Annotated in this window: 54 protein-coding genes, 1 tRNA gene, 1 pseudogene and 1 other annotated feature (2 of these 57 only partly in view); of the genes and pseudogenes, 49 read left to right on the plus strand and 7 right to left on the minus strand. The window is 52.2% G+C overall.

The genetic code is table 11. The features are described from left to right. The 3 genes from ACK2JC_RS25315 to ACK2JC_RS25325 all read left to right on the plus strand — a co-directional run. Window positions 1-14: the final stretch of an SLC13 family permease gene (locus ACK2JC_RS25315; protein ID WP_320936444.1), read on the plus strand. The gene continues 1,270 nt to the left of window position 1, outside the view; 14 of the gene's 1,284 nt are visible here — the last part of the coding sequence; the start codon falls outside the window, past its left edge; it ends in the stop codon at window positions 12-14. A gap of 121 nt (window positions 15-135) precedes the next feature. After that, complete coding sequence (locus ACK2JC_RS25320; protein ID WP_118754185.1) at window positions 136-1,095, plus strand: calcium/sodium antiporter; 960 nt, start codon at window positions 136-138, stop codon at window positions 1,093-1,095. Window positions 1,096-1,114: 19 nt separating this feature from the next. After that, a complete protein-coding gene (locus tag ACK2JC_RS25325; protein ID WP_320936445.1) occupies window positions 1,115-1,567 on the plus strand; it encodes a YhcH/YjgK/YiaL family protein in 453 nt (150 codons plus the stop codon). A gap of 122 nt (window positions 1,568-1,689) precedes the next feature. Here ACK2JC_RS25325 and ACK2JC_RS25330 read toward each other — a convergent pair whose 3' ends face one another. Beyond that, window positions 1,690-2,598 (minus strand): Abi family protein, encoded by a 909-nt coding sequence (locus ACK2JC_RS25330; RefSeq protein WP_320936446.1) that lies wholly within the window; start codon window positions 2,596-2,598, stop codon window positions 1,690-1,692. A 304-nt stretch (window positions 2,599-2,902) separates the two neighbouring features. On the opposite strand from ACK2JC_RS25330, the gene ACK2JC_RS25335 reads away from it, so the two are divergent. The 7 genes from ACK2JC_RS25335 (at window position 2,903) to ACK2JC_RS25365 (ending at window position 9,814) form a co-directional block, all read left to right on the plus strand. Further along, window positions 2,903-5,680: a sigma 54-interacting transcriptional regulator gene (locus tag ACK2JC_RS25335; protein ID WP_320937634.1), complete on the plus strand. Its 2,778-nt coding sequence runs from the start codon at window positions 2,903-2,905 to the stop codon at window positions 5,678-5,680. Window positions 5,681-5,819: 139 nt separating this feature from the next. Continuing rightward, entirely contained in the window at window positions 5,820-6,245 is a 426-nt protein-coding gene (locus ACK2JC_RS25340) for a PTS sugar transporter subunit IIA (protein WP_320937635.1), read from the plus strand. A 21-nt stretch (window positions 6,246-6,266) separates the two neighbouring features. Continuing rightward, complete coding sequence (locus ACK2JC_RS25345; protein WP_320937636.1) at window positions 6,267-7,040, plus strand: PTS sugar transporter subunit IIC; 774 nt, start codon at window positions 6,267-6,269, stop codon at window positions 7,038-7,040. Beyond that, window positions 7,027-7,836, plus strand: coding sequence for a PTS system mannose/fructose/sorbose family transporter subunit IID (locus ACK2JC_RS25350; RefSeq protein WP_320937637.1), 810 nt, complete (start codon window positions 7,027-7,029; stop codon window positions 7,834-7,836). Before ACK2JC_RS25345 ends, ACK2JC_RS25350 begins: the two co-directional genes overlap by 14 nt. A 12-nt stretch (window positions 7,837-7,848) precedes the next feature. Next, entirely contained in the window at window positions 7,849-8,388 is a 540-nt protein-coding gene (locus ACK2JC_RS25355) for a PTS sugar transporter subunit IIB (protein WP_320937638.1), read from the plus strand. Further along, entirely contained in the window at window positions 8,385-9,092 is a 708-nt protein-coding gene (locus tag ACK2JC_RS25360) for an SIS domain-containing protein (protein WP_320937639.1), read from the plus strand. The genes ACK2JC_RS25355 and ACK2JC_RS25360 overlap by 4 nt, the downstream gene beginning before the upstream one ends. A 14-nt stretch (window positions 9,093-9,106) precedes the next feature. Then, complete coding sequence (locus ACK2JC_RS25365) at window positions 9,107-9,814, plus strand: SIS domain-containing protein (protein ID WP_320937640.1); 708 nt, start codon at window positions 9,107-9,109, stop codon at window positions 9,812-9,814. A gap of 100 nt (window positions 9,815-9,914) precedes the next feature. Here ACK2JC_RS25365 and ACK2JC_RS25370 read toward each other — a convergent pair whose 3' ends face one another. After that, on the minus strand, window positions 9,915-11,483 hold the full coding sequence (locus ACK2JC_RS25370) for a sodium:solute symporter family transporter (protein WP_320937641.1): 1,569 nt from the start codon (window positions 11,481-11,483) through the stop codon (window positions 9,915-9,917). A gap of 689 nt (window positions 11,484-12,172) precedes the next feature. On the opposite strand from ACK2JC_RS25370, the gene ACK2JC_RS25375 reads away from it, so the two are divergent. From ACK2JC_RS25375 to ACK2JC_RS25385, 3 genes are all read left to right on the plus strand, one after another. Beyond that, window positions 12,173-13,057, plus strand: a complete 885-nt coding sequence (locus ACK2JC_RS25375) for a cell wall hydrolase (RefSeq protein ID WP_007713223.1) — start codon at window positions 12,173-12,175, stop codon at window positions 13,055-13,057. Between the two features lie 136 nt (window positions 13,058-13,193). Further along, entirely contained in the window at window positions 13,194-13,658 is a 465-nt protein-coding gene (locus ACK2JC_RS25380; RefSeq protein ID WP_320938455.1) for a YhcH/YjgK/YiaL family protein, read from the plus strand. Between the two features lie 153 nt (window positions 13,659-13,811). After that, entirely contained in the window at window positions 13,812-14,978 is a 1,167-nt protein-coding gene (locus ACK2JC_RS25385; protein WP_320938456.1) for a cyclopropane-fatty-acyl-phospholipid synthase family protein, read from the plus strand. A 51-nt stretch (window positions 14,979-15,029) separates the two neighbouring features. Here the strand turns inward: ACK2JC_RS25385 and ACK2JC_RS25390 are convergent. The 3 genes from ACK2JC_RS25390 to ACK2JC_RS25400 all read right to left on the minus strand — a co-directional run bounded on the left by ACK2JC_RS25390 (window position 15,030) and on the right by ACK2JC_RS25400 (window position 16,849). Beyond that, window positions 15,030-15,102, minus strand: a tRNA-Ala gene (locus ACK2JC_RS25390). A gap of 271 nt (window positions 15,103-15,373) precedes the next feature. Next, on the minus strand, window positions 15,374-15,592 hold the full coding sequence (locus tag ACK2JC_RS25395) for a helix-turn-helix domain-containing protein (RefSeq protein WP_024735029.1): 219 nt from the start codon (window positions 15,590-15,592) through the stop codon (window positions 15,374-15,376). Between the two features lie 285 nt (window positions 15,593-15,877). Next, a complete protein-coding gene (locus ACK2JC_RS25400) occupies window positions 15,878-16,849 on the minus strand; it encodes a bile acid:sodium symporter family protein (protein ID WP_320936367.1) in 972 nt (323 codons plus the stop codon). 122 nt (window positions 16,850-16,971) lie between these two features. Then, window positions 16,972-17,207 (minus strand) — a binding site (T-box leader). Window positions 17,208-17,359: 152 nt separating this feature from the next. Here ACK2JC_RS25400 and ACK2JC_RS25405 point away from each other — a divergent pair. From ACK2JC_RS25405 to ACK2JC_RS25415, 3 genes are all read left to right on the plus strand, one after another. Beyond that, window positions 17,360-17,839, plus strand: a complete 480-nt coding sequence (locus tag ACK2JC_RS25405) for a GNAT family N-acetyltransferase (protein WP_206197025.1) — start codon at window positions 17,360-17,362, stop codon at window positions 17,837-17,839. Between the two features lie 15 nt (window positions 17,840-17,854). Next, entirely contained in the window at window positions 17,855-18,364 is a 510-nt protein-coding gene (locus tag ACK2JC_RS25410; protein WP_227170826.1) for a hypothetical protein, read from the plus strand. Window positions 18,365-18,516: 152 nt separating this feature from the next. Further along, on the plus strand, window positions 18,517-18,666 hold the full coding sequence (locus tag ACK2JC_RS25415) for a hypothetical protein (RefSeq protein WP_164468337.1): 150 nt from the start codon (window positions 18,517-18,519) through the stop codon (window positions 18,664-18,666). Window positions 18,667-18,890: 224 nt separating this feature from the next. Here the strand turns inward: ACK2JC_RS25415 and ACK2JC_RS25420 are convergent, their stop codons facing one another. Together ACK2JC_RS25420 and ACK2JC_RS25425 are read right to left on the minus strand one after the other, a co-directional pair. After that, window positions 18,891-19,643 carry a transposase gene (locus tag ACK2JC_RS25420; RefSeq protein WP_368275016.1) on the minus strand — a complete coding sequence of 251 codons (753 nt, stop codon included), beginning with the start codon at window positions 19,641-19,643 and terminating at the stop codon, window positions 18,891-18,893. 144 nt (window positions 19,644-19,787) lie between these two features. After that, a pseudogene (locus ACK2JC_RS25425) lies at window positions 19,788-20,021 on the minus strand (transposase zinc-binding domain-containing protein); the annotation flags it as partial. 260 nt (window positions 20,022-20,281) lie between these two features. Here ACK2JC_RS25425 and ACK2JC_RS25430 point away from each other — a divergent pair. The 33 genes from ACK2JC_RS25430 to ACK2JC_RS25590 form a co-directional block, all read left to right on the plus strand. Next, a complete protein-coding gene (locus ACK2JC_RS25430; protein WP_320936240.1) occupies window positions 20,282-21,901 on the plus strand; it encodes a mannitol dehydrogenase family protein in 1,620 nt (539 codons plus the stop codon). Window positions 21,902-22,278: 377 nt separating this feature from the next. Continuing rightward, window positions 22,279-23,616: a putative glycoside hydrolase gene (locus tag ACK2JC_RS25435; RefSeq protein ID WP_092361067.1), complete on the plus strand. Its 1,338-nt coding sequence runs from the start codon at window positions 22,279-22,281 to the stop codon at window positions 23,614-23,616. Window positions 23,617-23,710: 94 nt separating this feature from the next. Further along, complete coding sequence (locus ACK2JC_RS25440; protein WP_320936239.1) at window positions 23,711-24,328, plus strand: DUF1653 domain-containing protein; 618 nt, start codon at window positions 23,711-23,713, stop codon at window positions 24,326-24,328. A 27-nt stretch (window positions 24,329-24,355) separates the two neighbouring features. After that, on the plus strand, window positions 24,356-26,254 hold the full coding sequence (uvrC, locus tag ACK2JC_RS25445) for an excinuclease ABC subunit UvrC (protein WP_107435684.1): 1,899 nt from the start codon (window positions 24,356-24,358) through the stop codon (window positions 26,252-26,254). A gap of 213 nt (window positions 26,255-26,467) precedes the next feature. Next, a complete protein-coding gene (gene hprK / locus ACK2JC_RS25450) occupies window positions 26,468-27,394 on the plus strand; it encodes an HPr(Ser) kinase/phosphatase (protein WP_092361070.1) in 927 nt (308 codons plus the stop codon). 17 nt (window positions 27,395-27,411) lie between these two features. After that, window positions 27,412-28,329: a UDP-N-acetylmuramate dehydrogenase gene (gene murB, locus ACK2JC_RS25455; protein WP_276953642.1), complete on the plus strand. Its 918-nt coding sequence runs from the start codon at window positions 27,412-27,414 to the stop codon at window positions 28,327-28,329. 31 nt (window positions 28,330-28,360) lie between these two features. Beyond that, complete coding sequence (gene whiA / locus ACK2JC_RS25460; protein ID WP_092361072.1) at window positions 28,361-29,320, plus strand: DNA-binding protein WhiA; 960 nt, start codon at window positions 28,361-28,363, stop codon at window positions 29,318-29,320. A gap of 80 nt (window positions 29,321-29,400) precedes the next feature. Continuing rightward, window positions 29,401-29,655 carry an HPr family phosphocarrier protein gene (locus ACK2JC_RS25465; protein WP_092361073.1) on the plus strand — a complete coding sequence of 85 codons (255 nt, stop codon included), beginning with the start codon at window positions 29,401-29,403 and terminating at the stop codon, window positions 29,653-29,655. Between the two features lie 101 nt (window positions 29,656-29,756). After that, window positions 29,757-33,242, plus strand: a complete 3,486-nt coding sequence (locus ACK2JC_RS25470) for a DNA polymerase III subunit alpha (protein WP_302326388.1) — start codon at window positions 29,757-29,759, stop codon at window positions 33,240-33,242. 92 nt (window positions 33,243-33,334) lie between these two features. Next, entirely contained in the window at window positions 33,335-34,309 is a 975-nt protein-coding gene (gene pfkA, locus ACK2JC_RS25475; protein WP_368272072.1) for a 6-phosphofructokinase, read from the plus strand. Window positions 34,310-34,391: 82 nt separating this feature from the next. Next, window positions 34,392-34,745 carry a DUF6145 family protein gene (locus ACK2JC_RS25480; RefSeq protein ID WP_092361076.1) on the plus strand — a complete coding sequence of 118 codons (354 nt, stop codon included), beginning with the start codon at window positions 34,392-34,394 and terminating at the stop codon, window positions 34,743-34,745. After that, window positions 34,742-35,701 carry a tRNA dihydrouridine synthase DusB gene (gene dusB / locus ACK2JC_RS25485; protein ID WP_368272071.1) on the plus strand — a complete coding sequence of 320 codons (960 nt, stop codon included), beginning with the start codon at window positions 34,742-34,744 and terminating at the stop codon, window positions 35,699-35,701. Before ACK2JC_RS25480 ends, dusB begins: the two co-directional genes overlap by 4 nt. A gap of 170 nt (window positions 35,702-35,871) precedes the next feature. Then, complete coding sequence (gene greA, locus ACK2JC_RS25490; RefSeq protein ID WP_092361078.1) at window positions 35,872-36,354, plus strand: transcription elongation factor GreA; 483 nt, start codon at window positions 35,872-35,874, stop codon at window positions 36,352-36,354. A gap of 67 nt (window positions 36,355-36,421) precedes the next feature. Beyond that, a complete protein-coding gene (gene lysS / locus ACK2JC_RS25495) occupies window positions 36,422-37,906 on the plus strand; it encodes a lysine--tRNA ligase (protein ID WP_107435685.1) in 1,485 nt (494 codons plus the stop codon). A gap of 267 nt (window positions 37,907-38,173) precedes the next feature. Then, the gene (locus tag ACK2JC_RS25500; RefSeq protein WP_411338532.1) at window positions 38,174-38,635 is read left to right on the plus strand and encodes a DUF6075 family protein; all 462 of its coding nucleotides are present in this window, start codon (window positions 38,174-38,176) and stop codon (window positions 38,633-38,635) included. A 199-nt stretch (window positions 38,636-38,834) separates the two neighbouring features. Further along, a complete protein-coding gene (locus ACK2JC_RS25505; protein ID WP_411338027.1) occupies window positions 38,835-39,620 on the plus strand; it encodes a ParA family protein in 786 nt (261 codons plus the stop codon). Next, entirely contained in the window at window positions 39,610-40,506 is an 897-nt protein-coding gene (locus ACK2JC_RS25510) for a ParB/RepB/Spo0J family partition protein (protein WP_411338028.1), read from the plus strand. Before ACK2JC_RS25505 ends, ACK2JC_RS25510 begins: the two co-directional genes overlap by 11 nt. A 2-nt stretch (window positions 40,507-40,508) precedes the next feature. Continuing rightward, complete coding sequence (locus ACK2JC_RS25515) at window positions 40,509-41,693, plus strand: DUF6017 domain-containing protein (protein ID WP_411338029.1); 1,185 nt, start codon at window positions 40,509-40,511, stop codon at window positions 41,691-41,693. Then, a complete protein-coding gene (locus ACK2JC_RS25520) occupies window positions 41,694-42,347 on the plus strand; it encodes a hypothetical protein (RefSeq protein ID WP_411338030.1) in 654 nt (217 codons plus the stop codon). A gap of 47 nt (window positions 42,348-42,394) precedes the next feature. After that, window positions 42,395-42,763: a hypothetical protein gene (locus tag ACK2JC_RS25525; protein ID WP_304973142.1), complete on the plus strand. Its 369-nt coding sequence runs from the start codon at window positions 42,395-42,397 to the stop codon at window positions 42,761-42,763. A gap of 86 nt (window positions 42,764-42,849) precedes the next feature. After that, window positions 42,850-43,617: a class I SAM-dependent methyltransferase gene (locus tag ACK2JC_RS25530; protein ID WP_304973143.1), complete on the plus strand. Its 768-nt coding sequence runs from the start codon at window positions 42,850-42,852 to the stop codon at window positions 43,615-43,617. A gap of 117 nt (window positions 43,618-43,734) precedes the next feature. After that, window positions 43,735-44,265 carry a hypothetical protein gene (locus tag ACK2JC_RS25535; RefSeq protein ID WP_411338032.1) on the plus strand — a complete coding sequence of 177 codons (531 nt, stop codon included), beginning with the start codon at window positions 43,735-43,737 and terminating at the stop codon, window positions 44,263-44,265. 160 nt (window positions 44,266-44,425) lie between these two features. Then, the gene (locus tag ACK2JC_RS25540; RefSeq protein WP_411337769.1) at window positions 44,426-45,790 is read left to right on the plus strand and encodes an IS1182 family transposase; all 1,365 of its coding nucleotides are present in this window, start codon (window positions 44,426-44,428) and stop codon (window positions 45,788-45,790) included. Window positions 45,791-46,083: 293 nt separating this feature from the next. Continuing rightward, window positions 46,084-46,299 (plus strand): Maff2 family mobile element protein, encoded by a 216-nt coding sequence (locus ACK2JC_RS25545; protein WP_004070260.1) that lies wholly within the window; start codon window positions 46,084-46,086, stop codon window positions 46,297-46,299. 5 nt (window positions 46,300-46,304) lie between these two features. Next, the gene (locus ACK2JC_RS25550) at window positions 46,305-47,177 is read left to right on the plus strand and encodes a VirB6/TrbL-like conjugal transfer protein, CD1112 family (RefSeq protein WP_411338034.1); all 873 of its coding nucleotides are present in this window, start codon (window positions 46,305-46,307) and stop codon (window positions 47,175-47,177) included. A gap of 50 nt (window positions 47,178-47,227) precedes the next feature. Then, window positions 47,228-47,653, plus strand: coding sequence for a PrgI family protein (locus ACK2JC_RS25555; RefSeq protein WP_138262884.1), 426 nt, complete (start codon window positions 47,228-47,230; stop codon window positions 47,651-47,653). After that, window positions 47,583-50,099: a VirB4-like conjugal transfer ATPase, CD1110 family gene (locus ACK2JC_RS25560; protein ID WP_411338036.1), complete on the plus strand. Its 2,517-nt coding sequence runs from the start codon at window positions 47,583-47,585 to the stop codon at window positions 50,097-50,099. Before ACK2JC_RS25555 ends, ACK2JC_RS25560 begins: the two co-directional genes overlap by 71 nt. Then, window positions 50,099-52,639, plus strand: a complete 2,541-nt coding sequence (locus ACK2JC_RS25565) for a CD1108 family mobile element protein (RefSeq protein WP_411338038.1) — start codon at window positions 50,099-50,101, stop codon at window positions 52,637-52,639. Before ACK2JC_RS25560 ends, ACK2JC_RS25565 begins: the two co-directional genes overlap by 1 nt. 10 nt (window positions 52,640-52,649) lie before the next feature. Beyond that, a complete protein-coding gene (locus ACK2JC_RS25570) occupies window positions 52,650-52,910 on the plus strand; it encodes a cell envelope biogenesis protein TolA (protein ID WP_107435699.1) in 261 nt (86 codons plus the stop codon). Beyond that, the gene (locus tag ACK2JC_RS25575; RefSeq protein WP_411338041.1) at window positions 52,888-54,513 is read left to right on the plus strand and encodes a CD1107 family mobile element protein; all 1,626 of its coding nucleotides are present in this window, start codon (window positions 52,888-52,890) and stop codon (window positions 54,511-54,513) included. Before ACK2JC_RS25570 ends, ACK2JC_RS25575 begins: the two co-directional genes overlap by 23 nt. 8 nt (window positions 54,514-54,521) lie before the next feature. Next, window positions 54,522-55,094 (plus strand): MT-A70 family methyltransferase, encoded by a 573-nt coding sequence (locus ACK2JC_RS25580; protein WP_411338043.1) that lies wholly within the window; start codon window positions 54,522-54,524, stop codon window positions 55,092-55,094. Beyond that, window positions 55,085-57,190 carry a DNA topoisomerase 3 gene (locus ACK2JC_RS25585; RefSeq protein WP_411338045.1) on the plus strand — a complete coding sequence of 702 codons (2,106 nt, stop codon included), beginning with the start codon at window positions 55,085-55,087 and terminating at the stop codon, window positions 57,188-57,190. Before ACK2JC_RS25580 ends, ACK2JC_RS25585 begins: the two co-directional genes overlap by 10 nt. 13 nt (window positions 57,191-57,203) lie before the next feature. Then, window positions 57,204-57,671, plus strand: partial view of a DNA-methyltransferase gene (locus ACK2JC_RS25590; protein WP_411338047.1) — the 5' portion only. 297 nt of this gene lie beyond the right edge of the window; 468 of the gene's 765 nt are visible here — the first part of the coding sequence; it begins with the start codon at window positions 57,204-57,206; the stop codon falls past the right edge of the window.

The following is a 57,671-nucleotide window of genomic DNA, read 5'->3' on the forward strand; positions in this document are numbered from 1 at the left end:
TTTTCCCGATGTAGCGGGTTGTTTCGCCGCAGCAGGTTTCCCCTCGCCGCGGCAGGTTTTCCCAGCATAACAATTCAGGCGGCTGGCCGGAAGCAATTTCCGGCCAGCCGTCCCTAAGTCAAAGGAGAAATGAGCATGTTTATTTGCGTATCGCTGTTTATCGTCGGCCTGGTCTGCCTGATCAAGGGCGGAGACTGGTTTGTGGACGGCGCCACGGGCATTGCCCGTAAATTTCATCTGCCGGAGCTGCTGATCGGAGCCACTGTGGTCTCCATTGGAACCACGCTGCCGGAGGTTATGGTCTCCACCACCTCCGCGCTGACGGGCCACAGCGAGATGGCCTACGGGAACGCCATCGGTTCCGTGATCTGCAATACCGCGCTGATTGCGGCCATCACCGTGGCCATCAAGCCGGGGAAGATTAACCGCGAGACCCTGCGCACGCCGGTGTTGTTTTTCTTCATCGCAGCCGTCATTTACACTGGCGTGGCCTATTTCCTGGGGTATTTCAGCCGTACTATCGGGTTCGTGCTGCTGGGGATCTTTGTGGTCTATATGTTCACCACGGTGTCCCAGATGAAAAACAGCCCTCAGGCCCCGGAGGACGGGGATGAAAATGTACGGTCCCTGGGGGTGAATCTGGTGCTGCTGGTGATCGGCGCGATACTCATCGCGGTGGGCGCTAAGCTGCTGGTGGAGAACGGAACCCTGATCGCCCAGGCGATGGGCGTGCCGGAATCCGTGATTGCGTTGACTTTCGTGGCCCTCGGAACCTCCCTGCCGGAGCTGGTGACGGCTATCACCTCCCTGGTGAAGGGGCACGGCGCTCTTTCCCTTGGAAATGTGATCGGCGCCAATCTGTTCAACCTGGTGCTGGTCAGCGGCGTTTCCGTATCCCTGGCCCCCTTCAGCGTTCCCCAGAGCGCGGTGCTCTTCGGGCAGAACGCTTCCCTGGTACTGGACATCCCGGTTATGCTGGCGGCCATGCTGCTTTTGACGGTTCCGGCCCTGATCCGTGGCAGGCTCTCACGGGTACAGGGAGTGCTGCTGCCGGTGCTGTATTTCGCCTTCTGCGGAATCCAGTTTTCGCTGTGAGAGAGGAGGCGGTTGTGAGATGATAATCGATCATGTGGACAATATTTTGAAGTATGAGGCGCTGCTGCCGAACCTGAGGAAGGGGCTGGAGGCGGTTGCTGCGGTGAAAAACGGCGCTGGACTTGCGCCAGGACGGTATGAGTTTGAGGGCGGATATTTCATGGTACAGCAGGGCGAGACAAGGCCCATCTCAGAGGGGACTTTCGAGGCCCACAGAAACTACATCGACGTCCAGATCATGGCGGAGGGCAGCGAGGAGATGGCCTGGGAGGACGTGCGCAGGCTGGAGACCGTGATCCCGTACCAGGAGGAGAAGGACGCAGAGCGGCTGACGGGAAAACGGGAGCATGTGGTGAAGATTACAGAGGGCATGTTTTACGCCGCTTTTCCCTGGGATGGGCACCAGGCGGTGGCACATACGGGGGAGAGGCAGAGGTTTTTGAAGGTGGTGGTGAAGCTGGGGGTGGGGTGAAAAAGTATCTCTCCATATAAAATGGCGAAGTGTTTATCGTAACACTTCGCCGAAAGCCTAATCGGTTTGAGCACAATATGCTTGATTAGGTCTGCCTTATATTCTATGCTTAAAATCAGATTCTAAACACTTAAATGTGCGTTCCAGTCCGTGGGAAAATTCATTGCGCCAAGGCTGATAATTTTTTTATTGTCTTGAAATAACGTATTCAACTCGCTGACAAATGTTTTCCACTCATCATCAGATGATCTCAAATATTTCATTGCCAACAAAATTTGATATAAACCGTTATGAGCTGGAGAAGGCGTAATTTTATCGACATCAAGTATCTGCGGTGTTGTATGTATCGTTCTATTGTATATTCTGGAATTATGTGCGCACATATTACGCAACACTGCAACTGCCTGTATCCAAGATGTAAATATCTTTAGTGACGGGTTTACCAAATTTCCTTTTTTAGATATATATTTATAATTGTTTGCTAAAACTGAATATGCACTTCCCGGACCAGTTTTCAAATTTTTAATTATTTTCGATAATGTCCCAAACGATATTACTTCCACTACTGCCCATACCGGTACTTCACCTTCGTGTTTATCAAAATTGTGTTTAATAAACACATCGTTGGAGCGCGCTATCTCGGAAGCTATTGTTGACATATTCTGCCAGTACATTTTCTTGTCATTGAAAATTGACGAATCCTGCAAAATCAATGCCTCTCCATAAATCAGCAAAGACTCAACCAGACGAACTCTTAATGCAACTTCTATTTTTGATATCATGGAGAAAATAATATCAGAAAGTTGTTGATCAAAATGATACAATTTCAGGATATCATCAAAATTGATTCCTGGAATAAATTTTTTTGAAGAGTTGTCATATAGTTGAAAAGAATATCCTCTAAGACGATAATATCCAATTGTTTTTAATGCCTTTTCTACCTCATCTTTAGAAGCAATCTCCATACCTGCATCAATATATGACTGTATCTGCTGTGCGATCGTTAATATTTGTTTTGGATACTGAAACATAAATCCCCCATAAATGAGAAAGTCCCACCGGGTTGCGCATGAAAATCAGAGGCGTGGTGGGTTCTGTTAATATTATTATACGTGTTTATGCATATTTGTCAAGATGGGTGTTTCTTTTTTCTTTTGCGGCTTTTTCTTTTGCGTTACCCTTTCGAGTTTCCACAGTTATGCAGTCATGCTCCGTCGTTGCATTCCAGCCGTATTCCCCCCTTATTGTACCAGTCAGATAGCCTGTGCTATAATGGCGGAAAAGGTACAAGCGGGGCGGGATATGGTTTACGTGGAACGGCTGGGGGAATAGAAGATGTTGAAAACGCAGAAATTGGTGTATGAACGGATTGTGAGTAATACCCGTGATATCCGGTGGGATCTGCCGGAGGGGCTGACCGCCGGAGAGCTGGCTGGGGAGCTGGGAGCGGGCAGGAATACGGTGAGCCAGTATCTCAACGAGTATGTGGAGCGGGGGGAGTTCGTGAAGATCAAGAGCCGTCCCGTGCTGTTTCTGGACAGAAGGACTCTGGAGGAGCTTTACGGCGTGTCTCTGCCCTGGAGCGTCTACGATACGTTAAAGGCTCTGCGGGACACATTGAAGCCCGGGGAAGCGGAGCAGGTCCAGGGAGAGGCACGGGATTTTGGCAAGCTGATCGGACACAGGGGAAGCCTGGAGGCATGTGTGGAACAGCTCAAATCCGCGATGGCCTATCCGCCGGCCGGTCTGCCCGTGCTGCTCAACGGCGAGTCCGGGATCGGAAAGAGCATGATGGCCCAGCTGATGCACGAATACGGGGTGAACCGGGGGATTCTGAAAGGGGACGCGCCGTTTGTGACCCTGAACTGCTCTGAGTACGCCAACAACCCGGAGCTGATGGCCACCAACCTGTTCGGGCACGTGAAGGGCGCCTACACGGGGGCAGTGGCGGGGAGCGCAGGGCTGCTGCAGGCTGCTGACGGAGGGGTGCTGTTCCTGGACGAGGTCCACTGCCTGCGGCCTGAGTGTCAGGAAAAATTGTTCCTGTTTATGGACAAGGGCATTTACCACCGTATGGGGGACAACGTGAACTGGCACAGCTCTAAAGTGCGCCTGATATTCGCCACCACGGAAGAGCCGGAAAAGGTGTTGGTAAAAACCCTGCTCAGGCGCATTCCTTTGATCTGCCATATACCGTCCATAGCAGAGCGCCCGGCGGATGAGCGGCATGAGCTGATCTGCCGCCTGTTCCGGGAAGAGATGCGTACCACGGGAAGGCAGTTTTACATTAGCCGTCGGGTATATCACCTGTTGATGACTGCGAATTTCGACGGAAACATCGGAGAGATCAAGAACTGTGTCCGTGCATGCTGCGCCAATGCGTTTCTGGCATGGCAGAGCGGGGATGGGAGGGAGAATAAAGGGCCTCTCTGTATCCGCCTTTCCAGTCTGCCGGAAAGCCTTCTTTTGTCCGCAGGGGAACCCTATGGAGAGGCACTTGAGGAGGACGGTCTGATTTCCCTGGAGGAGCTGGACCGGAAATTCCGGGCGGAGCGCAGCGAAAACAGCGTCTACGCTCAGCTGCTCCGGGAATATCAGGCCTATCTGGAGCGCGGCAGGGATTTCTCACGTCTGTTGGAGATTATGCTGTCCCGTCTGGAGGGATATTACGACAGGCTGTCCTATGCGGAGGGGGTGTTGACAACGCCCCGTTACCGCCTGTTTGAGAGCCTGATGGAGAGTGTGAGCAGTCTTCTAGCGGGAAAGTATTCGTTGGCCCTTCACAGCCGGGAGAGCCGTTTTCTGGCAATGCATTTTTATAACCGTTCTCTGGCCGGCAGAGAGGAAGACTCTGGACGCCTTTCCAGGGCATTGGACGGCCTGATGGAAGAAAAGCTGCGCAAGGAACGGTCCATTTCCCAGGAAATCTGCGAATTTTTGGAAAAAAATATCGGCATTACTACCGGAAATATGGACAGGGTATTTCTAACGCTGGCAGTCAAGTCCAATCTGCGGGATGTGGATCTGGACAAGGCCCAGTGCTTTATCCTCTGCCACGGCCACTCTGCCGCCGGCAGCATGGCCGCCGCTGCCAACGCCATTCTGGGCGCTTACGTATACGATGCCGTGGACATGCCTCTGGCGGTTCCGGCGGAGCAGGTGATCGCCAATCTGCTGGGACGGCTTAAAAAGCTGCGAGGCTGCACGGAATTTGTGTTCCTGGTGGATCTGGGGTCTTTGGAGCAGATATTCGAGCGGGTGCGGGACCTGGATAATGCGGATGTGGGATTCGCAGATAACGTGTCCCTGGGGCTGGCGCTGGAGCTGGGACGCCGTCTGCTGGCGGGGGAACCCCTTGAACCGGCGCTGGAGGCCGCGGCGGCAGCTGGCCGCTCAAATTGCCGTATAGCCTGCAACCGTAAAAAGGAAGATGTGATTCTGGCGGTATGCGCTACCGGGCTGGAGATGGCCACAAAGATTACCCGGCTTTTGGAAAATTGTCTGCCCCGCCCTATTCCTGCGTCCATCCGTACCTATGATTACGCCGGACTGGTGGAGGAGGGGCTTCAGGCGCCTGTGTTCGCCCAGTATCATGTGAAATTTATTATTGGGACTCTGGATACCCAAATACCTTCAGTTCCCTTTATCAGCCTGGATCAGCTGGTCTCCTCCCAGGACGTGGGGCTTTTGGGGCGGCTCTTTTCCGATTATTATACCCCGGATGAGATCCAGGCGCTGGAGCAGAATTTGATTCACCAGTTCTCACTACAGAATATCCTGGACTACCTGACTATCCTGAATGCGGAAAAGGTGTTAAGCCTGGTTAGCGATGCCCTTGAGCAGCTTCAGCGCCGGGTGGGATATTCCTTTTCCAAACAGACGGTTACCGGCCTTTATCTACATCTTTGCTGCCTGATCGAGCGTCTTGTGCTGCGCAGGGATACGGCAGAGGAGGCTGGAATCGACAGATTTATCGACAGACACGGAGATTTTGTGGTGAATGTGAAAAATTGCTTTTCTGTCGTAGAATCCTACTATTCTGTCGAGATTCCGGTGGCAGAGATCCGCTACATCTACGACTACGTAAAAGCGGACCGAAATTTGGATGAGTGAGATGAGGATAATTTGACCAAATATACAAGAGGAAAGTTGGCTCTTTTGCATAAAAAAGAGTTGATTTTTCTCTTTTTTTGTAGATTGGCACAGAACTTGCATTATAAATTGGCAGAAGTACAGAGAGGAGGTGAAGGGATTGTATCATATTCTGATCATATCCCATGGGGGGATTGCAGAGGCCTACCGGGAGACGATCCGCATGATTTCCGGGGAGACAGACGGAATCGGAGCGGTGGGAATCATGGGTGGTGAATCCAAACAGGACTTTGCGCTGCGGCTGGAGCGGGAGGTTAAACGGCTGTTGACGCCGGACGGTCTTCTGATCGCAGCGGATTTGTTCGGAGGCACGCCTTGTAATTTGGTGATTGCGGAGATTCTTGCCCGCTACAGCGGAATCCGGGCAGTTTCCGGGGTGAATCTGCCCATGGTATTAGAGGCACTGACCCACCAGCGCGGAAGCCTTTCCCAGGCCGTGGAGGCGGTGATGGAGGCGGGGCACGGAGGTATCCGGGATATCAATCTGGAGGCGGCCAGCCTGATTGTAAACAGCGAGGACGAGTGAGAGAGAAAAGGAGGTTAGGGTATGGAGATTGCAGTATGGCAGATTTTTGTGTTGACGGTGTATGCGTTTTTTGCGGTCTATGATCAGTTTCATTTCGATCTAGGGTTAAATCGACCGCTGATCGCAGGATGGTTTACCGGTCTGGTCATGGGGGACATGACGCTGGGACTGGCTATCGGAGCCACCCTTCAGCTGATGATACTGGGGGTGTCCAGCTACGGCGGCTCCGTGGTGCCAGACTATATGGGAGCCGCGGTGATCGGTACGGCCCTCTGTGTGGTAGCGGGGGAGGACATGGGATTTGGCATGGGATTGGCAGTCCCGGTGGGACTTCTGATGGTACAGCTGGATATTCTGGGCAGAATGTGCAATACCTTTATCCAGCACAAAGCGGACCGGTACGCCAAGGAGGGAGATCTGAAAAAAATTGAGATAATCAACCTGATGGGCAATTTAAACTGGGGCCTTTCACGGGCGATTCCGGTGGCCGTGTTCCTTACCTTCGGCACCGAGATTACCCAGACAGTTCTGAATTTCCTGCCGGTCTGGCTGATGGACGGACTCAAGATAGCGGGAGGGCTGCTCCCGGCAGTTGGAATCGCGATTCTGCTGCGCTATCTGCCGGTTCGGAAATATTATGCGTATCTTTTGATTGGCTTTCTGTTCGCAGCGTACTTAAAGGTGCCTATGCTGGGAATCGCCATTGCGGGTGCAGCGCTGGCATCCATCGCATACAGAAGAGCTGAGACGGTACAGCCGTCCGTATTGACGGGAGGGGTGGATGAAGATGAGTAAGGAGACAGGAAAAATCACTAAAAAGGATCTAATGAGTGTGATATGGCGATGGTCGCTGGCAGGACAGAGCGCGTGGAACTATGAAAAAATGCAGGGACTGGGCTACTGCTTCAGCATGCTGCCGGTGCTGCGTAAGTTGTACCCGGATCAGGAAGATATGAAGAAGGCGCTGAACACTCACCTTCAGTTTATGAATACCAACGGCATTTTGCTGCCCATCATATTCGGCATCGACATTGCCATGGAGGAATCCGGGGGCGTGGATTCCCTGGAGACGGTATCAGCGGTCAAGACCAGCCTGATGGGGCCGCTGGCAGGGGTGGGAGATACCATTTTCCACGTGATTGCTCAGGTGATTATCTTTTCCGTGGGCGCTTACCTGGCTCTTCAGGGGAATCCGGCGGGGGTATTCGCCTTTATGCTGTGGGCGGTGGTCCGTCAGCTGATCAAACAGAAGCTGATGGTGATTTCCTACCGGGAGGGCACCAAAATGGTTACTTCCATGAGCGGGACCATGAACCGGATCACGGAGGCGGCCAGCATATTGGGACTGACCGTAGTGGGCGCTCTGGTGCCGTCAGTGGTAAAGGCAAACGTACCCTATGTGTTCCAGTCCGGCGAGGTGACCCTGGTGATGCAGGAGATACTGGATAAGATCATGCCGTCCTTTATCCCGGTGCTGGTGGTGCTTCTGGTCTACTGGCTGCTGGGCAAGGAGAAGGTGACGAGCACTAAGGCAATTTTCATGATCATCGGACTGTCGGTGGTGTTAAGCGCCCTGGGAATTTTGGGATAGGAGGCATTATAGATGAATTTCAGAGGAATTGTGCACGCCCGGATCGACGACCGTCTGATTCATGGCCAGGTGGCGGTGTTCTGGTGCAACTATCTGGGTGTTTCCCGGATTATGGTGGCCAACGACGAGGTGGCTGGGGACGAGATGCGAAAGGCTGCCCTGCGGTTGGTGGTTCCCGCCGGACTTCGTTCCTCCATCATTTCGGTGGATAACGCGGCCAATAACATCTGTGCTGGGAAATATGAGGGACAGAAGGTGCTGCTGATCGCCCGGTCTCCCGTGGATATTCTCCGTCTGGTGAAGGCGGGGGTGAAGCTGGAGCAGGTAAACGCCGGAAATTTGTCCAGCAGGCAGAATACAGTTTGCGTTAAGAAGTATATCAATGTAACGCCGGAGGAGCTGGAGGCGTTTTTAGAGCTGAACCGGCGGGGGATCAGGCTGACGGCAAAGCTGGTGCCTGACAGCCAGGAGGAAGATCTGATGGAGTATCTGAAAAAAGCAGGGGGCCCGGGTTTTGAGCAGGTTCCCCGGTGTGAAGGAGGAAAGGAATGAGTTACGAACTGTTTTTTGATGAGGTTGCGAAAATGTTCCGGGAGATCCGCAGGACGGAGGGAGAGCACATCCACCAGGCGGCCGGGCTGATTGCGGAGAGCATTATGAAGGGGGGCGTGGTGCAGGTGTTCGGCAACGGACACTCCTACGTGGGGGCTTCAGACCTGTTGGAGCGGGCTGGAGGTCTCGTCCCAGTGAAATCTATGGGGCCAGTGGAATACAATCCCTATGAAAAGCTGGAAGGCGTGGGAACAATCATGATGGAGAAAGTGGAGATCCGGCCGGAGGATGTGTGCCTGATCAACACTCATGCGGGTCGAAATCCCCTTGGCGTGGAGGTGGCCATGAAAATTAAGGAGGCGGGGGTTCCGCTGATTGTGGTAACAGCCTGTGAGTCCTCTATGCAGTTGACCTCCACCCATTCCAGCGGAAAAATGGTCCGGGATTTCGCGGACGTAATTTTGGATACCAAGGGCGTATACGGGGATGCGGCAATCCAACTGGCAGGCATGCCGACCAAGGTCTGTGCAACCTCCACAGCCGCCGCGTCCTTACTGATCCAGTGTACGGTGCTGGAGGCGGTGGAGCTAATGTTGAATCGGGGATTTAAGCCGCCCATTTACCGCAGCTATAATGTGGACGGAGGCCGGGAAGTAAACCAGGCGCTGGTGGAACAGTATGCGCACCGAATTTTTCACAAATAGAAAGAGGGGAGATTATGGGATACGAAGGTTTTATTGACATTGTGGAGAAGCAGCTGGCAGATTTGAGAGAATCCCAAGGGGAAACGGTGAAGGCCGCGGCCAGGCTGATCGCGGAGAGCATTATGAAGGGTGGCATCGTGCAGTCCTTCGGAAGTGGGCATTCCCGGGTAGGCTCCTCGGAGTTCTGTATCCGCGCAGGCGGACTGATTCCAGCTAAAGAAATGTATTTTCCCAATAGCACCAAATACGAGATGGTGGAGGGGGTGGGAACACGCTTTATGGAGCACGCGGATATCCGGCCTGAGGACGTGTTCGTGGTAACGTCTTTTTCAGGACGGAATCCGCTGTCCATCGAAGTGGCGATGTGCGCAAAGGAAAAGGGGGTGAAGGTCATCGCCATCACTTCCGTGGAAAATTCCAGAAAGCTTTCATCCAGACATTCTTCTGGCAGACACCTTTATGATCTGGCGGATGTGGTGCTGGATATCAAAGGGGAGTTCGGGGACGCAGCGGTGTCTTTACCTGGCCTGGAGGAGAAGGTCTGTGCCACTTCCACCATTACCACCACCGTTTTGACGGTGAGCACAGTGCTGGAGGCTATTTCTATCATGCTGGAAGCAGGCTTTGTTCCACCGGTATATATGAGCTCCAACGTGGACGGAGGCCCTGAGTACAATGAACGTCTGGTGAGAGAGTATTCGGGGAGACTATTTCGGGTATAGCGGTAATTTACAGATAGATAACTATAACAAAAGCCCCGGCTAAAGGCTGTTGCCGATTTTAATTGGCGACTATCCATAGCCGGGGCTTTTACATATTAATCTACCGTTTCCTCCTCCGAAACGCCGGCGAATCAAAGTCCTTATCCTCCGGCAGAACCTTCCTCGTGGTAGCCTCCACCAAATCATTATAGCAGGAGAACACCCCGTCCGTCAGCCCCTGGGAAAGTTTGGGGGTGATCAGGGATACCAGGGGCACGGCGATCAGTCCGGCCACCATGGCGATTGCGCCCGCGTTGATGGGCGAGGCTATATAATGAAGGAACAGGTTCGACACCGTGATCCCCACGCCGATGAGGAAGCTGAACCAGACGGAGGCCCGGGTCACGCCTTTCCAGTACAAACCGTAGAGGAAGGGGGCCAGGAAAGCTCCGGCCAGAGCGCCCCAGGAGATTCCCATGAGCTGGGCGATAAAGTCCGGGGGATCCAGGGCCAGCACCACGCTGATCACAATGAATACCAGAATCAGACCCTGCATCAGGATTAACTGGGTCTTGTCCTTCATATTTTTAATCAGGTTTCCCTTGATGAAATCCAGGGCCAGGGTGGAGCTGGAGGTCAGCACCAGGGAGGACAGCGTGGACATGGAGGCGGAGAGCACCAGCATGACCACGATTCCGATTAACAGGTCCGGCAGGCCGGAGAGCATGGCCGGGATAACGGAATCGTAAGCCACGCCTCCCGCCGCGTTGTACACGGCCGGGCCGTCGAACAGCCGGCCGAAGCCGCCCAGGAAATAGCTTCCTCCGGAGATCACGATGGCGAATACGGTGGAGATCACCGTGCCGGTGGCGATGGCTTTCTCACTGCGGATGGTATAAAACTTGTGGATCATCTGCGGGAGTCCCCAGGTACCCAGGGAGGTCAGAATGACCACGCCCAGCAGATTTAAGGGGTCAGGGCCGAAAAACGAGGTGTACGCGCCGGGCTGCCCCAGGGTGGCAGGCACCTCGCTGGGAATCTGGGCCAGCTTTCCCACCGCGGCGGTGAAGCCGCCCTGGCCGTTCAATACGCTGGCGATAATGGCAACGATCCCGGCCAGCATGATAATTCCCTGGATAAAATCATTGATGGCCGTCGCCATGTATCCGCCCAGGATCACGTAGACCGCGGTGAGACAGGCCATGGCCACCACGCAGGCCGTGTAGGGCACGTCGAAGGCCATCCCGAACAGCCGGGACAGGCCGTTGTACACGGAAGCCGTGTAGGGGATGAGGAACACGAAAATGATGGCCGAGGCTACGATTTTCAGCGCCTTGCTGTCAAACCGGCTCCCGAAAAACTCCGGCATGGTGGAGGCGGACAAATGCTTTGTCATCACGCGGGTGCGCCTTCCCAGCACCACCCAGGCTAACAGGCTTCCGATCAGGGCGTTGCCCAGGCCGATCCAGGTGGAGGCCAGCCCGTATTTCCAGCCGAACTGTCCGGCGTAGCCGATGAACACTACCGCGGAAAAGTAGGATGTCCCGTAGGCGAAGGCCGTGAGCCAGGGCCCAACGCCCCGGCCGCCCAACACGAAATCGTTCACGTTGGTGGCGTGCCGGCGGGAGCAGAAGCCGACAATGATCATGATGGAAAAGAAAATGACGAGCAGCATAATTTTGATCAACATGGAAGGTTCCTCCTGTGTTTCACCCGGCCTCCGGGGAGAAAATCCGTTGGCCTGTTTTGATAACTTTAATAATTAAAAGTTCTGAACTTTAATGTACCAAAGTATTCGCTCCAAGTCAAACACTTTTCAATGAGGAATCCACATTTTGGAATAAGTGCACAAAATATATGACAAAATTTTGACGGATCCATCACCAGGGCAGATTTGATCGGAGGCACGGAAAATCAGCAGAACCGCCCGTCCATTTTTATGAAAAAATGCCCAAAGTGGGGGATGCGCACTTTTTGAACGACAGAATATGACAGGAAAAAGCAGGAACTAAAATGTAAAATATATACTATTTTAGTAAAAACAAGTTGACATAAATTTAATTACAGAAAAAGTAAAAAATATACATCGATTAAAAATTAATAATAATGTAACATTATTGTAAAATATCAATGGCAAAAATGCATGATATATGGCAATAAAACTAAATAAAATATATTGCAAATATACAATAAAGCCAGGGGGATAAAAAACGTTGCGGAAAAATGTAACAAATATATTAAATCACCATTGACAGCACGGGATCAAATCCCATATAATTACCCATACATCCCCGGAAAATGAGGTAAAAGTGGGAGAAAGCCCACAATTAAGGAAAGCGAGAAATAAGAAATTTCGACTTTCAGGAAAGAGGAGTATGTATGCTGATATTGCGTTCATTCTTTGAGTCCGTATTTCTGTTTGTGAAGTCCCTTGCAGTCAAGGTGACCAAACAGATGTACCGCTCCTCCTCCGTGATCGTCACCGGAGTTATGGTGGTAGCCGTGATCTCTTTTTCAGCCAATGGATTTGGCGGCAGCGGTAAAAACGCCATGGCGGCCCCTGTTATAGAAGAAAACGGTGACAGCGAAGCGGAAGCAGAGGAAGAACCTGCGGACCAGGGAATCACAGGTAGCACAGAAGCAAAAATACAAATCGGACTCACAGACGCGGGTAGTGTCGGACAGCAATTAGTTGGCGACCTGCTTGTGCAGAGCGTCCGACAAAAGCAGGAGGAGGAGAGAGCCGCCCAGGCGGAGATCGAAGCCCTCAAAAAACAGATTTTAAAGCAGCAGCAAGAAGAGAGAGCGCGCAGAGAAGCGGAGGAAGCAAAAAAGAAGGCGGAGGCGGCAAAGCGTGAGGCGGAAGAGAAGCGCAGAGCGGCCAGGCGCATCAAGTACACGGAGGAAGATTACCAGGTACTGTTGCGCATTGTCCAGGCCGAAGCCGGAATCTGCGATGCGCGCGGAAAAATACTGGTGGCAGATGTGATCATCAACCGGGTGCTGTCGGACGAATTTCCGGACAGCGTGACCGAGGTGGTCTATGCCCCATCCCAGTTCCAGCCGGTATCCAACGGGAGCATCAATTCCGTGAAGGTGACGGCGGAGACCATCGAGTGTGTGAACCGTGCCCTGGACGGAGAGGATTACTCCCAGGGAGCCCTGTTTTTTATGAACCGCAAGGGTTCGGGCAGCGCGGCCTCGTGGTTTGACCGCCACCTGGACTATCTGTTCGCCCATGACGGCCACGAATTTTTTAAATAGTGTCCCTCTATATTAATGTGGGAACGTGATTTTTTGAATCCGGGGATTGAGTTTGTCCGTGGTTTGGGTGTATACTAGATGTGGTCCGGGGCGGGAAAATGTTTTCGGGCACATGGGATAAAGGAGAATTGGGACGATGATTTTTGATGAGAAGAAGAACCTGGATTTTTACAAGAACTTAGGAATCGAAGGCAGATATGCCAAGGCGGTCGCATTTTTGCAGAATACCGACTTAAAGGCACTGGAGCCGGGCAAGTACGAGATCGACGGCAAGGACGTCTACGCCAACGTGACCGCTTACACCACGATTCCCTGGGACGAGGCCAAGTATGAGGCTCATGAGCACTACACCGACATCCAGTACGTGATCGAGGGCAGCGAGATCATGACCTACGCGCCGGTTCACGAGATGACGGTGAAAACTCCCTACAATCCGGACAAGGATGTGGTGTTCTTTGAGAATTCCACTCCCGGCCTTCAGATTGTGGCAGGCCCCGACCAGTATCTGATTTTCAATCCATGGGATGCACATAAGCCAAAGGCCATGAACGGCCAGCAGGCTCCGATCAAGAAAGTGATCGTTAAAATTAAAGAGGATTAAGGAACATAGGAGATGCCGCCGGCGCGCGTTATGCGAACCGGCGGCGTTTTGATGCCGTATAATCCATCCCACATCTGGAAACAATAGGAAAAGAGACAGCGCCTTCCGCTGCGAATGGCCGCTGCAAAACAGATTGAGAGGATGGAGATTGCAATGTTGATAAAAGAGCGCGCCATGGTGCATTTTTTCGACCGGTTCACGGATCACCCCTTTGTGATCCGGATGGACGGGCATGAGGACAAGATCGGGGAGGGGACGCCGGCTTTTGTGGTGAACCTGAAGCGCCAGATTCCGGTGAAGGAGCTGGCGTCCAGCACCTCCCTGGCTCTGGGCGAGGCCTATATGCGGGGAGACCTGGAGATCGAGGGGGATTTATACCAGGCCCTGGACCATTTTCTGGGGCAGATGAGCCGGTTTGAGGCGGGAGCCCCGGCGTTAAAGAAGCTGCTGTTCACGTCCAGCTCCAAAAAGAACCAGCAGAAGGAGGTCTGTTCCCACTACGACATCGGCAACGATTTCTACCGCCTGTGGCTGGACGAGACTATGAACTATTCCTGCGCTTATTTCAAAAGCCCGGAGGACAGCCTGTACCAGGCCCAGGTGAACAAGACCGACTACATCCTGGAAAAGCTGGCCTTGAAGGAGGGCATGAGCCTGCTTGACATCGGCTGCGGCTGGGGCTTTTTGATCCTGCGGGCCGCGAAGCGGTACGGGGTGAAGGCCACCGGCATCACCCTGAGCCGGGAACAGTACGAGGGCTGTAAAGAGCGCATCCGCCGGGAAGGTCTGGAGGACCTGGTCCGGGTGGAGCTTCTGGACTACCGGGATGTGGAGCGCCTGGAAACCGCCTTTGACCGGGTGGTCAGCGTGGGCATGGTGGAACATGTGGGGCGGGACAATTACGAGCAGTTTATCCGCTGTGTGGAACGGGCCTTAAAGCCGGGAGGCGTATTCCTGCTCCATTTTATCAGCAGCCTTCAGGAGCACGCCGGAGACCCCTGGATCAAGAAATATATTTTCCCCGGCGGCGTGGTTCCCAGCCTGCGGGAGATGGTCTACTATCTGGGAGAGCAGAATTTCCATGTGCTTGACGTGGAAAACCTGCGCAACCACTACAACCGCACCCTGCTGTGCTGGGCGGACAACTTCCGGGCCCACAAGGAGGAGGTGCGGACCATGTTCGACGAGGAGTTCGTCCGCATGTGGGAGCTGTACCTGTGCTCCTGCGCGGCCACCTTCCACAACGGGGTGATCGACCTGCATCAGGTATTGGCCACAAAAGGCGTGAATAATGATCTGCCCCTGGTGCGGTGGTATTAATTCAAAAAATACAGCAAAAAAGCCATCCGCAATGGATGGCTTGTCTCTCAATGGAGCATACGGGATTCGAACCCGTGACCTCCACACTGCCAGTGTGGCGCGCTCCCAGCTGCGCTAATGCCCCGAACGAAAAGTAGTATAGCATAAAAATTCTCATCTGTGAAGAGGTAAATTGAAAAAAATTTAAAAAATTTTCCAAAAGGGGTTGGAAATGATTTCCAAAACCTTTGAAGCCCTTGCGGTTGAGAGTATTTTCAGGTATCGTAAAAATATTTCCCAGCCGCTTATTTCCGGCGGAGACTGCGCGGGGGCATAAACGTTATTCTGTAATAGGGAAGTGCGTCCGAATTCAAAAAAAAGAAACCTGCGCGAACAGAGGCTTCGGGGTGGAGCGTTTATAATTTTTGATCTCTGTCCGACGGCGTGTAACGCATCACTTCCTGAATATCGCAGTTGAGAATACGACAGAGGTCGTTGATGGTGGTGGTATTGATGGGTTTATCGTTGCGCAGGCGATCAATGGTGGAGCTGGAAATGTGGTGCTTGTAAATCAGCGTGTACGTGGATTCTTCGGACTCCTTCAAGGTTCGCCAGAATGGCTCATATGTAATCACACAGGTTCTCCTCTTCTGGTCAGGATATATAATAGCATAGAATGTAGTTGTAATCCTGACCATAGTCGAAAGGACGACTATATAATAGAAGAACGTCCGAGAATGCGAAATTCCCGGAATAACATGCCGCCAGGGCTTAATAAGAGAACAATATCCCGCAGGCTGCGGCAGCAGCCCGCCGCATTCAATCAAAAGACCGCCCGCCGCACAGTCAATCCACTGTGCGGCGGGCGGTCTTTCAGTTGAATGCGATGGGCCGGGTCGGAAACCGGTGTTTCAGGCGGTTTAGCAGGAGACTGCCTTTCCGGCTTTGCTCCCGTCGGTCTGGGCGGTGCGGGCGTAGAGGTTGGCCAGCACGGCCCCGGAAATGTTGTGCCACACGCTGAACACCGCGCCGGGGATGGTCGCCAGCGGGTAGGCGGCAAAGTGGGTGGCGGCCAGGGAGGTGGCCAGGCCGGAGTTCTGCATGCCCACCTCGATGGAGATCGCCCGGCATTTGGCAGGCTCCAGTTTTAACAGCTTGCCTACGCTGTAGCCGGTGGCGTAACCCAGCACATTGTGCAGGATCACCACGCCCACGATCAGCAGTCCGCTGGTCAGGATTTTGGCGGAGTTCGCGCTGACGACCGCCGCCACAATGGCAACGATGGCCGTGGTGGAAATCAGGGGCAGGATGTCCACCACCTGCTGGGTGAAGCGGGAGAAGAAATGGTTGATCACGAAACCGGCCGCGATGGGTACGATCACCACCTTGATAATGGACATAAACATGCTGACCATATTCACATCCACCTTGGTGCCCGCGTACACGTAGGTCAGAAGGGGGGTGAGGAAGGGCGCCAGCACGGTGGACACCGCGGTCATGCCCACGGACAAGGGAACATCGCCCTTGGAGAGGTAGGTCATAACGTTGGAGGAGGTGCCGCCGGGGCAGGTTCCCACCAGGATGACGCCGATTGCCAGCTCCGGCGGCAGCTGGAAGAGTTTAGTCAGCAGAAATGCCAGCAGGGGCATCAGGGTGAACTGTGCGATAGAGCCGATGATCACGTCCTTGGGACGGGAAAATACCACCTTGAAGTCGCCGGGCTTTAAGGTAAGGCCCATGCCGAACATGACGATTCCCAGCAGCGTGTTCACGTAGGAGGTCTTGATAAAGCTGACCGTCCCGGGGGCCAGGAGGGCCAGGGCCGCCACGGCGATCACAATGACGGCCATGTACCTTCCGAAGAGATTGCTGAGTTTTTTCAGTGCGTTCATAATTTGTTTCTCCTTTCAGTTTCCCTTGATTTGCCGCAGCAGACGGGCGGAGAGGGGGAGAGCCGGGGGGTCCCGGCCCATTGCATTCAACAAAAAACGCCTCTGTCCCTCATATTCTGAGAGACAAAGGCGCTTGATTCCTCTGCGGTACCACTCTGATTGCTGCCAAAGGCAGCCACTTAGCCACATCCAACAATGTGTGACGGTGTAACGGCCGCCAACCGTCCGGACTTACAGGAAAACCGTTCAGTCCGAAAGCTCAGGGGTGATTTTCACCGGATTCTCCTGCTGCCTTCCACCTGCCGGCAGCTCTCTGTAAGGAGGCGGTCCGAATACTTTTCCCCGTCATAGCCTGCTGTAGCTGTTCAATTTGTTGCGGTTATTTTACCGCGTTAATCGGAAAAAGTCAATTTAAATTTTGCACAATTTTGCAGGATAAATTTCAGCGCTGTTTGCCAAAGCGGCATGGGGATGGTATAATAGACACCTATAAACGACGGAGGGATAACCATGGAGATAAGGTACAAAAAAGCGGATATAAGAGATTTGCACGAGTTGGTGCGTTCGCGTCTGATGGTCCTTCGGGCGGCCAACGGACTGGATGAAGGGGCGGAACTTCCGGAGGTGGAGTCCGAATCTGACGCGTATTACCGGCGGGCCCTGGCGGACGGGAGCCATGTGGCCTATCTGGCCTATGACGGCGACGTGCTGATCGGAACCGGGGGCGTGAGTTTTTTTCAGGTGCTGCCCACCTGTCACAATCCCAGCGGACAAAAGGCATATATTATGAACATGTACACAGAACCCGGCTACCGCAGGCGGGGGATCGCCCGCCGCATGGTGGAGCTTCTGGTGGCGGAATCCGTGGGCCGCGGCGTGGTGCGGATTTCCCTGGAGGCCACCAAAATGGGGAGGCCCCTCTACGCGGCCTGCGGTTTTGTGCCGCTGCCGGATGAGATGGAGCTGGCGGAGGAACGGATCGGGCGATAAAGGGAGGGAGAACAGATGGGCAGAAAAAGGAAAATGAACGGGATGGCACTCTTTATGTATCTGTTTGGCGGAATCTGGGCCGCAGTGGGAACCATCTTTCTGGTGGCAGGGCTCGTGGGATTTCTGAACGCGGATTCGCAGCCGGCGGCGCCGGTCTTTATGAACCTGCTGTTTACAGGCCTTGGCGGCCTGTTTGCGGCGATTGGATACACCATTGTACTGTTTCAGATATTCCGCGCCCGCAGAAAAAAGAATCTGCTTGAAAATGGACGCCGCGTCTATGCGGAGCTGGGGGAGATCTATCAGGACACTTCCGTCTCGGTGAACGGGCGATACCTGTGGAGGGTGAGCTGCCGGTATATGGACGAGCGCGGCACCATGCACATATTCCGCAGCGACGGGCTGAATTTCGATCCCAGCGGGCTTTTGACCGGGCTGCAGATTCCGGTGTACCTGGAGGAAGGCAGGCCGGATCACTACGCGGTGGATCTGGACGCCGTGCTGCCCAGGATCGAAATCCATTGACGGGCTCTCCGGGCGGCCGCGCCCTTTAAGGAAAATGTAAGGTTGTGTAACCAAAAAGGACTTGCTTTTTTTGGCAAAGTTTGTATAATGGGAAACGGACTAAGGGTAAGCAACTCAAAGGTGAGGCTTATGCATCCAGGAGGCAGAAGTGTATGAGAATCCGTAAAATACTGGGCGGCGTCGCCTGGTTCATGCTGGCGGCAGGGTTGGTTTTATTCAACGCCGTGGCAGCGGACGCACAGGTTACGGAACCGTATGAGGTTCAGGATACCGTGTGCCGGACATCTTGTGAAACCCCATGATGTCAGAGCTTGAAATGCAGTTGGGAGCGCAGAGATTGCGCTCCCGATTTTTTACTTTATAGGAAACTTCTCAAATCAGCGAAGATGGTGTATAATAGATTGGAAATAAAAAAGGCATAGCAAAAGAGCGAAGGTGTGACTTCGCCATGACGTTGTCTATGTATTTTTTGTTTTTGGTTTAGGCTGCACTATCTGACGGTAGAGAAAGAATAGGGCATATGGAACTATCCATATCCCATAACCTTTCGATAGCGTTCAAATAGTGCAGTTTTTTTGTGGTAAACTTCTAAAACCAACATAGAAGTGCCACACTCCGGGCATCTGAGCGGATCATAGCCAAAGGTCAGAAGAATCAAATTCCGCCAATCTAGGAGCTTAGAAAGATAATGCTGCTTCTGCTTGGATAAACATTTCCGGAGATTTTTTTCCTGTTTGTGGTGCTTTGCATAAATGCCGTAGTAGCGGACCATTTTAAAATGCTTGTCAGGGATATGCAGGATCAGGCGTTTGATAAAGTCAATGGCGGGGATGCATTCTGTGATCGTTTTATGGTCCTCATGTCGCTGATAATGGAACGTCACAGAATCCCCGTCATAGGCATCCATCCTGGAAGTGGCAATGACAGGCCGTCCAAGGTATCTGCTGATGTATTTAATGGTGATATCAGGAGAACACAAATTAGGTTTGGCTCTCACATAAAAGCCTTCGGGATGGTCTTTGTAGATTTGATTTTTAAGCTTCTTAAAAGGCGGTCCCAGTTTAAGAGAGAGCTGATCCAAAAGGACTTTCCGAAAAGCCAGGCGCAGGAAATCATAATCAAAATGGGGATTGGGTCGCCAGGGAGTAATGTTGCCAGCACCGCCTTCCGAAATCAGGGCATGGATGTGAGGATTCCACTTTAAATCTCTACCGAAGGTATGAAGGACGCAGATAAAACCAGGAGTAAAGAGTTCGGACTTATTCATCTTGAAGAACATGCGTAGGACGACATCCCTGACAGAATGGAACAGGCAGTTAAGGAGTGAGTGGTCCTTAAGAAAGAAGATGCGCAGTTCCTCAGGAATGGTAAAGACACAGTGTCTGTGGATACAGGAAACGAGTTTACAAGACATACGAAAAGCACGTTTCTGGTTATAGACGTTGCCGCATGAGGGACAGAACCGGCTTTTACAGGAAAAGGGAACAAATTTAAGGTTACCACAATGAGGACAGCCAAAGAAAGCTCCGCCATAAGAAGGATCATGGCAGAGGATCATCCGGTTGATGTTATCCAAAACATTTTTATCAGGTCGAATAACATATTGGATATATTCAAAGTGGTCAGAAAAAATAGTTTGGAGGATGTTCTTATGCATAAGAACATTTTACAATAAAGCAGCAAAAAAGGAAATCCCCTAAAACCCCTCATGAGTGAGGGGCAGGGGAGTTGAGAGTGCCGAAGGCACTTTGTTCTTTTGGGAAATATTTTCCCATCCGCTCATTTTATCCCCGGCCTACAGCACAACTTTTGCAATGTAATCAACAAAAACGGATATGGATTCCCGGACGGCGAGGTGGTAAGATAGAACCATCAGAAACAGGAAGTTTCCACAACAAGAATCAGGAGGAAAAGGTTATGCGTTTATTGGATGGTGAGTTGAAAGACAAGAGCGTATGGGAGAAAGCCGGCATTGAGCTGCCCGGGTTTGACCGCGAGGTGATGAAGGCGGAGACCGCGAAATGCCCCCAGTGGGTACACTTCGGCGCGGGCAATATTTTCCGGGCGTTTCCGGCGGCCCTTCAGCAGAAGCTGTTAAACGAGGGAGTGGAGAAAACCGGTATCATCGTGGCGGAGGGTTACGACTATGAGATCGTGAAAAAGGCTTACCGTCCCCAGGATGATTTAAGCCTGCTGGTGACCCTGAAGGCCAACGGGACCATTGAGAAGACCGTGATCGGCAGTCTGGCACAGTCCCTGACCGTGGATCGCCACGACGAGGCGGACTGGAACCGGCTGAAAGAGATTTTTGCCAGCAAGAGCCTGCAGATGGTCAGCTTCACCATCACTGAGAAGGGCTACAGCCTGACCGGGATGGACGGAAACTACCGCGGGGATGTGGCGGCGGATTTTGAGGCCGGTCCGGACAAGGCGGACAGCTACATCGGCAAGCTGGCGGCGCTCTGCTACCACCGCTACGCAAACGGCAGGCTGCCGCTGGCGCTTGTGAGCATGGACAACTGCTCCCACAACGGCGACAAGCTTTACGCCGCGGTACACGCATACGCTGAGGCGTGGACCAAAAACGGCCTGGTGGACAAGGGCTTTCTGGCCTACATCGAGAACCCGGAAAACGTCTCCTTCCCCTGGAGCATGATCGACAAGATCACTCCCCGGCCGGACGACAGCGTGAAAAAGATGCTGGAGGAAGTGGGCTTCACGGACACCGAGAGCATCGTGACCAGCAAGAATACCTACGTGGCGCCCTTTGTGAATGCGGAGGAGGCCGAGTACCTGGTGATTGAGGATGCATTTCCCAACGGCCGTCCGGCTCTGGAGAAGTCCGGCGTGATGTTCACCACCCGGGAGACTGTGGAGAAGGTGGAGCGCATGAAGGTCTGCACCTGCTTAAATCCCCTGCACAGCACCCTGGCCGTGTACGGCTGCCTGCTGGGTTACACCAAGATCAGCGAGGAGATGAAGGACCAGGATCTGGTGAAGCTGGTGGAGATCATCGGATACAAGGAAGGCCTGCCGGTAGTGACCGACCCGGGCATCCTCTCCCCCAAAAAGTTCATCGACGAGGTGCTGCAGATCCGTGTTCCCAACCCCTTTATGCCGGACACGCCCCAGCGCATCGCCTGCGACACCTCCCAGAAGCTGTCCATCCGCTTCGGAGAGACCATCAAGGAGTATGCGGCCAGACCGGAGTTACAGGTTTCCGATTTGAAATTCATTCCCATGGTACAGGCCGGCTGGTGCCGTTATCTGCTGGGCGTGGACGACGAGGGCAACACTTTTACCGTGAGCCCGGATCCCATGTACGAGTCTCTGGCAAAGCAGCTTGAGGGCGTAAAGATCGGGGAGGCCTGCGACGTGCACAAGGTCCTGGAGCCGATTTTGAGCAACGCCAAGATCTTCGGCGTAAACCTCTACGAGGTTGGCCTGGGCGAGACGGTGGAGGGAATCTTCACCGAGCTGACCGCCGGCCCCGGCGCTGTGAGAGCAACGCTGAAAAAGCATTTGGCTGAAGCGTAAACCGCTGTTTGGAACCGTTCATTTTACCGGATATGAAAGACCGCCGGCGCGGACCGCTGGCGATGGTTGGAATCCCCTCCGTGTGAGGGGGTTCCTTTTTTGACGCAACGGGCTGGCGGAGATAATTGTAAAAAGCCGGTAGGGGTGGAGGAGGGAGACTGGAAACCAGCTGTTTTTAACAGAAATGTGGGATGGATTTAATGAATTTGTAATGCTTTTGTCATATTTTCATGTACAAATTGGAAAAACTGTGATATTATATTGAGAAACGACGGATGGGGTGAAATCCGCTTGAAAATACAGGCATTTGCCTTTTAATATAGATTTCAAATGCCCGTTAGGGCGAAATAGAATATTGAGAAAGACAGAGGTTTCGTATGAGAAAGTGGATAGCGGCAGGCGTGCTTGCGCTCGCTTTGACCGGCTGCACCCGATACGAACCGGTGGAGGAATTCCCAGACATAGAGTACGACAGTACCGCCGCCACAGAGGCCGCTCAAGAGAGCACCGAGGCTGAGACGGAAGGCGGGGAGGAAGCGGTGATCTCCATCTCCGCGTACCCGGAGCGGGAGCGCGTGAAGGTGAAGGGGATTTATGTCTCGGCCTATGTGGCCGGCACCGGCGATATGATTGACCGCATTATCGAGCAGATGGACCAGACGGAGTTAAACGCCATGGTCATCGACGTGAAGGACGACCAGGGCAGGATTACATTCGCCATGGATTCACCAACGGTCAATGAAATCGGGGCAAGCAAAGTGTTTATCAACGACATGCCGGCCCTAATTCAAAAGTTGAAGGATCACAATATTTACCCCATTGCCCGGGTGGTGGCCTTTCGGGACCCCTACCTGGCGGAGCAGAAGCCGGAGTGGAGCCTCCATGTGGCGGACGGCGGCATTTATCGGGACAACAAGGGACTTGCCTGGGTGAATCCCTACTGCCAGGAGGTGTGGGATTACCTGGTGGAGGTGGGCAAGAAAGCGGGGGAGATCGGATTTTCCGAGATTCAGTTCGATTACATCCGCTTTGCGGTGGACCGCACCATGAAGGACGTGGTCTTTGACCCGGAGGACACGAAGGGGCGCAGCAAGGAGGAGGCTATCACCGAGTTCATCAGCTACGCCTACGACGCTCTGGCCCGGGAGGGACTGATGGTGTCCGCGGACGTGTTTGGAACCATTATCCGCAGCGGCGAGGACGCCCAGGCCGTAGGTCAGGATTACGGCGAAATGGCCAGACATCTGGACTACCTGTGTCCCATGATCTACCCCTCCCACTACGGAGATGGGAATTTCGGCATCGAGCACCCGGACACGCAGCCCTACGACACGATTTTGAACGCCCTGAAGGGCTCCAAGGACGTACTGGCCAAGGCAAAGGCGGAGAATGAAAACGGCAGACAGGCCATTGTGCGCCCATGGCTTCAGGACTTTACGGCTTCCTACCTGAAGAATTACATCGACTACGGCGACGAACAGGTGCGCGCCCAGATCCAGGCGGTCTACGACGCGGGTTACGACGAGTGGATTCTGTGGGACGCCGGGGTTTCATACCACTACGGCGGTTTGCTGACACCGGAGGAAGCAGCCCGGGAGGAACAGGAGATTCAGGAATCCAGGGCCGAGGAGGCCAGGCTGGAGGAAAGCCGGGCCGCGGAGAGCAGCGCGGCGGCGCAGAGCGGGGCAGCGGCAGACGGAACAGGAAATCAGTAACGATGAATATACGGCAGACAGGGGGATTTCAGGGAAGTCCCCCTGTTTCTGCCCCATTTTGCGTGTAACGCTTTGGAAGAGAGGAAGGACACAGATGGACAGAACACCCAGGCCGGGAGAATTTTACCGGCATTTTAAGAACAAGCTTTATCAGGTTATCGGAATTGCGGCCCACTCGGAGACAGGGGAGGCCATGGTGGTGTACCAGGCGCTCTACGGGGATTACGGCCTTTACGTGCGCCCCCTGACTATGTTTGTCAGCGAGGTGGACCGGGAGAAATACCCGGATGCTGCCCAGAAATACCGCTTTGAGCGGGTTGTACCGGGGGCGGAGGGCGGTTTTACGGGCGCATCGTCTGCGCCCCAGACCGCAGACGCAGATATCCCGGTAACCGCCCAGTCCGCCTCCCTGGACTCCTCCGGCCGCCCGACCCGCGGGCCGGAACCTAGCCCGGTCTCCGCTCAACCCTCTGACCCAACCCCCAACCCCTACCTCATGGCCTTTCTGGAAGCTGAAAACGCCGACGGCCAGCTGGCGGCTCTGATGGCCATGGACGGCCACGTGGGCCAGGAGGAGGTGGACTGCCTGCGGGTGGTGCTGGAGATGGGACCGGGCGGCGGGAGCATATCCAAGCAGCTGACGGATATTAGGAAATATTTGGAAATGCAGCGCCGCTACGACGGTTCCCGCTTGCGGGATCGGCTGAATTAGGTTAAGATAGTAGAGGGTGATGAATAGTTGTTTGATTTAGAAGAAGAATTAAAAAAACTTCCGGCCTCGCCGGGGGTCTATCTGATGCACAATAACCGGGACGAGATAATCTATGTGGGCAAGGCCATCAGCTTAAAGAACCGGGTGCGGCAGTATTTCCAGAGCAGCCGCAACAAGACGGCCAAAATTGAGCAGATGGTGTCCCACATCGCCTGGTTCGAATATATTCTCACGGACTCGGAGCTGGAAGCCCTGGTGCTGGAGTGCAACCTGATCAAGGAGCACCGCCCCAGGTACAACACCATGCTCAAGGACGACAAGACGTACCCTTATATCAAGGCCACGGTAGGCGAGGAATTTCCCCGGCTGCTTTTTTCCCGTGACATGAAAAAGGACGGGAAAAGCCGGTATTTCGGCCCCTACACCAGCGCGGGGGCGGTGAAGGACACGCTGGATCTGATCCACAAACTGTACCGCATCCGCACCTGCAACCGGAACCTGCCCCGGGATACGGGCAAGGAGCGCCCCTGCCTGAACTACCACATTAAACAGTGCGACGCCCCCTGCCAGGGCTATATTTCCCGGGAGGACTATCTGAAATCCTTCGGCCAGGCCCTGGATTTCTTAAACGGCCGCTACGCGCCCCTGATCAAATCCTTAGAGGAGAAAATGAATCAGGCCAGCGAGGATATGGAGTTTGAGCGGGCCATCGAGTACCGGGAGCTGTTAAACAGCGTAAAGCAGGTCGCCCAGAAACAGAAGATCACCAGCAGCGGCCGGGAGGACCGGGATATTATCGCCATGGCCCGGGACGAGCAGGACGCGGTGGTGCAGGTGTTCTTTATCCGGGAGGGCAAGCTGATCGGCCGGGACCATTTTCATCTGCAGGCGGCCACGGCGGAAAACGACGGGGAGATTCTGGACAGCTTTATCAAGCAGTTTTACGCAGGAACCCCCTTTATCCCCCGGGAGCTGTGGCTTCAGGTGCCGGTAATGGACGAGGAGGTCATCAGCCGCTGGCTCACCGAACGGCGGGGTCAGAAGGTGAAGATCGTGGTGCCCAAGAAGGGCGAGAAGGAGCGTTTGGTGGAGCTGGCGGCCCGAAACGCGGCTTTGGTGCTCTCCCAGGATAAGGAGCGCATCAAGAAGGAGGAACTGCGCACCATCGGAGCCATGAACCAGGTGGGCGGGCTCATCGGCCTGGACGGCGTCCGGCGCATCGAGGCCTTCGATATCTCCAACACCAGCGGTGTGGAATCCGTGGGCTCCATGGTGGTCTACGAGGACGGCAGGCCCAAGCGCAGCGACTACCGCAAATTCAAGATCCGCACGGTCAAGGGGCCGGACGACTACGCCTCCATGCGGGAGGTGCTGACCAGGCGCTTCTCCCACGGCCTGCGGGAGGTCCAGGAACACCGGGAATCGGGGGAGGATTTGTCCGCGGGCAGCTTCACCCGTTTCCCGGACCTGATCATGATGGACGGCGGCCGGGGCCAGGTGAACATCGCCCTGGAGGTACTGAACTCCCTGGGACTGTCCATCCCGGTCTGCGGCATGGTGAAGGATGATTTTCACCGGACCCGGGGACTCTACTACAACAATGTGGAGGTGCCCATTGACCGTCACAGCGAGGGCTTCCGCCTGATTACCCGGATCCAGGACGAGGCCCACCGGTTCGCCATCGAGTACCACCGCAGCCTGCGGGGCAAGGGCCAGGTGAAGTCCGTGCTGGACGACATCCCCGGCATCGGACCGGCAAGGCGCAAGGCGCTGATGCGGGAGTTCAAGGACATCGAGGCCATCCGCGCGGCGGAGGTGGAGGATCTTGCAAAGGTGCCCCAGATGAACGAGCGGGCGGCCCGCCAGGTCTACGAGTTCTTCCGCAAGCCGGCCGCCGCGGAGGAAGAGCAACCCGGCGAACCATAAGCGGCTGCCCGCAAGCCCGTCCCGCAACGCCAGCCGGCAATCCATGTCCCGTCATCCGCAAATCCCGCTCCACCCGCCGGAAAATTTGTGAAACACATGACAAGCATCACAACTTGTGATAGGATAGATAGAAGAAAATCAAGCCGCGGTCCGCAGCGCGGGCAAACGCCCGGGGCATACCGCGGGAATTTAAAAACCAAAGGGGGTACCATCATGCATGGAGTAACCATTGCGGAAGTGATTGAAAAATTTAAACTTAAGAATATGACGCCGGAGATCGACGCGGAGAAGATCGTGCTGACCCATCCGGACGTAAACCGCCCTGCCTTGCAGCTGACCGGCTTTTTCGACCATTTCGACCGGGAGCGGGTTCAGATCATCGGATACGTGGAGCAGGCATATATTAATACCATGGACCGGGAGCACAAGCGCCAGATGTACGACAAGCTGACCTCCAGCCAGATCCCCTGCCTGGTATTTTCAAGGGACCAGGAGCCGGATGAGGACCTGCTGGAATACTGCAATTACTACAGCGTTCCCTGTCTGGTGTCCGACAAGACCACCTCCTCCCTGATGGCGGAGATCATCCGCTGGCTGAACGTCAAGCTGGCCCCCTGCATCAGCATTCACGGCGTGCTCATCGACGTGTTCGGCGAGGGCGTGCTGATCATGGGCGAGAGCGGCATCGGCAAGAGCGAGGCGGCCCTGGAGCTGATCAAGCGCGGCCACCGTCTGGTCACCGACGACGTGGTGGAGATCCGCAAGGTCAGCGACGACACTCTGATCGGCTGCGCTCCGGACATCACCAAGCACTTTATCGAGCTGCGCGGCATCGGGATCATCGATGTGAAAACCCTGTTCGGCGTGGAGAGCGTGAAGGATACCCAGTCCATCGACATGGTGATCAAACTGGAGGACTGGAGCAAGGAGAAGGAGTACGACCGCCTTGGCTTAGAGGACCAGTATACGGAATTTTTGGGCAACCAGGTGGTGTGCCATACCATCCCCATCCGGCCGGGACGGAATCTGGCGATTATCGTCGAGTCCGCAGCCGTGAACTACCGTCAGAAAAAGATGGGCTACAACGCAGCCCAGGAGCTGTACAAGAGAGTGCAGGCTAATTTGAATAAAGTTGATTGATGGAGTGAGTAAAACGGATGGAAGATTTGAAACAGAAACTTGAGGCCATACTGACCTCGGAGCGGTCCTTCGTGAAGGAAATGGAGCCCATGAGCCGGCATACCACCTTCCGCATCGGAGGACCGGCTGCGCTTTACGCTGCGCCGGGAAATGAGGCAGAGCTGGCGGCTCTGCTGCGGCTGTGCCGGGAGCGGGACGTGCCCGTGCGGATACTGGGCAACGGGAGCAATCTGCTGGTCAGCGACCGGGGGCTTTCCGGCGTGGTGGTTGCCATGGAGGAAAACTGGAATTACGGCGGCCCGGAGGGGGAGAACTCCCTCAGGGCCGGCGCGGGGCTGCTGCTCTCAAAGGCGGCCAGCCTGGCGTTATCCCATTCCCTGACCGGCCTGGAGTTTGCCGCGGGGATTCCCGGAACCGTGGGCGGAGCCGTGATGATGAACGCGGGCGCTTACGGCTCGGAGATGAAGAACGTGGTCACCTCTGTCCGGGTGATGGACCGGGAGGGAGAAATCCATGTCCTGGATAACGAACAGATGGAATTCGGCTACCGGACCAGCTGCGTGGCCCGTCTGGACTACGTGGTGCTGGAGACGGTGATGGCCCTGGAGCCGGGGGACGCGGGGGAGATCCGCGCCCGGATGGACGATCTGGCGGCCAGACGCCGTGAAAAGCAGCCCCTGGAATATCCCAGCGCGGGCAGTACCTTCAAGCGCCCGGCCGGATATTTTGCCGGGAAGCTGATTCAGGACAGCGGCCTGCGGGGTGTCAGCCGGGGCGGGGCGCAGGTGTCGGAAAAGCACTGCGGTTTTGTGATCAACCGCGGCGGAGCCACCGCGGCCGACGTGCTGGAGCTGTGCGGCCATGTGCAGGCCACGGTGAAGGAGAACTTCGGCGTGGACCTGGAGATGGAGGTGCGGCGCTGGGGCGAGTTCTGAGCGCTTTTCACAGATAAAAAGAGGTGAAGAAATGTCGTTTTCCTCAAAAGTTAAGGATGAGCTGTCGCGCCAGGTTAACCCGGCGCGGCACTGCCAGATCGCGGAGATTGCCGCGATCTTAAGTCTCTGCGGAAAAATAAAAATTTCGGATCAAGATCATTTTTCCATTGAAATTCACACAGAAAATGTGGCAGTTGCAAGAAAGTACTTTACATTATTAAAAAAAACATTTAATATAGGTACTGATGTTTCGATTCGCAGAGGTGCATATCTGAAGCGGAACAGAACATATATTGTAGCAGTCCGGGAACATGAGGATGCCATCCGGGTGCTCCAGGCCGCCAAGCTGCTCAACGAGTACGGCGAGGTTTCGGAGAATCTGTCGGTGGTGCGCAACGTAGTGGTGCAGAATACCTGCTGCCGCCGGGCGTTTATCCGCGGCGCATTTCTGGCTTCCGGTTCGATCAGTGATCCAGAAAAGTTTTACCACTTCGAGATTGCGTGCGTGGCAGAGCCGAAGGCAGAGCAGCTGCGGGAGCTGATTGCCACCTTTGATATCGAGGCGAAGATCGTCCGGCGTAAGAAGTATTACGTGGTCTATATCAAGGAGGGCAGCCAGATCGTGGACATCCTGAACGTGATGGAGGCGCCGGTGGCTCTGATGGAGCTGGAGAACATCCGGATTCTCAAGGAGATGCGCAACAGTGTGAACCGCCAGGTGAATTGTGAGACTGCCAATATCAACAAGACCGTGTCAGCTGCGGTGAAGCAGATGGACGATATCCGCTATATCCAGGCGGTGATCGGTCTGGACGGGCTTCCTGACAATCTGCGGGAGATGGCCCTGGTCCGGCTGGAACGGCCGGACGCGACGCTGAAGGAACTGGGAGAGGCGCTGAATCCGCCGGTTGGCAAATCCGGTGTGAATCACCGGCTCAGAAAGCTGGGAATTCTGGCGGACGATCTGAGAGAGCGTTCCGTGAAACAGTAGGAACGGGTACATTCAGTAAAGGCATCAGAATGGGGGGCGTGTAGTGCCCCGGCCCATTCACAGCAATGAGGAGGATAATTATGTTAAAGAAAGTGATCACAATCGAGGGACAGAATAGTTCAGAGGCGAAGCCGGTTGCCATGCTGGTACAGGTTGCAAGCCAGTATGAGAGCACCATCTATCTGGAGACGGGTTCCAAGCGCGTGAATGCCAAGAGCATTATGGGTATGATGACCCTGGCACTGATGGAAGGAATGGACATCCTGGTGGAAGCGGACGGCAACGACGAGACGGCCGCTGTATCTGAAATTGAAAAGTATCTGAATAACCAGTAGATCTCATAGATGGTAAAAGGCCGTGCCGCTTGGCAGGGCCTTTATTTTTTGTCTGTTTTATGATAGACTTATTTTCATAAGTTACTAAGGAGAGAAGACCAATGGCATTTACACATCTGCACGTCCATACGGAGTACAGTTTGCTGGACGGTTCCTGTAAGATCCGCGAGCTGGTGGCCAGGGCCAAGGAGCTGGGAATGGACAGCTTGGCGGTCACGGACCACGGCGTCATGTATGGCGTGATTGATTTTTATAAGGCGGCCAGGGAAGTGGGCATCAAGCCTATTTTAGGCTGCGAGGTGTATGTGGCCCCCGGCTCCCGTTTCGACCGGGAGAATGTAAACGGCGAGGACCGCTACTACCACCTGGTGCTGCTGGCCGAGAACGACCAGGGCTACCAGAACCTGATGAAGATCGTGTCCAAGGGATTTGTGGACGGTTTCTACTACAAACCCAGGGTGGACTATGAACTGTTGGAGACCTACCACGAGGGGATCATCGCCCTGTCCGCCTGCCTGGCGGGCGAGGTGCAGCGCTACCTCTCCAGGGGGATGTACGAGGAGGCGGGCCGGGCTGCGCTGCGCTACCAGGACACCTTTGGAAAGGGGAATTTCTTCCTGGAGCTTCAGGACCACGGCCTGGACGCGCAGAAGCAGGTGAACCAGGGCCTGCTGCGCTTAAGCCGGGAGCTGGGGATCGACCTGGTGGCCACCAACGACGTCCACTATACCTACGCGGAGGACGAGAAGGCCCACGACATTCTGCTGTGCATCCAGACCGGCAAGAAGGTGGCGGACGAGAACCGCATGCGCTACGAGGGCGGGCAGTATTACTGCAAGTCCGAGGAGGAGATGCGCGCCCTGTTCCCCTACGCTCTGGAGGCCATTGAAAATACCCACAAGATCGCCCAGCGCTGCAACGTGGAGATCGAGTTCGGCGTGCTCAAGCTGCCAAAGTTCGAGGTGCCCGAGGGCTTTGACTCCTGGACCTACTTAAACCACCTGTGCATGCAGGGTTTTAACCGCCATTACCCGGAGGACGACGGGACCCTTAAGGAGCGCCTGGACTACGAGCTGGACGTGATCCGCACCATGGGATACGTGGACTATTTCCTGATTGTCTGGGACTTTATCAACTACGCCAGATCCAAGGGGATCTCGGTGGGGCCGGGGCGGGGCTCCGCGGCCGGCAGCATTGTCAGCTACAGCCTGGGCATCACCAACATCGATCCCATCCGCTATAATCTGCTGTTCGAGCGTTTCCTGAACCCGGAGCGCGTGTCCATGCCCGATATCGACGTGGATTTCTGCTACGAGCGGAGGCAGGAGGTCATCGACTATGTGGTGGAAAAATATGGAAAAGATCAGGTGGTACAGATCGTCACCTTCGGTACCCTGGCGGCCAAGGGTGTGGTCCGGGACGTGGGCCGGGTGCTGGATCTGCCCTACGCTCTCTGCGATTCCATTGCGAAAATGATTCCCAATGATCTGGGTATGACGCTGGATAAAGCCCTTGTCATGAATCCCGATCTGAAAAAAGCGTATAATGAAGATGAGACGGTTCACAACCTGATCGACATGTCCAAGCGTCTGGAGGGACTTCCAAGGCACACCTCCATGCACGCGGCGGGCGTGGTGATCGGCAGCCGCTCCATCGACGAGTTCGTGCCCCTGTCCAGGGCGGCGGACGGCACCATCACCACCCAGTTCACCATGACCACCATCGAGGAGCTGGGGCTTTTGAAAATGGACTTCCTGGGTCTTAGGACCCTGACGGTGATCCAGAACGCGGTGAACATGGCCCAGAAGAACCACCATGTGACCATTGATCTGGACAACATCGACTACAACGACAAAAAGGTTCTGGATTCCATCGGCACGGGCAAGACCGAGGGGGTGTTCCAGCTGGAAAGCGGCGGCATGAAGAGTTTCATGAAGGAGCTTAAGCCCGGCAGCCTGGAGGACATCATCGCCGGAATTTCCCTGTACCGGCCGGGACCCATGGACTTTATCCCCAAGTACATCAAGGGCAAGAACGACAGAAGCGCCATTACCTACGACTGCCCTCAGATGGAACCCATTCTGGGACCCACCTACGGCTGTATCGTCTACCAGGAGCAGGTGATGCAGATCGTGCGGGACCTGGCGGGCTACACCATGGGCCGCTCGGACCTGGTGCGCCGGGCCATGAGCAAGAAAAAGGCCTCGGTGATGGAGAAGGAGCGCAAAAACTTCGTCTACGGCAATGAGGAGGAGGGCGTAAAGGGCTGTGTGAACAACGGCCTGGAGGAGCGCACCGCCAACCACATCTACGATGAGATGACGGATTTCGCCAAATACGCCTTCAACAAGTCCCACGCCGCGGCCTACGCGGTGGTTTCCTACCAGACCGCGTACCTGAAGTATTACTACCCACTGGAATTTATGGCGGCGCTGATGAGCTCGGTGATGGACAACGTGACCAAGTTCTCCGAGTACATTCTCACCTGCCGCCAGATCATGGGAATCCCCATCCTGCCCCCGGACATCAACGAGGGGGAGAGCGGCTTTTCCGTGTCGGGCAATGCCATCCGCTACGGCCTCTCCGCTATCAAGAGCGTGGGCAAGTCCGTGGTGGACACCATTATCGCCGACCGGGAGGCTGGTGGACCCTTCCGCTCCATGGAGGACTTTGTGGGCCGCATGACCCACAAGGAGGTCAACAAGCGCACCCTGGAGAATTTCATCAAGTCCGGGGCCCTTGACACCCTGCCGGGCACCCGCAAGCAGAAGATCGCCGTGATGCCGGTGCTGCTGGAGAGCAAGGCCAGGGAGCGCAAATCCGTGATCGAGGGCCAGTTAAGCCTCTTCGACATCGCCGGTGAGGAGGAGCGTGACAACTTCCAGATCACTTTCCCCGAGGTGGGAGAGTATACCAAGGAGGAGCTTTTGGTATTTGAAAAGGAAATCCTTGGCGTCTACATCAGCGGCCATCCCCTGGAGGACTACAAGGACGTGTGGCAGAAAACCGTCACGGCCACCGCTTCGGACTTCATCGTGGATGAGGAGGCGGGTGGAGCCAGGGTGACGGACGGAGCCAGGGTGGTGATCGGCGGCCTGGTGGCCGGAAAGACGGTCAAGACCACCCGCACCAACCAGCTCATGGCCTTCATCACCCTGGAGGATTTGATGGGTTCGGTGGAGGTGATCATTTTCCCAAAAGATTACGAGGCCAACCGGGAGCTGTTCGTGGAGGACGCCAAGCTGTTCATCCGGGGACGGGTCTCCATCGGGGACGATCCGGTGGGAAAACTGGTTTTGGAGCAGGTGGTGCCATTTTCCAAGATTCCCCGGGAGCTGTGGATCCAGTTCGCGGACAAGGAGCAGTACGTGTCCCGGGAGAAGGAGCTGCTGGAGACCTTAAAGACCAGCGAGGGACCGGACCGGGTGGTGATTTACCTGGGAAAAGAGCGGGCGAAAAAGATGCTTCCGGCCTCCTGGAACGTAGACGCAACCGGGGTTCTGGTGGAAGAGCTTTCCAGAAAACTTGGTGAAAAAAATGTCAAAGTCGTGGAAAAACCACTTGCATTGCAGGGGAAAATGCATTAGAATAGCGTTGAGCATTTAATGAGAAAAAAGATTCATGTCAAGAAGGCATTGGGAGCGCTTGTCGCTCATAGAATCAAAGGAGGTAAATTGCTATGGCAAAGGCAGTAAAGACCATCGGTATACTCACAAGCGGCGGGGATGCGCCGGGAATGAACGCAGCCATCCGCTCGGTGGTGAGAGTGGCGATCAGCAAGGGTCTTAAGGTAAAGGGAATAATGAGAGGCTATGCGGGCCTGCTGGAAGAGGAAATCGTGGATATGGACAGCACCAGCGTTTCCGATATCATCAACCGCGGCGGCACCATTCTCTATACCGCCAGATGCAAGGAATTTACCACGGCGGAAGGCCAGCAGAAGGGCGCGGAGATCTGCCGCAAGCACGGCATCGACGGCATGGTTGTGATCGGCGGCGACGGTTCCTTCCGCGGCGCGGGCAAGCTCTCGGCCCTGGGGATCAACACCATCGGGCTGCCGGGCACCATCGATTTGGACATCGCCTGTACGGACTACACCATCGGTTTTGACACCGCGGTGAACACAGCCATGGAAGCCATCGACAAGATCCGCGACACCTCCACCTCCCACGAGCGGTGCAGCATCGTGGAGGTTATGGGCCGCAACGCCGGTTACATCGCCATGTGGTGCGGTATCGCCAACGGAGCGGAGGAGATTCTGCTGCCGGAGCGCTACGACGGCGACGAGCAGGCGCTGATCAACCGGATCATTGAGAACCGCAAGCGCGGCAAGAAGCACAACATCATTGTGAACGCCGAGGGCATCGGCCACTCCAGCTCCATGGCCAAGCGCATCGAGGCGGCCACGGGCATTGAGACCAGAGCCACGATCCTGGGCCACATGCAGCGGGGCGGCACCCCCACCTGTAAGGACCGCGTGTACGCCTCCATCATGGGCGCGCGGGCGGCGATCCTTCTCAGCGAGGGCAAGAGCAACCGCCTGGTGGCATACAAGCACGGCGAGTTCGTGGATTACGATATCCAGGAGGCCCTCAACATGGTCAAGGACATCCCGGAAGAGCAGTACGAGGTAGCAAAGCTGCTGGTGCGTTAGAAGCCACCGGCGTCAATCAAACACCATAAAGTCCGCAGCCGCTGGCCGCGGACTTTTGAAGCATGAAGGCGGTTAAATATATATGGAAGAAAACACAGTGCTCTGCGGGGCCAATTCCTACGAGCAGAAATACTATTTTAACCAGGATTTCGACTCCCTTCCGGAGTCGGTAAAGCGGGAACTGCAGGTTATGTGCGTGCTCTACACTGAGGACGTGGGCGGAATTCTGACCCTGGAGTTTGAGCCGGACGGGAACCTGGAGTTTAAGGTCACGGCGCCGGAAGAGGACTACCTCTTCGACGAGATCGGAAGCGTGCTCAAGATCAAGCAGTACCAGGAGGAGAAGCGGGAACTGCTGGAATCGCTGGAACTGTACTACCGTGCGTTTTTCCTGGGCGAGGACGTGGATTTCACCGCGGAGGCGCAGGAGGTATGAGACTTAAGATCGGAACGGTGACGCTGGACAACAACGTCATCCTGGCGCCGATGGCAGGTGTAACCGACCTGCCATTTCGTTTGCTCTGCCGGGAGCAGGGCTGCGGCATGGTGGTGACGGAGATGGTCAGCGCCAAAGCCATTTTATATAAGAACAAAAATACCAGGGAGCTGCTGACCGTGCGGCCCGAGGAACGGCCCGCGGCGGTGCAGCTGTTCGGCTCGGACCCGGAAATCATGGCGGAGATCGCGGCTCAGATCGAGGACGGCCCTTACGACGTGATCGATGTGAACATGGGCTGCCCGGTGCCCAAGATCGTGAACAACGGGGAGGGCTCGGCGCTTATGAGGGACCCCAAACGGGCTGAGGCGGTGCTATCCGCCATGGTGCGGGCGGTGAAGAAGCCGGTGACGGTGAAGTTCCGCAAGGGCTTTAACGATGAGAGCGTAAACGCGGTGGAGTTCGCCAAAATGGCGGAGAGCTGCGGCGTGGCCGCGGTGGCCGTGCACGGGCGCACCAGAGAGCAGTATTACTCCGGAAAGGCGGACTGGGACATCATCCGCCGGGTGAAGGAGGCGGTGAAGATTCCGGTGATCGGAAACGGCGATGTGTTTACGCCGGAGGATGCCGGAAGGCTTCTGGAGAAAACCGGCTGTGACGGCATCATGGTGGCCCGGGGAGCCAAGGGTAATCCCTGGATTTTTCACCGGATTAACCATTATCTGGAAACCGGGGAAGTGCTTCCCGGTCCCTCGGTGCAGGAGATCCGGGAAATGATTCTGCGCCACAGCCGCATGCTGGCGGACTACAAGGGCGAGCGGGTGGCCATGAGGGAGATGCGAAGCCATATGGCCTGGTACACCTCCGGTCTTGCCCACTCCGCGTCCATACGGCGGGAGATCAACAGCGTGGAGACCATGGAGGGGTTAACCGACCTGCTGGACCGGCGTTTTTGAACGGTTTTGCCCTGAGAAAACGGCTTGACAATGCGGTTTTTTTCTTATATAATACACTGAATGTACGAACATGAAAATAATCCGGAGGTTAAGAAATTTCCGGATGAGGCGCGCAGGGCCTGCCGCTCTGCGGCCGGAATAAAAAGGAAGAAGGAAGGAATTAAGGGATTATGGCGGATAAGAAACATATTTTGACATATGCAGGTTTGAAGCAGTACGAGGACGAGTTACAGACCCTCAAGGTAGTAAAGCGCAAAGAGGTTGCGCAGAAGATTAAAGAGGCCAGAGAGCAGGGCGACTTGTCCGAGAACGCGGAGTACGACGCTGCCAAGGATGAGCAGCGCGATATTGAGTTGCGCATCGAGGAGCTGGAGAAACTCCTTAAGAACGCCGAGGTGGTGGTTGAGGACGAGATCGACACCGACAAGATCAACATCGGCTGCAAGGTGAAGCTGCTGGACGTGGAGTTTGACGAGGAGATGGAGTATTTCATCGTGGGTTCCACCGAGGCCAACAGCCTTCAGAACAAGATCAGCAACGAGTCCCCCGTGGGCCACGCGCTGTTGGGCAAGGGCGTGGGCGAGACCGTGGACGTGGAGACCCAGGCGGGCACCATCCAGTACAAGGTATTGAACATTCAGAGAGTATCTTAAGCGGCTGCGGTTCACAGGGTGAACCGTACCGCCTCATCTTTTATATTATCACAAAGGAGTGTAAAAAGTGGCAGAGCAGCAGAGGCAGGTAGAAGATTTAAATCACGTTTTAAAGGTCCGCCGGGAGAAGCTGGCGGAGCTTCAGGCAGCGGGCCGGGACCCGTTTGAGATCACGAAGTACGACGTTACCGCACACAGCACGGACGTCAAGGAGCATTATGAGGAGTGGGAGGGGAAGGAAGTGTCCGTCGCCGGCCGCATGATGTTCAAACGTGTGATGGGTAAGGCTTCTTTCTGCAACGTACAGGATTTGAAGGGCAGCATCCAGATTTACGTGGCCCGGGACAACATCGGCGAGGAGGAGTACAAGGGCTTCAAGAAGATGGATATCGGCGATATCATCGGCGTGAAGGGCACCGTGTTCACCACCAAGGCCGGCGAGATCTCCATCCATGCCACGGAGCTGACCCTGCTCTCCAAGAGCCTGCAGGTGCTTCCTGAGAAGTTCCACGGCCTGACGGACACGGATATGCGCTATCGCCAGCGCTATGTGGACCTGATCATGAACGCCGAGGTGAAGGACACCTTTGTGAAGCGCTCGAAGATTATCGCGGCTATCCGCAAGTATCTGAGCAGCCAGAACTTCATGGAGGTGGAGACCCCCATGCTGGTGTCCAACGCTGGTGGAGCTGCCGCCAGACCCTTTGAGACTCATTTCAACGCCCTGGACGAGGACTTAAAGCTTCGTATCTCCCTGGAGTTGTACTTGAAACGCCTGATCGTGGGCGGACTGGAGCGCGTGTACGAGATCGGCCGCGTGTTCCGCAACGAGGGACTTGACACCCGCCACAACCCGGAGTTCACCCTGATGGAGCTGTACCAGGCCTACACGGACTACAACGGTATGATGGAGCTGACCGAGAACCTGTACCGTTACGTGGCCCAGGAGGTACTGGGCACCACCACCATCACCTACAAGGGTGTGGAGATGGACCTGTCCAAGCCCTTTGAGCGCATCACCATGGTGGACGCGGTGAAGAAGTACGCGGGCGTGGACTTCGACCAGATTAAGACCCTGGAGGAGGCCAGAGCCATTGCCAAGGAGAAGGGCGTGGAGTTCGAGCCGCGCCACAAAAAGGGCGATATCTTAAGCCTGTTCTTCGAGGAATTCGCCGAGGAGCACCTGATCCAGCCCACCTTTGTGCTGGACCACCCGGTGGAGATTTCCCCGCTGACCAAGAAAAAGCCGGGCAACCCCGACTTTGTAGAGCGCTTTGAGTTCTTTATGAACGGCTGGGAGATGGCCAACGCCTACTCCGAGATCAACGATCCCATCGACCAGAGGGAGCGTTTCCGGGCCCAGGAGGAGCTTTTGGCCCAGGGCGACGAGGAGGCCAACCACACGGACGAGGACTTCTTAAACGCGCTGGAGATCGGCATGCCGCCCACGGGAGGCATCGGCTACGGCATCGACCGCATGGTGATGCTGCTGACCGACTCCGCGGCCATCCGCGACGTGCTGCTGTTCCCGACGATGCGGACAGTTGATTAAAAAAGCCAGTATTTATGCGGGTTTGCGGACTTTGAAACAGTATGGTACGACAAGAGTACGACAAAATAAACTCTCTTAAAGGGTTAAAATAAACGATTTTAAACAATAGAATATTTGTTTCACAAATTTTCTATTGTCATGAATTAAACTCGTGTCAGTTCAAGTTAATATTTTGTACTATAAGGACATTTTTCTAAAAGAAATTTTAGGGAAGTGTCCTTTTTTGTTATGGTCAGCAAAGCAAAATAAGAAATGGAGGAAAAAAGAATGGGCAGTACAGCGTTAGGAGCAGAGAAAGTGATTATTTTTATCAGCGAAGCACATGAGAAATTCTATTATGAGAAATTGAAAGAGGTCAGGTATCAGGACGTGTACCACAAGGCGCTTGTCTATTGTCTTGGTATCAGCAACGACACAAGAAGGAACATTAAAAGCATTTATGATTTTAAGACAGGCTGTGTAAAAACGGAATGCCTGCATGAAGGCTGGCAGACCAGCGGAAGCGTAAAGGTGGTCAGAATGGCATTCAACCTATACTGCAATGGTACGCCAAGCGTTCTTGATTATGATGATGCGGAGAAACAGGTGGACGAGTGCAGGAATTACACAGTGGAGGAACTGTTCTGCTGTGCCTATGCACCTTATTTTTGGCAGGCGGTACAGATACGGTATCCGGAGTACGCAACGTATAACCACAATCTGTATGCCATGTTTGGAGGACAGGATTGATGTTAAAAGTCAGGCTTATGGGAACAAAGAACGATATTAAGTGGTTCGGGAAGATTTTACAGAGAAATTCCAAAATCGAAGTGACGGAGTTTTCTGATTTGTTCCCGAACAAAGGGACAAAGAAATATTACAGGGCTTATGTGGAAGTCAAAAAAAGCAACGTAAAAGAATCATAGCAGAAGCAAAGGAGAGTTTAATCATGTGTAAAATAATCGCTATCGCAAACCAGAAAGGCGGAGTGGGCAAGACCACCACAACAAGCAATTTAGGAATCGGACTGGCAAAACAGGGTAAAAGAGTGCTGTTAATAGACGCAGACGCACAGGGAAGCCTTACTGCAAGCCTTGGCTATACAGAGCCGGATACTTTGGAAGTCACGCTTGCAACCATTATGGGGGATTTAATCAATGACGAGGAAGTAGAGCCGACGGAGGGTATCCTGCACCATGAGGAAGGGATAGACCTTATGCCGGGGAATATCGAATTATCCGGTCTGGAGGTTTCCCTTGTGAATGTCATGAGCCGGGAAACAATACTGAGGTCATACATGGAGATAGTCAGGGGGAATTACGATTATATCCTGATAGACTGTATGCCTTCACTCGGCATGATTACCATAAATGCCCTTGCCTGTGCCGACAGCATACTGATACCCGTACAGGCGGCATACCTGCCCGTCAAAGGCTTGCAGCAGCTCATTAAGACGGTTGGCAAGGTAAAGCGGCAGATTAACCCGAAGCTGGAGATTGAGGGCATATTGCTGACAATGGTGGACAGCCGGACGAACTATGCAAAGGACATCAGTGCCATGCTGAAGGAAGCCTATGGGGGCAGTGTAAGGATATTTACGAACAGTATCCCTATTTCGGTAAGGGCGGCGGAGATTTCTGCGGAAGGTGTCAGCATTTACAGGCATGATCCAAAAGGGAAGGCAGCGGCAGCTTATGATTCTCTGACAAAGGAGGTGCTTGGAAATGGGCAGTAATGCAAAAGCAGGAAGCGCATCAAAAGTTAAGATAGAGAAATTTGAGGATTTATTCGGCGGTTCTGCGGGGCAGGAAAGCTCCGTAGAACAGATTATCAATGCGCCGCTTGCAGACCTTCATACATTCAAAGACCACCCTTTCCGGGTGGTGGATGATGAGAAGATGGAGGAAACAACGGAGAGTATCCGCCAGTATGGTGTGCTGGTTCCGGGCATTGCAAGACCGAGGGCAGGCGGCGGCTATGAAATCATAGCCGGACACCGCAGAAAACGGGGTTCAGAGCTTGCCGGAAAAACACAGATGCCAGTGATTGTCCGCAATTATACCGATGATGAAGCGACAATTATCATGGTGGACTCCAACATTCAGAGGGAGGACATTTTACCAAGCGAAAAGGCGAGAGCCTACAAAATGAAGTATGAAGCGATGAAGCATCAGGGGAAAAAGTCAGGGAAGAACACCCTTGATGAAGTGGGGGAAGCTGCTGGGGAAAATGCGAAAAAGGTTCAGCGGTATATATGGCTGTCAAGGCTTTCCGATGAGCTTCTTGAAATGGTGGACACTAAAAAATTAGGTTTTTCACAGGGCGTAGATATATCCTTTCTGACGGAGGAAGCACAGCAGTGGGTACAGGCTGTCATTGGGGAACAGGGATGCAGTGTCAGCATGGTGCAGTCCGGAAAACTTAAAGAATATGGCAAAAGTGGCGAGCTGACATTGGCAATGGTTAAGCTGATTTTGTCAGAAGAAAAGCCGAAGGAAAGAAAAATCACTATAAAATCAGACAAGATTGGCGAATACTTTTCAGACAGCTATTCCAATGAGGAGATTGAAAACATTATTATTTCGCTTCTTGATAAATGGAAAGAGGAAGGGGCTGTTTGATAATGGGATACTTAACAAGCGGAAACATAATTGTTGACGCAATGGGTTCCATAAATATTACCGGAAACATTATTCCTGCTGTCTGGTACAGGACAATCACAAAGGAGAATGGGAAACCATATCTCCTTGCGATTGTTATTCTGGCAGATATTGTTTACTGGTATCGCCCTTCTGAGGTGCGGGATCAGGGAACCGGACATATCCTCGGCTGGAAAAAGAAATTTTCTGAGGATATTCTAAGGCAGAGCTATCAGTATTATGCGGATTTATTTGGAGAATCTAAGAAAACAATTAAAACCGCAATGGATAAATTGGAAAAATTACAGGTAATCAGGAGGGAGTTCCGGACAGTCAGTTATGGAGATGGGCTTGTCTGTAATAATGTGATGTATGTGGAACTGAAACCGGATATGCTGTACCAACTGACATTTCCAGAGGAAATCCCTGCAATGGACGGATTGGACGATTCAGGTGCAGGTGCGTCTGATGATAAAACGGGAGGGAGACTCTCTACAAAATCGGATGCCCCTATGGAAATTTTGGGAGGGAGGGGTATCCGGAACGGGACACAGGTATCGACAAACTTGGATACAGGTCATGACGAAATGGGAAATACCCTCCTGCCGAAAACAGATACAGGTCTGCACCAAAACGGGGGGACAAATACAAATACTTCTGCAAATATTTCTGGCGGAGAATCCTATCCAATCAATCAATCTGCACAGGAGATAAAAGAAAAACAGGGCAAGCCGGATAATGATATGATTGATGTGATGGATGATGCCAACGCCTACATGGAAATCATCAAAGAAAATATTGAGTATGAGCATCACATGAAATATGGTGACTGGAGCGAAAAGGGGCTGTATGAGGAACTTTATGAGGTGATCTGCGAGATTGTGTGCGTGAAGCGAAGGACGGTAAAGGTTAATGGGGAGGATTACCCTTATGAGCTTGTGAAGTCAAAATTCCTGAAGCTGAACAGCTCCCATTTGGAGTATGTGATCGGCTGCATGAAGGAAACCACAACCAAGATAACTAACATCAGGGCGTACATGGTGACTGCCCTCTACAATGCACCGAATACCATGAACCACTATTACCAGCAGTTGGTACAGCATGATATGTATGGTGGAGGGTGGCAGGAAAAGGGATTATTTAATCCCGAACCGGAAGGAGATGGATAAATGGAGTCAATGCGTGATGTTGACCGGGTAATGGAACGGGAGGCTGCAAAGGGAAGCTGCCCATTAAGGTTTGTGAAAATAGATTTCAGCGATTCCCCTTATCAGGAGATTGCATCAAGGGAAAAGCTGTTAGAGGTACTATCCTACCTGTTGCGGACAGGCGATTATGGCAGGTTTGCCGGGAAAGGGACGGGGAATAATGTTTACATGGATATTAAAGGCAAAAAAGCAGCTTTCAAGCGTACCCGTTCTTTTATTGACCGGAATAACATATTTTCCGCAATCCGCAGGTATGGGAAGAAAATAAAGCCAGATTTTGACGGGCATACTTATCTGGAAACAGTGCGGTGCTGCTTTGAACTGCCGGAAGGGGAACAGGAAAAGTACCGGGTAACTTATGACGGGCAGGAAACATTCGCTTTCCCTATGTCAGATAAATATATCCTCGGACTTTACACGCACTGTATCTCGGCAAGGCGGGCAGTATCGGCGGATATGGATATTTCAGGCACAGACTTTTCAGATAAAGAACAGGGCATTGCCAGTCTGGAGGGAGTGCGTAACGTGCTGTTCCAGTGCCTTTTGTTTGACACGATAAAATGCGGGGAAGCTATGTTATATGCTGACCTCTGCACGATTTACTGTTTAAAATGAAATAGGTAACTTTTGGACTTTTTGTCCAGAAGTGGGAAGGAGCATATATGGCAGAAAAATATATTACGGAAGAACAGCGGGCAAGATGCCGGAAGGTTGCGGATGCGTTCGCAGAACTGTATGATCTGACCGATGTGGTGGTAGCGGATGCCGGGAGGTTTGGGGTTGTCCGTCTGCAATGGTTCAGCGAGGGAGAAGGTTTTGATTCGGCAATGGCTTTTTCGGACAGTGGAGAATTGTTTGAGGAACTGTGGCGGATATGGTATGAACATGAAGTTTTAACGCCTGTGTTGGGAACGCCGCTTGCGGAGCTTGACTATGACGAGATATTCCAGACGCTTTCCAAAAACAGGCAGGAGGAAATATCGGAGAAAAAGAAGTATTTCCTTGACCAATGCAAAGATGCTTTCGGTTAATCAGCAGATATGTTTCTCCCAAGTTGTGTTCCCGCTAAAAACAAGTTATAATGGTGCTGACGAATCGGTATTTGAGGAGGACAAAAATGGAATATACAAAGGATGATTTAATTGAAGCAAAAAGGCAAATTTGGGGAGGGGGAGAGAACATGGGAACAGAGGAAAGTAAAAAAATCTGGGAGAAAAACGCACAATTTTGGGATAATGCAATGGGTGACAAATCTAATGAATTTCACAGAGAGGTAGTACGTCCCAAAGTAACGGAACTTTTATCTCCTAATCCTGCGGATTACATTTTGGATATTGCGTGTGGCAATGGAAATTATTCTTCGTATCTTGCACAAAGAGGCGCTTCGATTGTCGCTTTTGATTACAGCAAAAAAATGATAGAATTGGCTAAAAGACGGCAATCACAATATGCAAAACAAATTGAATTTTGTGTAGCGGATGCGACCAATAGAGAAAGTATATTAGAATTAAAAAGAAATCGAGCCTTTACGAAAGCAGTTTCTAATATGGCAATTATGGATATTACGGATATTGAACCACTTCTTATGGCTGTTTATGAACTGTTGGAGGAAAGCGGAATTTTTGTCTTTGCAACGCAACACCCTTGTTTTATCACGTTGACTGAAAAATATATGACACCGCACAGTTACTATGGTATAGCGATTGAAGGGCAACCGGAGGAGCAGATTTATTATCATCGTTCCATACAAGATATTTTTAACCTTTGTTTTAGAGCTGGATTTGTCATTGATGGATTTTATGAAGAATGTTTCAAAACCAACAAAGAAATTCCTATGGTAATGATAGTAAGGCTTAAAAAGGTAAAACGTGATAGCTTAAAATAAATTTCAGTTTATAGAGTAATTAATGGGAACGCTTTTCCGAAAAGGGAGATATTTTACAATCCCAGAGCGTTTTCTGTTAAAATAGACCGTATCAGGATAAAGGCAGGAGTGGTGTATTTGGGAAACAGGAAGCGGCTGAAAAGGGCGGACAGGACATACAAAGACTTAAAGCAGAAACAGAAAGCAAAGATAGCGGACGGTATGTTTGAAAAGACCTGTGATTATTACAGGGAGCATGGCAAGATGCCGGAAGGAGAGGACTGTGAAAAAATTGCGGGGCAAATCTACCAGAGGGTAAAGGGGTTAGCGGAAAAGGCTTCCTTTGATGAAATATACAGTCTGTATCTTTACCGATTGCCACGTTATGAAACAAGGATAGCGGAGAACGGGCTTCCAGAAAAGGCAGAGAAAAAGAAAGAAGATACAGACAAGCCGAAAACCAAGAAAAAGGGTATGAGCAAAAAGGTATGCCCGAACTGCGGCAGGAAGATGAAACAGCAGTTTATCGGTTTGCAGCACTGTAAATGCGGCATGAGCTGGAAGAAAGATATAGGATATTTTGAGCGTACCGGGGATATGGTCTTTGCTTTGGAACGCAGGAAAGTCGGGAAAAAGACGAAGCAGTGTCCGGTGATCCGGTACAGGTAAATTGAATATGGTAAACAGCGTAAGGGCAGTTATAGACCGTAAACAGCGGTTTGTAGCTGCCCTTTTTGCATTTAGGAAACTTTTGGACTTTTTGGGGCTGTTGACAAAGTCCCCTTAGCGCCGGAAATATGATATAATGAAAAAAAGAGCGGAGAGGGGGATGGGAATGCAACTGAAGCTGCACATGGTAACGATAGAAGATTTGGTCCCAGAGGGACACTTTCTGCGAAAACTGGAAGCCACGCTGGACTTGTCCTTCATTCATGAAGAAACAGCCCATCTGTACAACCGCAGATACGGCCGCCCACCCATTGCCCCTGTTGTGCTGGTAAAATATCTGCTGGTAGGATACCTGTACGGGATCCCATCGGAACGGCAGATCGAACAGCGTATCCAGACAGATGTGGCCCTGCGGTGGTATCTGGGCCTGGATCTGTTTGACCGGGTACCGGACCACAGCACCATCTCTCAGCTGCGCCGTCGCAAGCCTTCTTTCCGCAAGGTTTTCCGTCGGCTGTTTGAGGAAGTGGTGCGGCAGTGCATTGAAAAAGGTCTGGTCAGCGGGAAATTGGCAGCTACCGACTCTACCCATGTAAAGGCCAATGCCTCCCGTGCGTCGGAGCATCTGGTGGAAATGCCCGAGGAACCGGGCGTATACTGGGAACGGCTGGACGGCTACGAGGAAGAAGGACTGCAGAAACTGGAGAAACGGACCGGACACCGCCGGAAGAAGCGGACAAAGCAAATCAAGCGGGACAGCCGCCGCAGCCACAAGCGTGTGAGCCGGACTGATCCGGAGGCAGGGCATATGAAACGGCCGGGGAAGCCGGAGGGCCAGTACTACCTGAGCCATCAAACCCTGGACACGGACCACGGTGTGATCCTGGGTGTGACGGTGACACCGGGCGATGTGCATGATTCCGTGCCATACCTGGACCATCTGGAGCAGATCCATCGAAATGTCTTCCCCATTCAGGCGGCCACAGCGGACGCCGCTTACGATTTTCCTCTGGCCCACCGTGTGCTGGAGGAGCAGGGAATCTCCTTTTATGTCAGGCCGCAGCCTTCTGCTGATAGGACCAAGGCGGAATTCAAACGGGATGCCTTTTCTTATGATGCGGAGAAAGATGTTTATCAATGCCCCAATGGGAAAGAGCTTCGAGTGAAGGGGCTGTACCGCAGCGCCAGCGGTGTGTACTGGGAGTATTGGGCAGACCGCGGAGACTGCCGGAGCTGTCCTTTCCGGGAGAAATGTTTGAGCGAAAATGATAAACGCGGCGCACGAAGGCTGCTGGATACCTACTTCCGTCCCACAGTACGGCGGCATCTCGCCCGGCAAAACGAGCCGGACTATCTGGATGCGCTGCGCAAGCGGCAGATCTGGTGCGAGGGCACGTTTGCCGCCCAAAAGTGGGGACATAACTTAACACGCGTCTTACGACGGGGTTTAGAGGCAGCGGAGGACCACTGCCTCCTCTCGGCGACCGCTTTGAACTTAAAAAGGATGATAAGATGTATGGGATGACGCCGGTAGGCGTCTTTTTTATTGCTTTTTTCCGCTCGTAATAAATGATCAGGCACTTTGTCAACAGCCCCAAAAAGTCCAGAAGTTAAAAAACGGAGTTTTGTATGTGCTTTGGAACGGACAAAACAAGACACCCGGCACAGCCTATCGCCAAACAGAATGTACCGGATGCTCGCAGGGTTCACCCAAAGGATTTCCCTGCCCTTATTTTAACATACAGGGCAGGGAATTTACATATCAAAGCTCTTTCTTTATCAAAAAATCAAATTTCAGGAAAGAAAGAGGTAATCAAAATGGCATTTTTTACAACAGCAGTAACAGGATTAAAGACAGTCGTAACAGCAATCGGCGCAGGCGTGGGTGTATGGGGCGTCATCAATCTGCTTGAGGGATATGGAAATGATAATCCGGGCGCAAAATCACAGGGAATCAAGCAGCTTATGAGTGGCGGCGGCATTATTATTGTGGCGCAGACGGTGATCCCTCAGCTCTCCAGCCTGTTCTCATAAGATAAATGGGAGGCATCATTGATAAAATTACTGAGTTCATAAAGGAAATGCTGCAAGGGTGGGTGCTGTCCAATCTCGAAACCATGTTTATTGATGTCAATGACAAGGTAGGTACGATTGCGGGGGAGGTCAGCACAACGCCCAGCGCATGGAACTCCGGCATTTTCAACATGATAAAAACATTGTCGGAGAATGTGATTGTTCCCATAGCGGGGATGATCATCAGCTTCGTGCTGATTTATGAGCTGATAACAATGGTGATAGATAAGAACAACATGCATGACTTTGATACAAGCCTGTTCTTCCGTTTTTTATTCAAGGCTTGCATCGCTGTCATGCTGCTTTCCAAGACTTTTGATATTGTCATGGCGGTATTTGACGTTGGAAGCCATGTAGTGACGCAGGCGGCAGCTTCCATATCAGGCTCCACAAGCCTTGATGTGGAAGCAACGCTTACTTCCATGTTCAACAGCCAGATTGACACAATGGGCATCGGGGAGCTGATCGGTTTAGGTCTTGAAACTATGGTAATCAGCCTGTGTATGAAAATCATGTCCGTCCTCATCACCGTCATTTTATACGGGCGCATGATTGAAATATACCTTTATGTGTCAGTAGCGCCAATCCCGGCAGCGACAGTTACCAACCGGGAATGGGGTACAATCGGAACGAATTATTTGAAAGGGCTTGTCGCACTTGCGTTTCAGGGGTTCTTCATCATGGTGTGCGTGGCGATTTATGCGGTGCTGGTTGCCAGTGTCGCAGTGGCGGGCAACCTGCACAGCGCATTATGGTCGGTAGCGGCATATACCGTAATCCTCTGTTTCAGTTTGTTCAAGACAGGCTCTCTCAGTAAATCAATTTTCAATGCCCACTAAGCACAAAAGGCTGTGCTTGGCGGGCATTGCCCACGAAAGGAGCAAAATTTATGGCAATTTCAGTACCAGTGCCAAAAGACCTGAGTGGAATCAAGACAAAAGTAGCATTGAACCTTACCAAAAGGCAGATTATCTGCTTTTCAGGAGCTGCCCTTGTGGGTGTTCCTCTATATTTCCTCACAAAAGGGGTATTAGGCACACAGGGGGCAGCGCTTATCATGGTGGGCGCAATGCTGCCATTCTTCTTTTTGGCAATGTATGAAAAAGACGGTTTCCCGGCAGAGAAGATTTTATACTTCATGCTCCGGCAGAAGGTACTCACGCCGGGAATCAGACCGTATAAATCGGAAAACCTCTACGAGCAGTTGGAGGAACGGGAAAAAATCAGGAAGGAGGTATGTTTCCTTGAAGAAAAGGCTTTTAAAAAATCCTCAGCAAAAGGCGGCAGTGGGAAAGCCAAAGCCGCAGAAAGATAGACAGACGCCGGAAAAGGAGGGACTTACTTTTTCCGAAAAGAAGCGGTTAGCGGAGCTTAAACGTATCCTTGCCGGGAATAGCAAAGAACAAGCGAAGCCGGATACCGCACAGAAAACCATTACATTCAAAAAAATGTACAGGGACGGCATTTGTCAGGTGGCAGACACTTATTATACAAAAATGGTGGAGTTTTTTGACATCAACTATGACCTGCTGGAAGTGGAGGATCAGGCGGATATTTTGGAGGAATACAGCAAACTGATTAACTATTTTGATCCGTCCATAAGATTCCAGTTGTTCTTATTCAACAGGCAGGTCAGCGAGCAGGCTCTTGCGGAGCAGTTCGACACTCCCCTGCAGGACGATGATTTTAACGATATTCGTGAGGAATACACACAGATGTTAAAGCACCAGTCGGCAAAAGGCAACAATGGCATCATCAAATCAAAATACATTATTTTTGGCGTGGAAAGCACTGGCATCAAAGAAGCAAGGAGCAAGTTAAACAACATCGAGAAAGATGTGGTACATAATTTAAACAATATCGGCACAAACGCCAGAGGTCTTGACGGGAAGGAAAGGCTCCGTATCTTACATGAATATTTTAATCAAGGTACGATGGAGCCTTTCCGTTTTTCCTTTAAGGAACTGTCAGAATCCGGGAAGTCAGTCAAAGATTATATTGCGCCGCCGGGGTTTGATTTTCGCTATCCGAGCCGCTTTAAGTCCGGCAGCATTTATGGGAGCGTGTCCTATCTTGATATGATTGCGCCGAAGTTTACGGACGAGATGATTAAGAAGCTGCTGGACATTGATGACAACCTTACCCTTACCATGCACATGCAGACCATTGATCCGGTGGAAGCAATCAAGATGATAAAACGTGCGCTCACCGACATTCAGAAAATGAAGATTGAGGAACAGAAGAAAGCAGTCCGGAGCGGCTACGATATGGATATTCTCCCTACGGACATCGTGACGTATGAGAAAGACACGCTGGAGCTTTTAGACGATCTGAACACAAGCAACCAGAAACTTATCAAGATGACATTTCTCATTACCTGTTACGGGAGGACAAAGAGGGAGCTTGAAAACCTCACGCAGAGGGTGTCCGGCATTATCCAGCAGGCAAACTGTAATCTGCGGTGCTTGCAGTATTTACAGGAACAGGGGTTAATGGCAAGTGCGCCGATTGGCTGTAACGATGTGGGGATTGAAAGAAACCTTACCACAAAAAGCGCCGCTGTCCTTGTACCGTTCTGCACACAGGAGCTTTTCATGCCCGCACCGGCTATTTATTACGGTCTGAACGCACTTTCAAACAACATGATTATGGCAGACCGGAAAAGGCTCCGTACACCCAACGGTGTAATTTTAGGTACACCCGGCAGTGGTAAATCATTCAGTGCAAAGCGTGAGATTTTATCCTGTTTCCTTATCACGAAGGACGATATTATTATCTGCGATCCGGAGGGCGAGTATTTTCCATTGGTTCAGGCGCTTCATGGTCAGGTGGTAAAGCTTTCCACCAATTCAAAGGACTTCTTAAATCCGATGGATATTCAGCTTTCCCACAAAGGGGATAAGGAAGCATTGAAATTAAAGAGCGATTTCCTGATTACGCTGTGTGATTTGATTGCCGGAGGGAAAAACGGTCTTGAGAATGATGAGAAGGGCATCATTGACACCTGTATCAAGCATATCTATGACAGATATTTTGCAGAACCAAAACCGGAGAATATGCCCATACTGGAAGATTTGTATAATGCGCTGTTAAAGTATGAGCCGAGGGATGTTGCGCCGGAAATGCAGAGGGAAGCGAAGCAGAAAGCGGTCAGGATTGCAAACAGCCTTGTGCTGTATGTGCATGGCTCGCAGAATTATTTTAACCATAGGACTAACGTGGACGCACACAACCGGATTATGTGTTTTGATATTCGAGACTTGGGAAACCAGTTAAAAGAGATTGGAATGTTGATTGTACAGGATGCAGTCTGGAACAGGGTGTCGCAGAACCGGGAGCGCAAAGTTGCCACAAGATACTACTGTGACGAGTTCCATTTGCTTTTGAAGGAAAAGCAGACAGCTATCTATTCGGTGGAGATTTGGAAGCGTTTCAGGAAATGGGGCGGGATACCGACAGGCTTGACGCAGAATGTGGGCGATTTTCTAAAATCGGAGGAAATCGAGGGCATCTTGGGGAACAGCGATTTTGTGTACCTGTTAAACCAGAACGCCAAAGACCAGCATATCCTGGCGGACAAGCTGGGGCTGTCGGAAAAACAGCTCATGCACGTTACCAATTCCGAGCCGGGAAGTGGTCTGATACTGTTTGACAATGTGGTAATCCCATTCGTGGATAAGTATCCGGCTGATACAAAAACATTTGCGATTATGAACACAAAACCGGAGGAATCGGTAACGAAGGAAGATGAGGAAAGTTAATGGCAGAAAAGAAAGAAAAGAAAAAACAGGATACCGCCTGCCGTAAAGAAGTAAATGCAGAGTTCCGTAAAGGAGCTGGCAGTGCTTTTAAAGGTGGCGGCAATGCTGCCTATCAGCCGAGGGATGCCAATGCCGGGAAGCCGGGGCATGGTTCAGCCGGGAAAAGGCAGACGGAAAAGAGTATGCAGGCGCATCAGGAAACTTTTGGACAAAAAGTCCAAAAGTCAGGGCAGGAAGAAAAGTCTGGTTTTGGAAAGGAAAATAATGCTTTTACCGGGCAGAACAATTTCAGCCAGCCGGAGGAAATGGAGAAAAAACAGCCGGATACGGAAGATTACCACCGGAGGGATACTTACAGGCAGTCGCAGGAAAAAGGGAAATACCACAAAAAACGGGTGCAGAAGGAACACCGGGGCAGGGAAAACACAAAAAATAGTACCTTTGCGGAAGATGTTTTTACGGAGAATACGGGAAATGCCTTTCAGGAGGATGGCGGTTCTGATTTTACGGGCAGTAAAAAGCTGCAAAAAAAACAGCGGCAGGCAGAAAAAGCCGGGAAGAAGGTACAGAAGGCAAGGGCAAAGCTGCCAAAGACAAGGGAATACACTTTGCAGAGAGTATTTGACGAGAAAACCGGGAAAGGAAAATATGTGGTTGTTCCTCTGGATAAGGAAAAACCCTTCAGGCAGGAGAGCATACCCAAAACAACCATGCGCCGAATGCGGAATGAGAGCCGGAATTTTGTGCATGGGAAGATTGCTGAAACGGAGAAAGAAAATTCAGCGGTGGAGGGCGCACACAAATCAGAGCAGAAAGGGGAAGAACTGTTTTCTTTCGTCAAAAGGCAGATAAAAGGAAAAGGGCAGAAACAGCGGGCGAAGGTGGCAAAGCTGGAAAAAAAGCAGTTTAAAAAGGAAGTCAATTTCCAGTACCAGAAGTTTTTGGAGGAAAATCCGCAGATGCAGAAAAAAACATTGCAGAAGCGGTTGCAGAAACAGCGCATCAAGCGGGAATACATGAAAGCGAGGAAGAAAGCGGCGGCATCTAAGGCAGCGGAGCAGGCGTTTGAAAAGACGAAAAACGGTGCGGTCACTGTGGCAAGGAAGTTACAGGAGTTTGCAAGGAAAAATGCGGGCTTGCTTGTGACGGTGGGTATCATGGCTCTGCTCCTTATGATGATTATGGTTTCCGTATCGTCCTGCGGGGCGATGTTTGCGGATACGCAGTCTACGATTTTAGCGGCGAGTTATTTAAGCAAGCCAAAGGAGATTGACGCCGCCGATTTACAATTTACCCGTCTGGAGCTTGACCTGCAGAATGAGATTGACCGGATGGAAACAGACAATCCGGGGTATGACGAATATTCCTATAATCTTGGGGCAATCGGGCATAACCCGTTTACCCTTATCAGTTATTTATCCGCAGTCCATACGGAGTTTACCGCAAGCGGGGTGGAAAGTGAAATACAGGCTCTTTTCGATGAGATGTATACGCTGACGCTTACGCCGGATACGGAAACGAGGACAAGGACAGTCACTGATCCGGATACCGGGGAGGAAAGCGAGGAAGAATACGAGGTCAGTATCCTCAGAGTGACACTTACGGTCATACCGCTTGAGAATATTGTTTCCGGGAAAATGGATACCGAACAGGCGGAGATTTTTGCCATGTACCGGGAAACGAACGGGCTGCTTCAGGAGTTCGCTTCGCCGCTTAACCTCTATTGGTATTACTATGTGTCAAGCTATTACGGATACCGGAAAAACGAGGTCACAGGGAATGAGGAATTTCACCGGGGCGTGGATATAGCAGTCCCGACAGGCACAACTGTATATGCGGCGCATGACGGTACGGTGACAGCGGCGGCATACGACAGCCACTACGGGAATTATGTGGCGATTGAGATAGACGGTTATACAACCAAGTATGCCCACATGGACAGCATCAGTGTGAGTGCGGGGCAGACAGTGGAAAAAGGGGCGGTCATTGGTACAACGGGCAATACCGGGAGCAGCACAGGAAGCCATTTGCATATCGAATGTTTATATAACGGGGAGTATTACAACCCGTTGTTTTATTTTGATGTGGGCGAAGGCACATTGTACGGGGAAACACCGGGCGGACTGCCAGGGAACGCCATACCGCCGGATGCTTACGATGACGCATCGGTACAGGCTCTTATGGAGGAAGCCGCAAAATATTTAGGCTTCCCGTATGTATGGGGCGGCTCAAGTCCGTCCACAAGTTTTGACTGTTCCGGCTTTGTCTGCTGGGTATTTACCAACAGCGGGGTACATAATCTTCCACGAACCACAGCACAGGGGATTTATGACCAGTGTACTCCGGTATCGGCATCAGACGCAAAGGCGGGGGACATTATTTTCTTTACCGGGACTTACAATTCAGCCGGGGCGGTGAGCCATGTAGGGATTTACTGCGGCAATGGGACAATGATACACTGTGGCGATCCAATCAGCTACGCAAGCATCAATTCCCCATACTGGCAGAGCCATTTTTACAGTTTCGGCAGGTTAAATTAAGGAGGCATTTATGACAAAAGAACGCATTGAGAAGGAACTTTCCAAAGTGCGGGCGCAGCTTGAAACATTGCAGGCGAAGCAGAAGGATTTGGAAGAACAGAAACGCATGGCGGAAAGAGCCGAAAAAATGGATATTATCGAAAAGCATAAAATCTCGTCCGAGAAGCTGCAATTACTCATTAAATTCAGCGAGGACGAGATTTTGAAGTTATTGGAAGAAAAAGAAAACGCAAAGGAGATGGCAGGAAATGAAGAAAAAGTTATCAGTTAGGGCAGTGGCGTCGCTGCTGTTATCGGCATTATTGTTCTGTATGCCCATAGGGGCGGTTATGGCGAACAGCGGGAATACGGTAGACGCTTATGCAGAGGAAAGCAGTACCGGAGGGAAAACAGAGGAAAGCACCGGAACAGAGGGCAGCGGAGAAGCAGAGGAAAGCACTGAAACAGAACCCGGTGACAGCGGCGGCGAATCAGAAGGAGAAACGGAGGGCGGAACGGTATCGGGAAATGAAATTCCAAAGCCGGAATGTACCTGTAAAGAAAAATGCATACAGTATTCTTATGATAAGGATTGTAAAGTCTGCAAGGAGGATTACACCCAATGCGAATATGTGAACCCGAATGTAAAAATCACAATCTCCACTCCGTCCGGCTGGCACAATGACACCACAAAGGTACATATCTCCATAGAAGATGTGGCACATTCCGGCAACTTTACCATAAAAACCGTACAGGCGAAAATCGCACAGAATGGGAGCTGGACGGACATTACAGAGGATATGTATGTGGAGATTTCGGAAAATACCACCGTCTATGTGCTTGTGACAGACCAGAGGGGCAAAACATATGAGAAAAACCGCTACATTAAGTGTTTTGATTTCACGAAGCCTACCTTAAACGCTGCGGTCAGTGACGGTCTGTTAAGCGTACAGGCGCATGATACGGATTCCGGCATCAAGGCGGTGTATGTGAACGGGTATGAGTTTACGGAGCTTACAAACGGTGTCTTAAATATCCGCCTGCAGCAGTTTGACGCAGGCTACCAATATTTTACCATTTCCGCTATGGACAACGCCGGAAATATGTCAGAGGTTTATAAAACAGCCAACCCATATTACACCAATCCGGAAAAAGAGGACAGCAGTGAGAAGAACCCGGCAGAGCAACTTCCGGTCAATGCACAGGCAACCAAGCCTTCCTCTGCCACTGCACAGGTAACGGAGCATACCAAAACAGACAGTGAAGGAAACACCGTATCAGAATTAAGCCCTGCGGAACAGAAAAAACAGGCAATGGCGGAAGCGGCGGCATCGGAGGAAGAGGAAACTTCCGGTGACAGTGAAAAGAGCGAGAGGGGGAAGGAATTTTATACAATCCAGACCGCATCGGAAAAAGTGTTCTACCTTATTATTGACCGGGATGGGGAGGAAGAAATGGTGTACTTTCTGACGGAAGTTACGGAAAATGACCTGTTAAACGTGACAGCGGACAGCAGCGAAACCTTACCGAAAAATTCCGCTGCACTGGAATCTGCAATCCCTGTGTCGGAGGGCGCACTTCCCAATAACAACGGGGAACAGGAAACAGAAGAAGAACTTACGGAAGAACCAACTGAGGACGGGGAAGAAAGTACCGAAGAACCTGAACCAGAGCCGGAGAAAACAGAAGAAAATCCGATGGCAACCTATATCATTCTTGGAGTTGTGGCAGCCGCAGCTATTGGTGGCGGTTACTATTTCAAAGTAGTCCGGAAAAAGAAAGAGGAATTTCTTGACGAGGACGATGATGAGGAAGAGGAGGAAGAAGAATACGAAGATGACGAGGAAAACGGGGACAGTGAGGATGATTTTTTTGATGATAACGGGGAGGAGTAACCTGCTGTATGGGAGAGAAGAAATACGGGGTAATTCTGGCAGATCCGCCCTGGCATTTTAAAGTATATTCCCAAAAAGGTGCGGGAAGAAGCGCAGAGAGCCACTATCCCACTATGAATATCGAAGATATTAAGGCACTTCCGGTATCTGATATTGCAGATAAGGACTGTGCCTTATTCCTTTGGGTGACATTCCCCTGCCTTTTGGAAGGTCTGGAAGTGATAAAGGCATGGGGATTTGCCTATAAGACAGTGGCATTTGTGTGGGTAAAACAGAATAAAAAGAGTGAATCGCTTTTTTGGGGTATGGGATACTGGACACGCAGCAATGTGGAGCTTTGCATACTGGCAACAAGGGGCAGACCGAAACGTGTCCATGCAGGAGTGCATCAGGTGGTTGTGTCCCATATCGAGGAACACAGCCGGAAACCGGAAGAAGTCCATGAGCGCATTAAGCGGCTCATGGGCGGTGTACCCAAAATCGAGCTTTTTGCCCGGAGAAAAACGGACGGGTTTGATGTATGGGGAAATGAAGTGGAAAGTGACATTGATTTGACAGGAGGAAAAGAAAAATGCAGTTAGTGATAGCAGAAAAACCGAGCGTTGCAAAGAGCATCGCAGAAGTAATCGGGGCATCGGAAAGCAAAGACGGATATATGGAAGGGAACGGTTATCTTGTGAGCTGGTGCGTGGGGCATCTGGTGGAACTGGCACAGCCGGAAAGCTATGGGGAACAGTGGAAGAAATGGACATATGAGAGCCTTCCCGTAAAGCCGGAGAACTGGCAGTATGAGGTTAAGGCAGATACGAAAGCACAGTATGATGTGCTTTGCCAGTTGATGCACAGGGAAGATGTGGAAGCTGTGGTTTGTGCGACGGACGCAGGGCGTGAAGGGGAGCTTATCTTCCGTCTTGTGTATGAAATGGCAGGCTGTGACAAGCCGATTAAACGCTTGTGGATTTCTTCAATGGAGGAAAGCGCAATCCGGGAAGGGTTTGAGAATTTGCAGCCGGGGAGTGCTTACGATAACCTGTACCATTCTGCACTGTGCAGGCAGGAAGCGGACTGGCTTGTGGGCATCAATGGTACAAGGCTGTTTACTGTTTTGTATGGCGGGAAAGTCCTGAAGGTGGGCAGGGTGCAGACACCCACCCTTGCGATGCTGGTGGACAGGGAAGCAAAGATTATGAATTTCCGGAAGGAAAAATATTACATGGCGCATATCCTGATGGATGGGATTGATGCCGCCACCGGGCGCATTGATGATAAAGAGAAAGCAGATGAAATTGTGGGAGCCTGCCGGAACGGACAGGCTCTTGTTACATCTGTTTTAAAGGAAGAAAAATCCGTTGCGCCGCCGAAACTCTATGACCTTACCACGCTCCAGCGTGATGCGAACCGCCTGTTTGGGTTTACCGCAAAGCAGACCTTAGAGTACACACAGAGCCTTTATGAGAAAAAGTTAGCCACATATCCGAGGACGGACAGCCAGTTCTTATCCGATGATATGGGGCAGACCGCAGAGGGTGTAATCGAAGCGGTGTTCCGTTCCCTGATGTTTGAGGAAAATGTGATTTTCAACCCGGATATAAAAAGGGTGCTGGACAGCAGAAAAGTGACAGACCACCATGCGATTATCCCCACAATGGAGATCGCCGGAGCTGACCTTGCGGCATTGCCGGAAACGGAGCGTAAAATCTTATCTCTGGTTGCAAACCGCCTTTTATGCGCTACCGGGGAGAAACACTTATATGAAACAGTCAGGGCAGAGTTTTCCTGTAATGGACACACTTTTGCGGTTTCCGGGAAGTCTGTCACGCATAACGGGTGGAAGTCTTTTGAAGATGCCTTTAAGCGTTCCTTTAAAATCTCCGGGAATCAGGAGGAAGAAAAAGAGGAAAAGAAGCTGCCAGAACTGTCGGAGGGACAGGCATTTGACGGTGTGCAGACGAAAATCAGCGAGCATTTCACTTCCCCGCCGAAACACTTTACAGAAGATTTATTATTATCTGCAATGGAACGTGCCGGGGCGGAAGATATGGGCGATGATGTGGAGCGGAAAGGCTTGGGTACGCCTGCGACAAGGGCGGACATCATTGAAAAACTGGTAAAAGACGGTTTTGTAAAGCGTGAGAAAAAACAGATCATACCTACTGAGGACGGGTTGAAGTTGATTACAGTCCTGCCGGATGTTGTGAAATCCCCAAAACTTACTGCTGATTGGGAAAATGCCTTGACACTGGTAGCGAAAGGGGAGCTTCCAATGGAGGATTTCATGGCGGAGATTGAAAACATGGTGTCGGAGCTGATACACACCTACCATGAGGTCAGTGATGAACAGAAAAAGATGTTCGCACAGGGACAGGAAGCGCTTGGAACGTGCCCGAACTGCGGCGGTCAGGTGGTAAAAGGAAAATACGGTGCATACTGCACGAATAAATGCGGCATGAATGTGAGCCGGGTTATGGGCGTTTCGCTTACCGATGCACAGGTAAAGGATATGCTTGCCGGAAAGAAAATCCTGTTAAAAGGATTAAAGAGCAAGGCAGGCAAGACTTACGATGCCTATATTATCCCGAGTGGAACAGAGGAATACCACTACACCAAAGACGGGGAAGAAAAAACCGGGGTACAGTTTAAGTTTGTCATGGAATTTCCCAAGAGGAAAAAGAGATAGGGAAGGTGATAGATTGAGCGTATTTCCAGAGGAAAACAGAATAGAAAAGAATCAGGTTTATGAAGCGGACTGTGTGGATGTATTAAAACGCTTTCACTCTGAAAGCGTGGATTTAATCATTGCAGATCCGCCTTATTACCACATGAGAGGGGAGTTTGATTTTGTCTTTCAGTCTGTGCAGGAATATCTGGACTGGTGTTCCGTATGGGCGGCGGAGTGCTGCCGGATTTTGAAACCGACGGGGGCGTTTTATTGCTGGGGAAGCAGCCAGATGATAGATAAACTTTCTGTCAGTGTTTTGGATAAATTGGAGTGGATTAAGAGAAACCTGATTGTCTGGAATTATGGAACAGGGCGTCCGGGGAAAGCAATATACCGGAATGAAGCGGACTTTTTATGGTATTATAGCAAGCCCTTCCATGAGATCAGGCATGATGAAATCCGTATTCCATACCATGCCGGATGGGAGAAGGACAAGAGG

It is taken from the genome of Enterocloster lavalensis (assembly GCF_046603895.1).
Lineage (GTDB): Bacteria > Bacillota > Clostridia > Lachnospirales > Lachnospiraceae > Enterocloster > Enterocloster lavalensis.

Bases quoted from the DNA above. Each gene is read 5' to 3' on its own strand.
- ACK2JC_RS25320 (WP_118754185.1), top strand. From the start codon at position 136: ATGTTTATTTGCGTATCGCTGTTTATCGTCGGCCTGGTCTGCCTGATC.
- ACK2JC_RS25325 (WP_320936445.1), top strand. From the start codon at position 1,115: ATGATAATCGATCATGTGGACAATATTTTGAAGTATGAGGCGCTGCTG.
- ACK2JC_RS25330 (WP_320936446.1), bottom strand. From the start codon at position 2,598: ATGTTTCAGTATCCAAAACAAATATTAACGATCGCACAGCAGATACAG.
- ACK2JC_RS25335 (WP_320937634.1), top strand. From the start codon at position 2,903: ATGTTGAAAACGCAGAAATTGGTGTATGAACGGATTGTGAGTAATACC.
- ACK2JC_RS25345 (WP_320937636.1), top strand. From the start codon at position 6,267: ATGGAGATTGCAGTATGGCAGATTTTTGTGTTGACGGTGTATGCGTTT.
- ACK2JC_RS25350 (WP_320937637.1), top strand. From the start codon at position 7,027: ATGAAGATGAGTAAGGAGACAGGAAAAATCACTAAAAAGGATCTAATG.
- ACK2JC_RS25355 (WP_320937638.1), top strand. From the start codon at position 7,849: ATGAATTTCAGAGGAATTGTGCACGCCCGGATCGACGACCGTCTGATT.
- ACK2JC_RS25360 (WP_320937639.1), top strand. From the start codon at position 8,385: ATGAGTTACGAACTGTTTTTTGATGAGGTTGCGAAAATGTTCCGGGAG.
- ACK2JC_RS25365 (WP_320937640.1), top strand. From the start codon at position 9,107: ATGGGATACGAAGGTTTTATTGACATTGTGGAGAAGCAGCTGGCAGAT.
- ACK2JC_RS25370 (WP_320937641.1), bottom strand. From the start codon at position 11,483: ATGTTGATCAAAATTATGCTGCTCGTCATTTTCTTTTCCATCATGATC.
- ACK2JC_RS25375 (WP_007713223.1), top strand. From the start codon at position 12,173: ATGCTGATATTGCGTTCATTCTTTGAGTCCGTATTTCTGTTTGTGAAG.
- ACK2JC_RS25380 (WP_320938455.1), top strand. From the start codon at position 13,194: ATGATTTTTGATGAGAAGAAGAACCTGGATTTTTACAAGAACTTAGGA.
- ACK2JC_RS25385 (WP_320938456.1), top strand. From the start codon at position 13,812: ATGTTGATAAAAGAGCGCGCCATGGTGCATTTTTTCGACCGGTTCACG.
- ACK2JC_RS25400 (WP_320936367.1), bottom strand. From the start codon at position 16,849: ATGAACGCACTGAAAAAACTCAGCAATCTCTTCGGAAGGTACATGGCC.
- ACK2JC_RS25405 (WP_206197025.1), top strand. From the start codon at position 17,360: ATGGAGATAAGGTACAAAAAAGCGGATATAAGAGATTTGCACGAGTTG.
- ACK2JC_RS25410 (WP_227170826.1), top strand. From the start codon at position 17,855: ATGGGCAGAAAAAGGAAAATGAACGGGATGGCACTCTTTATGTATCTG.
- ACK2JC_RS25415 (WP_164468337.1), top strand. From the start codon at position 18,517: ATGAGAATCCGTAAAATACTGGGCGGCGTCGCCTGGTTCATGCTGGCG.
- ACK2JC_RS25420 (WP_368275016.1), bottom strand. From the start codon at position 19,643: ATGTTCTTCAAGATGAATAAGTCCGAACTCTTTACTCCTGGTTTTATC.
- ACK2JC_RS25430 (WP_320936240.1), top strand. From the start codon at position 20,282: ATGCGTTTATTGGATGGTGAGTTGAAAGACAAGAGCGTATGGGAGAAA.
- ACK2JC_RS25435 (WP_092361067.1), top strand. From the start codon at position 22,279: ATGAGAAAGTGGATAGCGGCAGGCGTGCTTGCGCTCGCTTTGACCGGC.
- ACK2JC_RS25440 (WP_320936239.1), top strand. From the start codon at position 23,711: ATGGACAGAACACCCAGGCCGGGAGAATTTTACCGGCATTTTAAGAAC.
- hprK (WP_092361070.1), top strand. From the start codon at position 26,468: ATGCATGGAGTAACCATTGCGGAAGTGATTGAAAAATTTAAACTTAAG.
- murB (WP_276953642.1), top strand. From the start codon at position 27,412: ATGGAAGATTTGAAACAGAAACTTGAGGCCATACTGACCTCGGAGCGG.
- whiA (WP_092361072.1), top strand. From the start codon at position 28,361: ATGTCGTTTTCCTCAAAAGTTAAGGATGAGCTGTCGCGCCAGGTTAAC.
- ACK2JC_RS25465 (WP_092361073.1), top strand. From the start codon at position 29,401: ATGTTAAAGAAAGTGATCACAATCGAGGGACAGAATAGTTCAGAGGCG.
- ACK2JC_RS25470 (WP_302326388.1), top strand. From the start codon at position 29,757: ATGGCATTTACACATCTGCACGTCCATACGGAGTACAGTTTGCTGGAC.
- pfkA (WP_368272072.1), top strand. From the start codon at position 33,335: ATGGCAAAGGCAGTAAAGACCATCGGTATACTCACAAGCGGCGGGGAT.
- ACK2JC_RS25480 (WP_092361076.1), top strand. From the start codon at position 34,392: ATGGAAGAAAACACAGTGCTCTGCGGGGCCAATTCCTACGAGCAGAAA.
- dusB (WP_368272071.1), top strand. From the start codon at position 34,742: ATGAGACTTAAGATCGGAACGGTGACGCTGGACAACAACGTCATCCTG.
- greA (WP_092361078.1), top strand. From the start codon at position 35,872: ATGGCGGATAAGAAACATATTTTGACATATGCAGGTTTGAAGCAGTAC.
- ACK2JC_RS25500 (WP_411338532.1), top strand. From the start codon at position 38,174: ATGGGCAGTACAGCGTTAGGAGCAGAGAAAGTGATTATTTTTATCAGC.
- ACK2JC_RS25505 (WP_411338027.1), top strand. From the start codon at position 38,835: ATGTGTAAAATAATCGCTATCGCAAACCAGAAAGGCGGAGTGGGCAAG.
- ACK2JC_RS25510 (WP_411338028.1), top strand. From the start codon at position 39,610: ATGGGCAGTAATGCAAAAGCAGGAAGCGCATCAAAAGTTAAGATAGAG.
- ACK2JC_RS25515 (WP_411338029.1), top strand. From the start codon at position 40,509: ATGGGATACTTAACAAGCGGAAACATAATTGTTGACGCAATGGGTTCC.
- ACK2JC_RS25520 (WP_411338030.1), top strand. From the start codon at position 41,694: ATGGAGTCAATGCGTGATGTTGACCGGGTAATGGAACGGGAGGCTGCA.
- ACK2JC_RS25525 (WP_304973142.1), top strand. From the start codon at position 42,395: ATGGCAGAAAAATATATTACGGAAGAACAGCGGGCAAGATGCCGGAAG.
- ACK2JC_RS25530 (WP_304973143.1), top strand. From the start codon at position 42,850: ATGGAATATACAAAGGATGATTTAATTGAAGCAAAAAGGCAAATTTGG.
- ACK2JC_RS25540 (WP_411337769.1), top strand. From the start codon at position 44,426: ATGGGAATGCAACTGAAGCTGCACATGGTAACGATAGAAGATTTGGTC.
- ACK2JC_RS25545 (WP_004070260.1), top strand. From the start codon at position 46,084: ATGGCATTTTTTACAACAGCAGTAACAGGATTAAAGACAGTCGTAACA.
- ACK2JC_RS25550 (WP_411338034.1), top strand. From the start codon at position 46,305: ATGGGAGGCATCATTGATAAAATTACTGAGTTCATAAAGGAAATGCTG.
- ACK2JC_RS25555 (WP_138262884.1), top strand. From the start codon at position 47,228: ATGGCAATTTCAGTACCAGTGCCAAAAGACCTGAGTGGAATCAAGACA.
- ACK2JC_RS25565 (WP_411338038.1), top strand. From the start codon at position 50,099: ATGGCAGAAAAGAAAGAAAAGAAAAAACAGGATACCGCCTGCCGTAAA.
- ACK2JC_RS25570 (WP_107435699.1), top strand. From the start codon at position 52,650: ATGACAAAAGAACGCATTGAGAAGGAACTTTCCAAAGTGCGGGCGCAG.
- ACK2JC_RS25575 (WP_411338041.1), top strand. From the start codon at position 52,888: ATGAAGAAAAAGTTATCAGTTAGGGCAGTGGCGTCGCTGCTGTTATCG.
- ACK2JC_RS25580 (WP_411338043.1), top strand. From the start codon at position 54,522: ATGGGAGAGAAGAAATACGGGGTAATTCTGGCAGATCCGCCCTGGCAT.
- ACK2JC_RS25585 (WP_411338045.1), top strand. From the start codon at position 55,085: ATGCAGTTAGTGATAGCAGAAAAACCGAGCGTTGCAAAGAGCATCGCA.